Below are 55,084 nucleotides of genomic sequence, written 5' to 3'. Positions count from 1 at the left end.
AATCGACGAGCTGGAACAAAATGATACGGTCGTCAAAGATGTGCTCGACCCGTTCGAGAACGCCGAGACGGAGGCACAACTCGTCTCGGAAGATGAACGTATCGTCCTCGTCCCGATCACGGTCGAAGGATCGATGGAGGACATCAACGCTTTCGCGGACGATGTCCGCGAGAACATCCTCCCGACAGACGAGACCGTCTACATCACAGGTGAAGAAATCATCAACAACGATGTGAACTTGAGTGCGCAGGAAGGGTTGAAGAAGACCGAGATCATCACGGTCGTGTTGATCTTCGGACTGCTCTTGCTCGTGTTCCGTTCAATCGTGACCCCGTTCATTCCGTTGATCGCGGTCGGGTTCACCTATCTCCTCAGCCAATCGTTCGTCGCGTTCTTCGTCGACTGGTTCGGTTTCCCGGTCTCGAACTACACACAAATTTTCCTCGTGGCGATTTTGTTCGGGATTGGGACCGACTACTGCATCCTGCTGCTTAGCCGGTATAAAGAAGAACTCAGTGCCGGGCACGCGATCGAGGACGCCATCGTCAACACGTATAAGACGGCTGGACGGACGGTGCTCATTAGTGGTCTCGCCGTATTCGTCGGCTTCGCCGCGATCGGATTTGCCGATTTCCCGATCTTCAAGTCGGCCGTCGCGGTCGCGGTCGGGATTGCCGTCTTGTTGCTTATCTTGTTCACGGTTGTGCCGTTCTTTATGGCGACGCTCAAGAATCGCTTGTTCTGGCCGTCGAAAAAAGCAGGCGAGCATCACGACAGCAAGCTGTGGGCCGGATTCAGCCGCATCTCGGTCAATCGTCCGTTCGTCTCGATCCTTGTCGTCGCACTGATCACCGTGCCGGTGTTGTTCACGTACGACGATGCCCGGTCGTTCAATACGGTCGATGAGATCGGTGACGATTACGACTCGGTACGCGGTCTCAATTTGATCTCGGAAGGGTTCGGGCAAGGCGAATCGCTCCCGGTTCAAATTATCTTGAAACAAGAGTCGGAACTGACCGAGTCGGATATTTCGTACATCGAGAAGTTCGCGAGCGAATTAGAAAAAGTCGATGGTGTGAGCGGTGTCCGTTCGATCACACGTCCGACCGGTGACGTCATCGATGATTTTTATGTCGATACGCAACTCGAACAAGTGAGTTCAGGGCTTGCCGAGGCAGAGACCGGGCTCGGTGATGTGCAAGACGGGCTCGCTCAAGTCGAGACCGGTCTAGACGCGGTCGTCAGTCAACTGCCGGCTGGTACGACGAACGCCGGGGCGCCGCTCGCAGAAGCGGCGACGGGACTCGGCCAACTGAACGCCCAACTCGGTTTGATCGGACAAGGTCTCACGGCAACGCAAAACATCCCGGCGACCGTGGCGCAACTGCAACAAGTGTCTGGTGGTCTCAGTCAGATCGAGGCGGGTATCAATGAAGCAGCGTCTGTGTTGACGGCGCAAGGTGCGCAAGTCAGTGAGCTCGGATCGGGACTCGGCCAACTCGCGACTGGTGTCGGTGAAGCGAACGCTGGGCTCGCGCAAATCGAAACCGGTCTTAGCGACGCGGTGGCGTTCCTCTCGGCACTCAGTGAAGCGGACAGCCTGCGTGATACGGGCGTCTATTTACCGGAAGGAACGCTCACGTCAGATGAGTTCGCCCCGGCCGTCGAACGTTACGTGTTCGACGAGGGGACGGCGACACAACTCGAGGTCATCCTTGATATGGACCCGTACTCGCCGGAAGCGATCGATACGGTCGAAACGTTGAAACAGACGATGGAACGTGTCGTCACGGACACTCCATTTGATGACGCGACCATCGGTTACGCCGGGATTTCAAGCATTAACAGCGATTTAAACGAGACATCGACAAACGACTTCAATCGGACCGTCGCCATCATGCTCGTGACGCTGTTCGTCGTTTTGACGGTACTATTCCGTTCGATGATCATGCCGCTCTATATGATCGGGTCACTGTTGCTCACGTACTACACGTCAGCGGCGATCACGGAGCTCATCTTCGTTGAAGGGCTCGGTTATGACGGCATCAGCTGGGCCGTACCGTTCTTCGGGTTCGTCATGTTGATCGCGCTCGGCATTGACTACTCGATCTTCCTACTCGATCGGTTCCGTGAAGAATCGATTAACGGGATGACGGTACGTGACGCGCTCGTCCACGCCATGACGAAGATGGGGACGGTCATCATGACGGCGGCCGTCATCCTCGCCGGGACGTTCGGGGCGATGATTCCGTCTGGTGTACTCAGCCTCGTCCAGATCGCGACGATCGTCATCACCGGTCTGTTGTTGTACGGGTTGATCGTGCTGCCACTTCTCATCCCGGCGATCACCGTATCGTTCGGAGACGGTGTCTGGTGGCCGTTCAAACGAAAGAATAAATGACTAAACAAGACGTCATTCAATTAAACTGTCCCTCAATTGTTAAGTACAAATGACAATTTGAGGGACAGTTTTTATTTGTTTAGTCAATGTAAGAAAAATAGCGAAAAACAAACTTCATATTGGAAAAAATGCACCGAAGTATAGTGTAGATCTCTATTCTACTGAAAGAAGGCAACAATCATGGTGAATCATTTTGAGAAAATAAGTTCGTTGTTAGTATCGCGTATGTTGATCGTTTTATTTTTCCTCTCTTATCCGATTATGGGTGTTTTGTACTGGATCGGGGAGCTCGCCGGACAAGACGCAGTCAGTTTTATTGTGGTGGGGAGTGCCATTCAGATTGGATCATGGCTCGGCCATCGCTTCTATGTAGAGCATGCTTGGTTGAAGTATGGGCTCGTCACATTGATGTACATTTCGGCTTCAGCGATTATCTTGACGCTACCAGGTGTGGCGATTCAAAATGTCGTCTTTCTTTACATCGTATTGACGTTGATCTACTTGAATCGGCATCTTGTACTGTACGGTAGCATGCTCGCGCTGATCGTCTCGGTCGTAGCTGTGTTAACCGGGCGCTTTTCATTTGCAACGCCGCTCGACCTCGTCATTTGGTTCACGGTGCTCACAATGGCTTTGTCTGGCGCGTACTTTGTGTCATTCTTTGGCGCAAAGTTGTTGCATGAGACGTTCGCGCAGCAAGAGAAAGCAGAACAACATGCAGGGGAAATCGAGCTGACAATGGCGAAAACGACAGCGAGTGCGACTACGCTTCACGGAGCTGTCTTCACGATGAATGATTCAGTCGAGTCAGTCACAAATGCTTCAGAACAGGTGACGGAACAAATCAGTTCGATGACGAAACGGACATCTGAACAGGCAGGTCTTATTCAAACTGTCGCTTCACAAATCCATTCAACTGTACAGGCGTTTGAACGAATGCAGCAGCAGCTCCAGGAGACAACGTCTCAAGTGAGTGGCGTCTTGCAGGACGCTCACGTCTCGCATGAAAACATGGACTCGACAGAACGGTCGCTCGCTGAACTGAACTTAAGTATCGGTGAAGTCAATCATGCGTTTAAAGGGTTGGCGGAGCGCTTCCAAGAAGTACGGACCATCACGGGGACGATTCAGCAGATTTCATCTCAGACGAACCTCCTGTCGCTCAATGCTTCAATTGAAGCGGCGCGAGCGGGTGAGCACGGGAAAGGGTTTGCCGTCGTTGCGTCCGAGATTCGAAATTTGTCGGCTCAAACCGCCCAAGCCTCATCTCAAATCAATGATATTATCCAACTCGTCATGCAAGAGGTACAAGTGACGGAACGGGCAATCGATGGCAGTACAGAACGTTTGTCGACGCAGGAAGAACAAGTCCGTAAGAGCGGGACGTCGATTCTCTCCATGATTCAAACGACAGGGACGGTAGCGAGCACGGTAGATGAGACATCGACCCAGCTCCAAGTCGTCGCATCAGAACTGAACAAAGTCCATCAAGTAACGGGCCAAATGTCAGCACTGATGACAGCTCTCGAAGAGAACGGTCAAGACGTGCATGTGTTGACGACGTCGCAGCAACAGGCGTTGGCTTCGTTAAAGGATCAAATTGCAGAATTGAACGAGATTGCGAACGAACTCGTCTAAACGATGGACACGCCTTGAAAATAGGCGTGTCCATTTGCGTATACATCTCTTCTAAAACGGGAAAAGTTTTGCGTCAGTCCTAAGATGAGGAGGAACGATCAATGGAAATTACAATCACAGCTATCTTAAAGGCTCACCCGGGCAAAGAGAGTGAGTTGCGTCAAGCACTCGATCAGGTCATCCCGCCGTCGCGGCAGGAAGAAGGGTGTCTCGCCTACGTGTTACACGAGTCGATCGATGCGCCGGGTACGTTCGTGTTCTACGAGAAGTATCGGGACGAGACGGCGCTCGACCATCATATCAACTCAAGCCACTATCAAGCATATCGGCAAGCTGCCGAGACGTTACTCGCTGTCCGTGACGTGTACCGTTTGCAAGAGGTCTGAAAGGAGACAGTCCGATGATCACGCAACCGATTATTCCGTGTATTTGGTTCGAACAAGACGTCGAAGCGATTGCCGATTGGTACGCCTCGATATTTCCGGATTCATTCGTCGACTATACGACGAAACTTATCGACACTCCGCCTGGCGAGACGACGGTCGTCACGGTCTCACTCTTTGGTCAGTTCTTTCAACTGCTCGGTGCCGGTAACTTGAAGGAGCGGAATCCGTCCTTCTCCTATATGATCTCGCTCCCGACGTCAGAAGAAGTCGATACGTTGTGGGACAAGTTATCAGACGGTGCTGACGTCCTCACGCCGCTCGACACGTACGACTTTAGTGAACGTTACGGCTGGTTGAAAGACAAGCACGGCGTCTCTTGGCAAATCATGCACAACGGTGGCATGGACATCCAGACGGTGACGCCGTGTCTGTTATTCGTCGGTGAGGCGTTCGGCCGGGCCGAGGCGGCGATGGACGATTGGGTCACAGTGTTCCCGGACTCGTACGTGCTCGACGATCAGCTGATCCGTTACGATAAAGACGATGGCCCAGAATTAGAAGGGAAGTTGAACTACGCCCGTTTCGTCTTATCTGGACGTGAGTTCATCGTCATGGACAGTGCCGAGCATCACCAGTTCGCTTTCAACGAGATGCAGTCGTTGATTGCGTTTTGTGAGACACAAGAACAGATTGATGCGTATTGGGATGAACTATCGTCTATACCTGAAGCCGAACAATGCGGGTGGCTACAGGACCGCTACGGCGTCTCCTGGCAAATCGTGCCGTGGGAAATGGAAGAGATGCTGACGACCGGCACGCCGGAACAGTTGGCACGGGTGACGGCAGCGTTCTTGCCGATGAAGAAGATCGATCTGACCGAGTTGCGGAAAGTATATTGAAACGAACCATGCCGCCCTTAGCGAATCAGGGCGGCATGGTTTTATTCGCGTTTCTTTTTAGAGAGTGCGTCTTTCTCGATGATCGTATCGGACAGACGCAGTTGTTCGGCCGCTTCGTCGATGAAAGGCTCACATTGACTGAGCGGTAGCTCATCTCCTGTCTCGACCGCGTAACACGTCCCGTTTCCGATGGGATCGGTCAAGTTTGGAACATAGTAGAGCGTGTCGTACCGGAACGACCCGTTACGGAACACGGTCAAGTTCGGTTCGTCGTCGAGCAGCGGGCTGCCGAGCATGTAGGCGGGCTCCATCCCGAGCAATTCTAGGATGGTCGGGGCGATGTCCGTTTGACCGCCGCTCGCTTCGATCGTTCGACCTTCGTTCAAGTTGGCTGGCTTGATGTAGAGCGGAACAGAACGGTCGAGCTGAAACAGTTCGACGGCCGAATCGGCGTTCGCTTGCTCGGCCATCTCGTCACCTGCTGAGGTCAGGCCGCTGTCATGATCGCCATAAAAGACGACTAACGAATTATTCCACGTCCCGTTCGCCTTCAATTGATCGACCATCAACCCGACGGCCGCGTCGACGTAATGGACGGTATGGTAATAGTTTTGAAGCAGCGGATCGTCATATCCGGTCAAGTCCAAACTCTTCTCTTCTTCCGGAATGTCGTACGGCGTATGGCTCGTCAAAGCGACCATGAACGCATAAAACGGTTCCGCTAACGTGTCCATCGCTTCGACGGAAGTGGTCAAGAAGTCTTTGTCGTTAAGTGCCATGCCGATCACGTCCTGAGCGGGATAATCGTCTTTGCTGAAAAAATGATTGAAGCCGATATTGTCGTAGACGTTGTCGCGGTTCCAAAACGTTTTATCGAACGCATGCATCGCGGCCGTATCATAGCCGGCTTGGCGCAAACGTTCAGGTAAGGCGTCAAACGTATGGTCACCGTACTGGGTGTACACTGAACCGGATTTGACGGGATAGAGCGAGGTGTTGACCGTGAATTCCGCGTCCGACGTCCGGCCTTCGTGCGTCTGATGATAGAAGTTCGGGAAGTACAACATCTCGTCACGAAGCGCGTTCAAGTTCGGTGTCAGTTCCTGTCCGTTGATCGTCTGTCCGATCACCGACGTCTGGAACGACTCGAGCTGCAGCATGATGACGTTCGTATCAGCCGTTGTCTCGACGTCGGTTGGAGCCGAGGTACCGAGCCGCGTCTCTTCTTGTGCGGTTAAGCCGTCTCCGAAGCCGAGTTGGTCGCCGATGCCACGGAACAAGTCGAGGCCGTGATACCCCCAAAAGCCGTACTCGTAATATTCACGCATGTTCGAAATCGGTGCTTGCTCATCACCATTCGGCTGACTGACGGTTAACGGAACGACGAAGGCGGTCAAGCCGACGACAAAACCGGAAGCGGCGATCCGGCGATTTTTTCCTGTGCCTTGCGCAGGTCTTTTTCTCATATAGACGAGGACAGCGGTATAAAGCACCAGGTCCACGAACAATAGAAAGTCGGTCGGTTGAATCAACGTCAGGAAGCCGCCGCCGACGTCGCCCATCTGACCAACGTCTGACAAAAGCGCGACCGACAACAGATTGCCGAAATAGCGATAATACCAGACGTCGGAGATGAGGAGTGTACTGTGTAGAAACAGCGAGGCGAATAAAATCCAGCGCCGTGTTTTCGTCTTCACGAGCAACGCCCAGCTCGTCATCATGAGAATCATCCCGATGTTGACGAGTAAAAAATGAACGTTGAACGCACTCGCGGTCAAGATGCTGAATAAAAATAGTTTGGCAAGTGATAGTGACAGATAACTCCAATAATCAAGATATTTCATAAATAGCCTCCAAACGGTACGTACACGTTGTATTCCTTTTCATGTACCTGTTCGCAAGTGGCGGGAAACATGGGGGTGTGCGATACGGACGAAAAAAAGCGAGGCGAGCGCCTCACTTGATCAAAAACGTGTCCCGAAGCTCGATGATCGTGCCTTCCGGGGCTTTTAGTTTGCTCAAATGTCCGTCGACGACGAAGTAGATGTTGCCGCCATGTTTCGGCAAGAACGTGACACCGAGCGCCTCGAGCCGACGGACTTCCGCTTCAAGGTCATCGACGTACAAGGCGAAGTGAACGGGTCCGGCCGCATGTTTCGAATACGGCGATAACGTCTCGTCGGTCTTCGCCGTCTGGAGTTCGATATAGAAGTCGCCGAGCTTGAGCCAACTGTTGAACGCCCGGGTATGGAAGTTGGGTGACTCTTGGACGAGCTCAAAACCGAGCGTTTCATAAAATTGCTTTGACGCCGCATAGTCGGGCGTTTGGATACAGAGATGGTGGATTTGTTTCATCGTGTCACTCCTTTGCTTTCATTTTAGCGAATAGGAGCCTGAAGCGGAACTTTTCTTGAACGAAGACGTATACGACACCGAGGAGGGATACATATGGAAATCCAATACGAATTGACGGAAGAAGACTACATTCACTTCAACTTGAGTCATATTAGACGTTCAAAGATAGGAAAGAGGATGCTATTCCTGCAGCGCATCATCGGGCCCGTCATCATTTTAAGTGGTGGCGCTTTGACGTTCGCGACATTGTTTCAAGATACGAGCTGGTGGTTGTTTGGGGTGTATGGCGTCATCAGCCTCATCTGGTTTCTGTATTATCCGAAGTATTTTGAACGGCATATCCGAAAACAGACGAAGCGGATGATTCAAGAACGAAGCAATGAAGGCATGATCGGCCCGCATACGATGGATCTGGATGAAGACGGTCTTCGTGACAAAAATGCGTTCGGGGAGACGAAAGTCTCATGGAGCGGCATCAAGGAAGTCGTCGAGGAAGCCGATTATGTGTATTTGTATAACTCGTCGGTCAGCGCCTACATCTTGCCGAAACGCGGGCAGGACATGGAGGAGGTACAACGATGGCTACCGATGCGTTGACGATTCAACCGATTGATGAGACGAACTTGGATGCGGTCGTCGCCTTGACCGTCGCACCTGGTCAGGCCCGCTTTATCGAAACGAACGCGGAATCGCTCCGCGAGATGGACGTCGACGTCAAGTACGCGTGGACGTGCTACGCGCTCTGTCGAGACAATCAACCGGTCGGCTTCATGATGGTCGGGGCCGAGAACAAGGTGGAGCGTTACGTCTGGCTCGACCGCTTTATGATTGATATGGATGAGCAAGGGAAAGGCATCGGGTCAACATTTTTGCAACTTGCGATTGAGTGGATGCAAGAGCGATTTGATGTCGATGACATCATCCTCAGTCTCCATCCGACGAACGAACCAGCGAAACGGTTTTATGCGAAGGGCGGATTTGAGGACAGTGGCTTGATTGATGAAGCGAACGGGGAAGAGATTTGGGTGTATCACGTGAAGCAGGGACAGCCTTCCTAAGTCGGCCGTCCCTGTTTTGGTGGTTGTTGTTCAATTATCGCTTCACCGTGAGTGGACGCAACTGTTTGACCCGCGTCAAGACGATCCAGCCGAGGATGGCTCCGGTCACGCTCGAGGCGAGGAAGGCCGGGAAGAAGAACAGCGCCCCAAACTCAGAACCCATTAAGATTTTCGCGTACGGGACGGCGATGAGCGAGGCAATGACACCCGTCCCGATGACTTCACCGAGCGCAGCGAAAGCGACCCGGTTCGTCCGCACGTAAAATAGTCCAGCAAGCAAGGCGCCGATCATACCACCTGGGAAGGCGAGCAACGACCCGGTCCCGGTCATGACACGGACGAGTCCGGTCACGAACGCGACGAGGACGGCACCAATCGGACCGACGGTGACGGCGGCGATGACGTTCACCATATGTTGCACCGGATAGGCCCGGGCGACACCGGTCGGGATGGAGATGAACAGGGAGCCGATGATGGCGATGGCGATGAGCATCGCCATCCAAGTGAGTTGTTGAATACGCATGTAGTGTCTCCTTTCAAAATGAAAACGCCACTTCTCCAAGTGGAAAAGTGGCGTGGACAGACAGACGTATCCAAGCCACTTCCCTACGCTGGTATGAGCCAGATCAGGTTCGAAGGGTCCGGCAGTTGCCGTCTCAGCCCGAAGGCTCCCCTAGTGGTCGTTTATTGGTTTGAGTATAGCATAACGTTATTTTGTTGCCTCAATTTTTCGCGGTCGGAAGATGAAATAAATGATACCGCTATACAGGGCGTATAAAAACAGGGAAAACACGAGATTGATGACCCACGGGAGTGTACCCATAAATACGGTGACCGAGGCGTTACGGAACCAGCCGAGTGAAAGACATAGTCCGACAAAGCTGAGCACGATCGTCGTCCAAAAGCTGATATCTGGACGCCTCGACACGCGGCGAACGACTAGACCAATTATGAAGCTGAAGACAGCCGTCGCACCTAAATACATATAGAGTAGCGCATCGACCGGGTATGAATAATAGACAACGTCCATATTATTTCCTCCTAAACGAAGTGTGGTGAAAGGAAGTGAGGTCAGTGAGGGATGCGATCCCATGGCGTGACGAGTCTTACCGTGAACAGTTCGAGCACTGGCTCGATGGCCATGTGCCAGGCGTGACGTGGCGGGTTGTGAAAGATACCGACTTGACATACTTGATGTATGGAGAGTACGGAGCAGACCGTTACTACGCCAAGGCGGTGACAGCAATCAGTGGTGGCGAGGCTGAACTGTCGATGCATCTAGCCGAACGGCATCCGGGACTCGTCCCGGAGGTCATCGCCATTGCCGCGACACGCAACTGGCTACTTATGCGAGACATCGGCGGGGATGCACTTCGTGAATACCCCAAGCACAGTCGGTACAAAGCGGCTGTGCGTCAATATGCGAAACTACAGAGAAAAGAAGCGAATTACACGGATACGCTTTTGGCCTACGGTATCCCGGACCGGCGTCCGGCTCGTCTAAAAGAAGAGATACGGACGTATTTACCCGAGTTATGTACGGGGTTAGATCGAGATAAGGCAGAGGCGGTGCTGGCGCTCCAAGACAAACTCCTCACCATGTGCGACGAGCTCGCGACTGGGGTGCCGATGAGTCTCGAGCACGGCGACTTACATGGCGGCAACATCTTTTGGCGCAAACAGACGGATGACTTATGTATTCTCGATTGGGGCGATGCGACCGTCACCCATCCGTTCTTCAGCGTCCGTGTGTTTTGGAACGCGCTCTACGACTTGTTGCCAGAAGACGATGAAGTCGCATGGTATGAACAGATTCAGAAGATGCGTACCGTCTACTTGGCTGAGTGGGAAGGTGTAGCGCCTCGGGACGTGCTATGGCGCCATTTGTTGATCGCTGAAGAGCTCGGTTGCGTGTATCGGGCGCTGTCGTGGCATGTATATGTGACCAACTATCGGTATGATCCGTCCGAGTCAGCCGATAAACCGGCCCAATGGCTCAACTTGTTCCTCGAGTATCGGGACTTGAAACGTCGCGGTACGTGATCACTCGTTCTTCTCGAGCAGGTTTTCATAATCCGTCTCGTTCCAAAACAGCTGGGCGATCGACTCCGGTGCTTTCAAAATCTCACCGTCTTGGTCGTAGACGATAGCGTAGCCGTTTTCGATCTCAAAGACGATCAAGTCGGCCGTCACTTCCTTGACGCCGTTCCCGGCAATGATGACGTTCTCGATTGGGTCGCGTGCGACTTGAACTCCCCATTCGTCGAGCTCGACGATGAGCGCTGACGTGTAGGCATGGCGGTCGTAAATCGATTGAAACTCGTCTTGCGTCAATGTGACGTCGGTCGGGGGGGCACTCGTCCCGTATTTGCGCTTCTCAATCTCCTCAACGAATTGCGTGAACGACTCTTCTTGCCAAAAGAGTGGTGCGACCGACTCGGGACCGTTGGCGATCTCACCGTCTTCATTCTCATAGACGGTCGCGTACGTGCCGTCGTCGAGCTTGAACGGATAAATATCGGCGTATGTATGATGGATCCCGTCCCCGGCGATGACGACGCGTTCGAACGTCTCACGGAACGGTGTTAGCCCTTGGGTTTCGAGCGCTGCTAACAAGTCTTGGGCAGTCTCGTGTTGGTCAAAGACGTCTTTGAAATCTTCTCGTGTCCATTCGATCGTCGCTTCTTCATCTTGTTCGTTCATATCAGGAGAGACGATTGGTTGCTCGGCTTGATCGGTACAACCTGTCAGCAAGAACGCGCTTAAGCCAAGTAGTCCTAATCGTTTCATAAAACAACCCCCTAGTAAGTTACATTATTTCCCTATTTTACATTAGCGTAGCATGTATGAAATAGGATGAGAACCTGGATACTTTCTCATCTAGGGCAAATGGAATCGCTACCTCGTCTGGTTCAATCCACACAATCTGTACGATTGAACAGGGGAATGTCGACTTTTGGCGAACACATTTAGGAAACTGATTTAAAGGAGAGAGAGAGATGCCAAAACGAAAATTTGCCAATCGTCGTGATTGGGAACGCATATTAAAAAATCGATACGCACAAATGGAGGTGCGGGACGATCGCTTCTCGGGCACCGTCGCCCTCTTTCAAATTGACGCCGTCCGAGCCCCACAATATAAGATGCATCAAGGAAAGGAGTTCATCGTCGCCGACGCAGGTTACGCGTGGCTCCAGTACTTCTCAGAACATGAACCGTTCGGGGTGACCGTCATGTTCGATGACCGGGGCAACATCGTCCAATGGTACATCGATATCGTCGAGGGGATCGGGTATGAGGATGGGATTCCGTACATGGATGACCTCCTGCTCGACATCCTCATCTTCCCGAACGGTGACGTCGTCCGTAAAGACGAGGATGAGTTCGAAGCGGCAGCCAAGTCAGGTGAGCTCACGCCGGAGATGGTCGACCGTGGCTGGCGTGATTTCAAGGCGACGCTCGATCGGATCGAACGCCGCGACTTCGTCTATTTTGATTTAGCGAACGAGCATTACGAGCAGTTGAAGCAAAAGCTTTGAGTCTTCCCGTACTGCTTTTGGTACAGTGAAAGAACAGGGGGGAAGATAGATGAAACAAATTGATCTCGAGAAGTGGCCGCGTAAAAAGCATTATGAGTTTTTCAAGGCGTTTGACGCCCCGCATTTCAACGTGACGGCGAACGTCGACGTGACGAAGCTACATACGTTCGCGAAGACGCGCGGACAGTCATTTTTCAAGCTGTTCTTATACGGCGTGGTGAAGACGGCGAACGCCATCCCTGAACTTAGGTACCGGATGCGCGGTGACGTGGTCGTCGAGCATGATGTCGTCCATCCATCGTTCACCGTCATGATGGATGATGACGTCTTCAATTTCTGTACGGCGACGTATAAAGACGCGTTTCCCGACTTCATGGAGGAAGTGGCCGTGCGGATGAGCGGGGCGAAACGAGAAGTCGTCGTCGGAGATGACGAGCCGGACAGCCTGCTCTATATTACGAGCGTGCCTTGGCTCACGTTCACGAGCATCAGTCACCCGACGAATGACCAACAGCACGATAGCGTTCCGCGGATCGCCTGGGGCAAATTCACGAAAGTTGGCGACCGGATGATGATGCCGCTCTCAGTCCAAGCGCACCACGCGCTCGTCGACGGCGTCCATATCGGGAAATATTATGAGAAACTGCAAGCGTGGCTCGATGATTTGAGCGACCTTCACGTTAAACAGCCAGAAGAAGTCGGACTCGACGAGGCGATCCGCCTGCGCGAGAACGGAGAGCTCGAGCGGGCGAAGCAGCTGTTGCTCATGCTGTTGCGTCAAGATGAGAAAAATCCACGACTCCACGCGCAATGTGCCTGGTGTTATGACTCGCTCGGCGAAGAGCGTCAAGCCGTCCCGCACTATGAGCGGGCCATCCGACTCGGTCTGAGCGGTCACGAGCTCAGTGAGACGTATATCGGGCTCGGCAGCACGTACCGTGCGCTCGGTCGTTACGAGGATGCCGAACAACTATTTGCTAAGGCGATCGAACAGTTCCCTGACATCGCTGCCTTGAAAGTGTTCCAAGCGATGACGCGTTACAACCTCGGACAGCATCAGGAAGCGACCGGTGCGTTGCTCGAGCTGCTCGCGAGTCCGCAGCCGGATGACAGCATTCAGCGTTATCGTCGCGCCATCGCGTTTTATGCGCGCAATCTCGACGAGACGTACGATTGATCCGGAAGACAAGGCTTGTGGAAGCGGCCTTGTCTTTTTATTGAATCAAATTGATTGACCGATCCAAATTACCGTGTTATATTTATCTCGAATTAAAGATAATTAAATTTAAAGTATTGTTTTCTCTCAACAAAGGAGGGGAACAGATGAAACAATCAGACGCCTTAAAAGCAATCACCGTCTTATTTCGGGCTTCACAATCGATCCAGGACATGGTCAAACACGAAGTCGCCGCATATGGACTGAACGCGACCGAATTCTCGGTACTCGAACTGCTCTATCATAAAGGTGACCAACCGATTCAAATCATCGGCAAAAAAGTCTTGCTCTCAAGCGGCAGCATGACGTATATCGTCGACCGACTCGAGGCAAAAGGCTATTTGGTCCGGAAAGCTTGTCCGAGCGACCGCCGTGTGACGTATGCCGCATTAACCGAAGCGGGAACCGACTTGATGGATCAAATTTTTCCGACACACACGAAACGGATGAACGAGTTGTTCGACGGACTCGATTTAGATGACACAATCACACAATTGAAGACGGTCGGCAAACGTGCCGAGGCGTCAAAATTTTTTAACTAATTATCTCGAAATCAAGATTTTGAAGGAGCGATTTAAATGAACCATGTAAAAGGGATTCACCACGTGACGGCGATCACGAGCAGCGCCGAAAAGAACTACGACTTCTTTACGAACGTCTTAGGGATGCGTCTCGTCAAAAAGACGGTCAACCAAGACGACATTCAGACGTATCACTTGTTCTTTGCGGACGATAAAGGTAGCGCCGGGACGGACATGACGTTTTTCGACTTCCCAGGCATCCCAAAAGGCGTGCACGGGACGAATGAGATTTCAAAGACGTCGTTCCGTGTCCCGACGGATCAGGCACTCGACTACTGGGTCCGCCGTTTTGATCGGTTAAAGGTAAAACATGAAGGCATCACCGAGCAGTTCGGCAAGAAGACGCTGTCGTTCGTCGACTTCGACGACCAAGCGTATCAGCTCATCTCGGACGAGTTCAATCAAGGTGTCGCTTCTGGTGAGCCGTGGCCAAACGGTCCGATTCCACTCGAGTATGCCATTACTGGACTCGGGCCAATCTTTATCCGTATTTCTGACTTCACGTACTTCAAGCAAGTGATGGAGGAAGTCATGTTGTTCGAAGAAATCGGGCAAGAAGGTGACAATCATCTCTTTGAAGGAGGTGAGGGTGGAAACGGAGCGCAAGTCGTCGTCATCCATGACGAGACGTCTCAGCAAGCACGCCAAGGGTTTGGAACGGTGCATCACGTCGCGTTCCGCGTCGATGACCGCAGCGTCCTCGACGAATGGACAGCACGGCTGCAACAGTTCGGGTTACCGACGTCAGGTTACGTTGATCGTTTCTTCTTTGAATCGTCGTATGCACGCGTCGCACCGCAAATCTTGTTCGAATGGGCGACCGACGGACCAGGATTTATGGGTGACGAACCATATGAGACGGTAGGTGAGAAATTGTCGCTCCCACCGTTCTTAGAGTCGAAGCGTGAGCAGATCGAAGCGATGGTCCGGCCGATTGATACAGTCAGGAGCACAAAAACGTTCGAGAAAGAGTATGAGGGTATGCCATCATGAGTTTTTTCAATCGTTTGTTCGGTAAACAAGAAGCATCAACCAACTCACAAGGAGGAACTACTATGTTGAAAATTGGAATCGTACTCGGATCGACTCGTGAAGGACGCGTTAGCCCGCAAGTCGGAGAATGGGTAAAAGAACTCGCCGACAAGCGCGGTGACGCGAACTATGAAATCATCGATATTGCGGACTACAGCTTACCGCTTCTCGGCGAGGCTGGCGGTGACGCGACAGGTGCTGCGGCATGGTCAGAGAAAATTGCAGAGATGGACGGTTTCGTCTTCATCGTACAAGAGTACAACCACTCGATGACAGGCGCGCTCAAAAACGCCCTCGACTACTTACGTAACGAATGGCATAACAAGGCGGCAGGGATCGTCTCGTACGGTTCGGTCGGCGGCGCTCGGGCAACTGAGCATGTGCGCGGTGTCTTGAGCGAACTCTTGATTGCCCACGTCCGGGTCCACCCAGCGCTCTCGCTCTTCACAGATTTCGAGAACGGCACGCACTTCGCACCGAAAGACGTACAAGTCCAATCGGTGAATGATATGCTCGACCAGCTCGTCCCATGGACAGAAGCGATGCAGACGGTTCGTACGAAAGCGGCGGAAGCAACGAACAACTAATCAAGCAACTGGTTGTCCTTTTAGGGACGATCAGTTTTTTTGTGTTACTGTTCATTCGATATTGCATCGTGTATCGTCAGTAAAAGAAGGGAACAAAAGAAGCATACATATAGCCTGAAGGAGGAAACAACGATGAAATGGATGATCTATGGCGTGAACGGCTATACAGGTGAACTGATTGCCCGGCAAGCAGTAAAAGAAGGGATGACACCGGTGCTCGCAGGGCGGCGCGCGGACGCGATTGAGCGTCTTGGCGATGAGCTCGGATGCGAGACGCGTGTCTTTAGTCTGTCGCTCGACAAAGCAAAGCAGGAACTCGCTGACATCGACCTCGTCTTGCACTGTGCTGGACCGTTCGCCGATACGAGTCAGCCGATGGTCGAGGCGTGCCTTGCGTCACAGACTCATTACCTCGATATTACCGGGGAAATTGAAGTATTCGAATACATTCATTCGAAGAAACGGGCCAAACTCGCGCAAGAAGCCGGGGTATTGCTGTGCTCGGGTGTCGGCTTTGACGTCATCCCGACCGACTGTGTGGCCCGCAAGTTGAAGGAACTCATGCCGGACGCGACGAATCTCGCCCTCGGCTTCTCGGCCGCTGCCGGTATTTCGCGCGGAACGATGAAAACAGCAATCCGTGGGCTCGGCTCGAGCAGTGCCGAGCGGAAAGACGGAAAACTGTCGCCGTTCCCGCTTGGGGCCAAGCGTCGACAAATCGACTTTGGGCGCGGCAAGAAAACAGCGCTCGCGATTCCGTGGGGTGACGTCTCGACCGCGTATTATACGACGGGAATCCCGAACATCACGACATGGATCCCAGTTCCCCCAGTGGCCGGATATGCGTCTCGTCTCATGTCGTTCTTTAGTCCGATTCTTGGTAGTGACGCTGTCCAAGGACGTCTCTTACGCTATGTCGATGAACATATTAGCGGACCGGATGAGGCGGAGCGGGACGGGTCGTCGACGTATGTTTGGGGCGAAGCAACGAATGCAGACGGACACAAATATATCGTTCGCATTCAGACGGCGAGCACGTACGCCTTCACCGTCTATGGCGCGCTCGAGGTCGTGAAACGTCTCGTCGGTTCAAGCCGGGTCATTCCTGGAAGCTTCACACCAGCGATGTTGTTCGGCTCGCATTTTATCGAAGAAATCGAAGGGTCGTCCTCGTTCGTGATTGATGAAGTCCGCCTTTAAAGCGTTGCCTTGTAACGGAATCACAACATGTTCGTAATTGAAGTGTGGTAAACTCAGGGAAGATTAGAGGGAGGGAATGAGATGAAACGCTTAGAACTAGCCAGGCGCATCGAACGCATCAAAGCGGAAGGGACGTCTGCCTACATCAGGCATCGAAAACAGACCCCTCCCTATGAAGGCTCGGAGTTAATCGTTGAAAATAAAGGTCATGTGTTCCGGATGGGGAATACGAGTTTTGCGGTCGGGTTCGGCTTGAACCGTCCGACGAGCTTTTACGATCTGCACCAAATGGAGAAGTGGGTTCGTGGTAAGAACGTGTCCCGCCTACATATTGAGGTGTGTCCACTCGCGGACATGTCGCTCATTCGCCTGCTGCAGGAACGAAACTATACGCTCGATCACTTTCTCGACGTCTGGTTGCTTGATGTGAATACGTTTGAGTTGCCAGAGAGTGAAGCGACACGTGTCGAACGTGTGCACGCCGATAACGTGAACGAATGGGCTCGGGCGATTGCGACAGGATTCGCCGAGACGGGGACCGTCCTGCAAGAGACGATCGATACGGCGAAAGGGTTTTATGCGTTACCGGAAAACCAGGCGTTTCTCGTCCGTGAAGACGAGACAGCAGTCGCCGGCGGTATTCTCGCCGTTCAGGACGGGATGGGGGAACTGTTTTTGACGAGCACGATTCCCGATTATCGGGGAAAAGGGTATCAGACCCAACTCATTTTAGAGCGAGTTGCCGCGGCAAAAGCGATAGGTTGCGAGTACGTGACGGTGACGACGAAAGTCGATACCGCCTCGGGACGCAACATGGAACGCCTTGGTTTTACACCGTTTTACCAAAAAGCAGTTATGAAAAGTCCGATCCTCAAATAAACAGGTCGCCCCGCGGGGCGACCTGTTGTCGTTAGAGTAGTGATTCGGCACCGTCGACGTACACTTCTGATCCGGTGACATGGCTCGACATATTGCTCGCAAAGAACAAGACGACGTCGGCCACTTGCTTCGCCGTACCTGATTTTCCGGCGAGCGGTTGGTTGCCTTCTGGATATTCAATCGGGATGACGATTTCTTCAAGTAACGCGTCGTCCCGGTTCGTCGAATCATCGATGTTCGTATCGATTGCACCCGGACAAATCGTGTTGACCCGAATACCGAACTGGGCGAGCTCGGCCGCAGCCATTTTCGCAAAACCGGTCTGGCCGGCTTTCGTCGTCGCATAGCCGCTGAAGCCAAAGTTTTTAAAGAAACGGTTCCCGTTGATCGACGACGTGATGATGATGCTGCCGCCTTTCTCTTTCAAGTGGGGAATCGCATGTTTCACGGTTAAGAACGTGCCCGTCAAGTTCGTCTCGACGACCCCGTTCCAATCTTCGAGCGACAAGTGCTCGATTGGTGTGATCGTCCCGTTCCGTCCCGCGTTCGCAAACACGATATCGACATGTCCGAACCGTTCGACCGTCTGTTCATAAGCCCGCTTCATCTCGTCTTCGTTTGAGACGTCGGCGCTAATACCGATGGCGCGGTCCTCGCCGATTAAGCTCGCGAGCTTCTCGGAGTCCTCTTGGTTCAAGTCGACGATGGCGACTTTTGCCCCTGCTTGGACGAACCGGATGACAGCGGCGCGTCCGATTCCTGACGCCGCTCCTGTGATAAACGCGACTTTACCCGACAACAATGTATTTGAAATCATGTATTTATCTCCTTTCAGCTACCTGTTGTCATATTCCACCGTTCTATAAAAATTAAGCCCGTTTTCTTGAAAAAAGACGATTCTTCGTTTAATCGGACGTTACATGAATCGATAGCGCGATGTTGAGCGTCGCATCTGGGTCAAGCTCGATAGTCACATGTTGACCGGCGCGAAGCTCTTGCACGTCGCTAGCAAGACCCGTCACTTCCGTCTGGTCATTAACTAAAATCGTATGCAATTTGATTTCATCCATATCCGTCTCGGCTGGACCAATCATCAGTTGAGGGATTTCAATCCGTTCGATGCGTCCGTCGAGCGTGTGATCGTTCCACGTGCTCACCCAATAGACTGCTAACAAAAAAAGACCGATGAACGCGAAGGCAAAGATGAGTCTAGCTCTCATGGTGATCCTCCTCTGCGGTACCCCGGTGCGATGGTTTCCATTAGTTATTTACCCGGAATCAGGAATTTATATAGGCTGATTTTTACAGGGATTTGAATGACAGATGCGGAATATAGTAAAACAATTTGCGGAGTGGAGGCGCTGACGATGGTTCTAATCGGGATGGTTGGGTTAATCATTTTAGGATTGATTGCTTTCGGGTGGTGGACGATCGGGTTTCCCAGACGGAGGGTGTGGGGTGGGCTGATCATGCTAGTGGTTTCCTTCCTCTTTTCGCCGCTTCTGCTCGTCGCGAGCGGCGAGCGCTACGGATTTGATGGCATCGTGGCAGGATTGGTCGCGCTGTTTTGTATGGTGGGGGGCGGTTTTTTCTTCACGGCACTTGGCTGGACCGGTCGTCATCGAAAAGTCCGGAAAGTCCGGACGCTATCGGAAGACCCTGATCTGTTTTAGTTTAGGTTGTCGTTGCCCCTTCGAAACCCGTACAGTAAACGTATGGAACAAAATGGAGGGATACATGTGTCGACACTCATTAAACCGACCGCGTTACGGCCGGGCGATACGATCGGCATCGACGTCGAGCTCGATGCGACCGCCGGGACGATCACCTTTTTAGAGAATGGAGTGACGACATGAGCGAATTCATTACCGTGGTCGACCGGACACGTAAAAGAATCGGGTTGAAGCCCCGGGACGACGTCCATCGTGACGGCGATTGGCATGAGACGTTTCACTGCTGGATGATTGACCCGACGCATCTTTACTTACAGCTCCGCAGCGAGACGAAACAAGATTTTCCTGGACTGTTCGACATCACGGCAGCAGGGCATCTGGCTGCCGGAGAAACCGTTCGCGACGGAGTCCGTGAGATACAAGAAGAGCTCGGGATTGAACTGTCACTTGAGCAACTCCACCCGCTCGGCGTCTTTGAGGACGTGATTGAGACGGGAGCGTTTCTAGACCGGGAGTTCGCCCATACATATGTCTATCCGTACGCTGGGGAGGCGTTCACGTTAGACGTTGACGAAGTAGCAGACGTCGGCAAAGTTGACTTCGAGGCGTTCGTCGCCTTGCTCGACGGTTCGCGCGAACAGATTGAGGCAACTTCGGTCGTAACCGGAAAGACGTTACGCGTGACGAAAGAGACGCTCGTTCCACATCCAGAGACATACTGGAACCAAGTTGTTGAAGGGGTTCGGACATTCTGGGAGAAAGCAGAAGGCCATGATGATTGATATCATCTGGCGACTGTTGAACGGATTGCTCGTGCTCGGTTTAGGAGGGGTTCTAGTCTGGTGTTTTCGCAAGTGAAGAGGGGGAATTGACGAGATGGAAGTTGTACATCCAGTAACACCGCTCGAGATTGAGACGGCGCGCTTACGATTGCGGGCACCGCGCATGAGCGGTGACGAGCGTGTCGTGAATGCGGCGATTCGGGATTCGCATGAGGAGTTCCGGCAGTGGTTGCCGTTCGCTCAAACGGTCCCGACGTTAGAAGAGACCGAGATCAATTTACGACGTGCCCACGAACTTTATGTGAAAGAGGAGAGTTTTCGCTATCTCATCTTTTTACGAGACACGGGAACGTTCGTCGGCACGGTCAGTCTGCAAGGCATCGACTGGGACGTTCCGAAGGCAGAAATCGGGTACTGGCTGCATTCAATGCATACCGGACACGGATACATGGGCGAAGCGGTCGAGGCGGTCACGCGGTTCGGGTTTACACATTTCGGATTCAAACGGATCGAGATCCGTTGTGAGTCGACGAACCGGGGCAGCCGGATGATACCAGAACGTCTAGGGTTTCAACTCGAAGGCATACTGCGGAACGACGACTTGTCCGCCGATGGCAACCGCCTGACCGACACGGCCGTCTATGCGATGCTGCCCGGTGAACTCAAACCGTCAGCGACATGATTCGTTGTTCGCCGACGGGTCCGGTCATACGACGTCCCGTATCCGTAAATCCGACAGTTTGATAGAGTGAGAACGCCGCCTCATTTTTTAAATTGACGGACAGCACGACTTGTTGCTTGTCAGAAAAATGGAGGCGGACGTATTCAGGTAGTTGTTGAAGCGCCGACTTGGCGTACCCGTTGTTTTGCGCCGGATGATTGATGGAAAAAATCGATAAGAGCAAGGCGTTCGGATTGTCCGTGTACGATTGGACGTGCTCGGTGTCGTGCAACAAAAAGAAGCCGACGGGTATGTCGTTCACAATGACGACGGGGTGCACACCGTCCGGGATTATCGAGTCGATATCTTTTGGCAACGTCGTATATTTCTCTTGATCGAGCGGCAGCGTGAACGTCTCGAGGACGGGCCAGTGTTTGTCTTGAAGCGGTTCGAGTGTGACGGATGACATCGTTATTCCTCCCTCATTAGAAGTAGCGCACTTTCAGTATACAAAAAATGAATGGGAAAGGACCAACTATGGACCAACAGATCTCGTATCAACAAAATGCACCACTATCCGACATGTATCAAGCTTTCATGGACGGGTTTTCTGATTACATAATTCGCTTTGACATGGATGCGGCAGGATTCGAATCGACCTTCCTCGTCCGGGATCAAAATCAACCGTCACGCTCCATCGTCGCGTATGCGGACGGACGTCCGGTCGGTGTCGTCTTGAGTGGGGTGGCCCATTTAGAGACAGGTTGGGTCACGCGTTGTGGTGGTCTGGCGGTCTCCCCTGCGTTTCGAAAAATAGGGATTGCCCGCGAGTTGATGCGCCGTTTTGACGAGCAGGCAACGGGGACACGTCTACTTGAAGTCATCCAAGGCAACGACGCGGCACTCGCTTTGTACGAGCGGCTCGGGTACGAGACGGTGCGCGAAATCTTTTATTTCGACTCCGTTCCGACCGAAACGGAAGCGACACGCGCGATCGAACCGATCGTGACGCTGTTCGATCGCTATTACCCGTCGGCATCGCACCGACCGATCTGGCAAACGGACGCGCGGACGACCCAGCAACGAGCCGAGCTCGTCCGGATCACAGAAGGCGACAAAACAGGGGCGCTCTTGTTCCGGTCAGGCGTCCTCCTCGACGTTTTCGGCCGGGATGAGGATGCGGAATGGCTCCTGCGGGCGGCCGCAGCGAATGGACCGATCAAGTTGACGCTCACGTCGGATCGTCCTGAATTGATCGAGGCGGCGCGAACGCTCGGGTTCAAACAAGATGCCATCGCCCAGTTCGAGATGATGAAGCGCGAGACAGGTGTCTGATGAGACGTCTTCTTCCTATGTTGATGGTCGGTCTCATCGTCGGAAACTTGTTCACGATTCTCGGATTGACGACGAACTTGTCTCCTTCAATCGACCGTGTCTTTCTGTTCGGGGGCCCGGCGGTGACGTTTATAACTGCTGTGGGTATCGTCTTTGTCGTCCTAAAAATGAAGCGAGACAAACGGTGATGAACTATTCGTGAAGTTTGTGAGAGTGCTTGCTCACCGTTTTGAAATGTTAGACATATAAATGAAATGCTTCATATATTGAACTTTTCAGGTAGGGGTGATATATTCGCACTTGTAGCTTTTTATATAGCTAGCGAATCATCCTATTTGGAGGTTTTATCAATATATGTGGAAACAACTTTTACTAACTGTCGGTGTCGGCGTACTCGTTTTGAATGGCCCAGCGTCGGCCTCAGCAGATCAACTTACCCCGCAAGAGCTCGTCAAGACGACGAAGTCCCTTCAGAAGATAGAGCGCGATGTTCGCGCATCAAAGCAAGCGGTTGAAAAGGCGGAACGTCACGTGCAGGCGGTCGATGAACGGGCGGATGCGCTTCAAGCTAAACTAGATCAAGTAAGCACTCAGCTCGAAGCGTATGAAACGGCTTCGACCCCTGAAGAGACGTCTTTGTTTAAACAAGTACTGTCGTCTGTCCTTCCTAGCGCGAAGGCGGAAGCGGCGGAATCCGAAAAAGCCGAGACAGATTTAAAAGCGAGAGAAGCTGAAGCTGCTCGAGCGTTAGACGAATTGAGTGATCAACAGGCCGAAGTGAAGGCCGAGCGGGAACAGGTGAAGGCTTCACATGCGGCAGCGTATAAGCAGTTGAAGGCACAAGCTGCGCAATTAACAGATTTGAAGAAGCAAAAAGCAGCAATCGCACCAGATCAGTTTATGATTCCGGCGACGGGACGTCTGTCACAAGGGTTCGGCCCCGCTAGTGGACAATTCGGCTATACGTTCCACAACGGGATCGATATCGCCGCCAAAGTCGGGACACCGATCTACGCAGCGGCTGACGGCAAGGTCATCGACGTCAAGACGAGCGGCCCTTACGGCAAGCACGTCTTCATCGAGCATGACTTGAACGGACAGAAGTGGACGACCGTCTACGCCCATATGCATAAAATCGAAGTGAAGAAAGGCCAAGCGTTGCTTCAAGGTGAAAGCATCGGCCAAATCGGCAACACGGGCAACTCTTCAGGTCCTCACTTACATTTCGAGGTGCATCAAGGAAAATACGGTTACTCGTCAAGTTCGGCCGGCAATACGGTCAATCCGATGGACGTAGCGGAAGTACTCGGCGGCACATCACCAATCAAAGCGGTTTATTGACACGACGCGGCGTAGCGTCGTGTTTTTTTTGCGCAAAAAAAGCCGCATTGCAGCGGCTCTCGTTCATTCGCGGGTTGGATCGTGATTGCCTTTGGTGTCGGCGATTGTATCCGAGCTTCCGAAGTCTTCGACTTGGCTGAAGGCGTCAGTACTTTGCCCGGCGTCATCTGTTCCGTCGAGCTGTTTATGGGCAGCCGTCTCAGACGCATTGAGGACATCTTCTTCGACCGGACGATCGAGGTCTGTTTGATGCTCTTGTTCTTCCTGCTCACGTGCATGTTCGATGCAAAGCGTCGCTTCTGGGATGATCTCGAGCCGATCGAGTTCAATTTCTTTCCCGCACACTTCACATTTTCCGTACGTCCCGTTTTTGATGGCGAGAAGCGCCTTATCGACGTCCGTTAAAAATTCTTCGTCGAGTTCAGTGAGTGCGTGGTCACGTTCGCGTAAAAACAGCTCTTCTCCCGAATCGGCGGGATGGTTGTCATAGTGCGACAACTCTCCTTCGTCGTAAACTTCTTCACGATTTTCCAGATACCCTTCGGTCTTGGCTTTCTCTTTTAGTAGACGTTCTTTGAACGTATCGATTTGTTTTTGTGTCAACATACGGTCCACTCTCCAGTTCTGATTTCATTAGTATAAGCATTTCCCATTTTGCGACGCGACAAACCTTTCTGTCGGCAAAGCGGATTTCTAAAGACTTGAGAAAACGGGTATGATGACAATGAGTGTCAATTGTCGTGGAATAAGGAGGAAGCAACATGAGAAAAGTTGAGGTTGTGGAATACGATACAGCATGGACGGAAAAGTTTGAGGACGAGTCGAGCAGGCTCGAACGATTGCTCGACGGTGAACTGATTGTGATTCATCATATCGGCAGCACGTCTGTCCCGGGTCTTGACGCCAAACCGATCATCGATATCATGCCGGTCGTTCGCCAAATCGAACGCGTCGATGGATTGATCGGTCACATGGAGGCCCTCGGTTATCGCAGTTTCGGCGAGCACGGTATTCCGAGACGGCGCTTCTTCGCCAAAGGTGCGGACGTGCGGACGGTCCATGTCCACGTCTTCGAGGAAGGGGACGAAGGGGTCGTCCGGCATTTGGCCTTTCGAGACTACTTGATGGCATTTCCGGACGTACGTGCCGAATATGCCGCTCTCAAACAACAGCTCGCGAGCCAACATCCGGAAGATATCGAAAGCTACATCCAAGGAAAACAAGAATGGGTGTCCGAAACGGAGCGAGTGGCGACGCTTTGGTATTTGTCCCAGCAACAGAAATGAAACTTTTTCTCGCTTCATCTCGTAACGATAGATAACAAGTTGAGGGGGGAGATAAAGTGAAGCAATTTCTTGGGAAATGTATCGAATACTCGTTTGTCGCGCTCGTATTCATCGGATTATTCTTTGGCTTGCGCTATGGGGTCCATCAGTTCGTCCCGGCAACGGAAGAGATTCAACGTTATACTTATCTCGTCTTAGGGACAGCCGTTCTCGTGTTTCCGGCTTCGTTGTTCGGCGGCTATTTTCTCGCCCGTCCGATTCAGCGCCGGTTGAACGGAACAGCGACGGTCAGTTCGAACCACGTGTTGCGTGGTGATGAAAAGCCACACGGGGTCACGGAAGACCGAAACGGCACGCACACTGGGGGCGGTTTATGATGCGCTTGCGCCCCACTAGTTCGGTTGACGAAGAAGCCGCCACGTTTTAAGAACGTGTCGGCTTTCAAGCGAAACGTCAAATCGTCGTGAAGCACCTTTAGAAAGGGGAGACGGATCATGACGCGGCGCCTCGTGCTATTTATCGTGTTCACGTTCGCGTGGTCATGGTCATGGTGGGGTCTGAACATCTGGCTCGTCCGCTCGACCGGTGCTTCGTCTTCGCTGCTGCATTTCGCTGGGGCGTTCGGACCGCTCGTCGCGGCATGGCTGACGACGGCTTGGACGGATGGGTGGTCAGGGTGTCGTCGATTGTTTGAGCGCGCCTATGGCCGCTTGACGATTCGCTGGACGTTACTCGCCGTGTCTCTACCCGTTTTGTTTTTCGCAATCGGTGTCCTCGTCGTCAGTATGATGCCGGAAGTCTCAAATAGTTCGAATTGGTTTGCCAACGACAAGCTTCCGGACTGGTCGCCGTTTGTGTTATGGCTCGTTTGGGTGGCGACATACGGGTTTGGTGAGGAGAGCGGGTGGCGCGGGTATTTGCTGCCGACGCTATCAGAACGGATGGCGGTCCGACCGGCGACGCTCGTGGTCGCGCTCGTTTGGGCGCTTTGGCATGTGCCCGTCTTTTTATACGACCCAGATTTTCAAGACATGTCGGTGTTCATGATTGCCGGTTGGACGATTGGACTTATCTTCGGCTCCTTCTTTTTAGGCTGGTTGACCGTTCAGGCTGACTTCAGCATCTGGCCGGCTATCCTGTTTCACGGAACGTTTGATTTTTTGAGCGCCGGGGATGCGTTGCCGGACTTCATTCCGGCGATCTCATCGGTACTTTTGATTGGACTCGTGCTCGTATTGGCCCGTCGTTACGACGAGCAATTTCATAAACGTTGAAAGTAGGGATTGGATGGAAACGGTTATTTTAGTGATTGGGATCATCGGAGTGATTTCTTTAATGTTTTTCATGTCGAACCAGTGGATGGGATACAGCAAAGGCAATATCGTCATGACGCTCGATGATCATCACACGGACTTGAATCAATACGTGCCGGCGATTTTGACGAAACTCTATGAGGACGGCAAGTCGGCCCATTATCTCGGCGACCGGAAGTTTGAGGTGGACGGGAAACGATACGTCCTCGTCGAACGGACCGTACCGATCGGTCGGGTTCCGACCCAGCAGACGGTACTCATGCCGGATAAAACGAAGTAAAGCCACGCTGCCGCGTGGCTTTTTGTTATTGTGCAGGGGGTCCAAAACTACCGGCATGATAATCGCGGAACGCTTGGCGAATCTCGTCCTCGGTATTCATGACGAACGGACCATGGGCGATGTAGTCCTCACGGATCGGCTGTCCTGAGTAGACGAGCAAGCGGGCCCGTGACGTCGCTTTGACGCGGATTGCGCTCATGCTGTCTGCTGTTTCGTCGTACGTGAGCGTCGCCACGTGCGTTTTCGCGAGCGGGGTCGCCGACGTGCCGAGCTCGACTGAACCGGCGAGCACGTAGACGAATCCGTTATGGTTTGTCGGCAAGACGTGCTCGTAGACGGCACCGGCTTTCAGACTGATTTCGCTCATCGTGATCGGCACGAGGCTGTTCATCGGCCCCGTTACCCCGGCGACGTCGCCGGAGTAGACGCGCACCTGCCCGCCGTCGACCGGTACGACCGGGGCGTCTTCGACATATACGTTCTGATAGGATGTCGTCGTCGATTTGAGCGATTTTGGCAAGTTGAGCCATAGTTGCAGCGTATGGATCAAGTCGTCATCGACGGCTTCCTCGGCATGCCGGGCTCCCCAACCGGCGTTCATATATTGAACGTCACCGGCGTCTAAAACCGAATGGCCGCCATGGTTGTCGATATGCTCGAGCCGACCGTCGATGACGTACGTGATTGTCTGAAACCCGCGGTGCGGATGGTCAGAGAACGTGCCACGCTTGAACCAATCCTCGGCCATTAAAATAAACGGGTCGAACTCGTCTTTTCGTTCCGGGGGTAACACCCACCCTTGTTGGACGTGCGGATAGCCGTTCTGTTTATACGCGACTTGCCAGTGTGCGGCGACATCGCGGTCAAATCGTCTCGTCATCAGACCATCTCCTTCGAAAGCGTTTGGCTCCATTGTCGCACATGGACGATCTAGAAACGGGTGATTTTGCTCTCTGAACGTGCAAAGACAGACGGCCAGGAGACCGTCTGTCAATAAGGGGCGAGCGACAGCCAGGTGGCGCTGTCCTCGGAACTGAGTTTGTAGTGGTTACCTTTGGTCGTGACATAGACGTCCGTCTTTTTGGAACGTTCATGGAGCGTCACGTCGAACGTTTGGGACTTAACGCCTTCGGCCAAGGTGAATAGCGGATATGCGGCCGCCTCACCGTTCCGGTTGACGCGTTCGGCCCGCTGCAGCATCTGTTTAAGCGTTTCTCCGTCGGCAGTGGTCGTCTGGATGGCGTCCAAATGATGAAGTTCGGTCTTACCGGAGAGCGACGTCTTATGGAAATAACCGATGGTCGCTTCCTCGACTTCTTCTGTTGTTGCTGCGTCGACTTCTGACTGTGTCATCATCACCGGCGGTTCATAGGAGAGCGAGATCGTTTGTTTCACCGTTTCCCCGCCAACATCATAAGACAGTTCCCAAAGCGGGTATGTTTCTCCGAACTTGAGTTCGTCAGGCAACGGATAGACGGTTGAAAGTGTCGGGATGCCGCCATCTGGAACAGAATCGAGCGACCCGTATGCCATGTTGTTTTCAGAAGATCGAATCAAGAGCGGTTGGACAACCCCGTCCATCTTGACGAGATAAAGCGACAGCGTCATCGTCTTCATGTTCGGGTCAAATGGGTGAAAAGATGTCGTCGACGAGTCCTGCGTCTTCACTTCTAGAGCGAGTGAGGCGAAGAGAGGAGAGTGCAGCGTAACAAACGGTGAGGTGAAAGGCATCACTTCGAAAAAGAGATCGTCCTCAAGATTGCTTTTGACCGCTTGATGCACCTCATCGGATCTACTCAGTGAACGAGGTCTTATGGGCTCGGCAGCCGTTTCACGCCGGGCAATCGAGAAGCGTTCGGGATCGATTTGTTTCATGTATTGGCTGGCGTCGGTTTGGCAATAGGCGTATGTCGCCTCGTCGTCATGGAACACTGTCATGCTCGTCAAGGGAGACGCCACATCTGACGAAAAGCGTGAAAAACTGCGATACGTCCCGTCATAGACGAAGGTGCTGTTCGGGAGGAAAATCGCGCCGGTGTCGTCACAAATCGTATGCACGGCAATCTGTTCCGTTTCGTCGAGCTGCATCGACTGTTGGTCCGGTTCATAATGATAGCCGTCGAATAGGATGGGGCGAACTTTGAGGTCGAGCGCGGACTCTTGTTCTGTGCAACCGGTCAAGATGATTGTCGCCATGAGCAACGTTGTGATGCCGATGGTTCGCACGCCATTTGCCCCCTTTACTCCATGAATTGGGCCTGCCACTTGGCCGCATCGTCGCGGAGTAGCTGGAAATGAGACCCAGTCTTCGTATTCGTCAAAAACACGTCATTTCCTTCATAGCTGACGTCGAACGTTTGTGCACATATGCCTTCGAAGACGGTCAAATAAGGGGTCGAGGCAGGTGTGCCGGCTTTCGAGACGGCTTTCGCGCGCTCGATCGCATTGAAGATGAATTGCGTATCGTCAGCTGTGGCGTGGCTTAAAAACGGCTCGTCTTTCGATTCCGTACCGATCAAGGCGAGCTCGTGAAAGACGACGTGCCGGCGGTGGTCGAATTGTTGGCGCATTTTGTTCTTCAAGCTATCCCCGCGCAACAAGGTTTCTTCTTTATAGGTGATCGACACGACTTGTTTATGGGCTTTTCCATCGCGGGTGAACGAGAAGCTGAACAACGGATAGCGTTCGTTCGCTACGAGTGTCGATGGGAGCGCACTTGCTTGCCGGACTCCTAGAAAACGGTCGAACGTCGCGTCAGGTGGTCGGACTACATCGTGATAGAGCTCTTGGTTCGACGAGGTGTAAATGCCGTAGCGCTGTTCGCCATCAGCCGACTCGGTACCAAATCCAATCGAGAGAAACGGCTGTCTAGAAGATAGATCAATAGGGACCACGAGGGTCTCGGCCGTGTCCGTTGACTCGAATGTGAACTCATATGAACCGTTGAACGGCATCGTCACGTGGACGAGCGTTTGCTCGAGAGCAGTCCGGAGAGGATACGGTTCGTTGCCGACCGGTTTGTCCATCTCGTTTAGAAATTGAAGTCGTTCGTGCGGTTGAGCGTTTCGCAGTTTCGAGATGGACGGATAAGTGACGGACAAGTCTTGAAAAGCGGTGAGACTGTCGGGAACGGATGCGACTTGTTTGATATAAGTGATTGTGCCTGCCTGACATTGCACATAAGACTGATTCTCCACTTCAAAGAATGTAGCGGTCGGGAACGCTTCGGTTGACGTTGTCGTCGTCAACGGCTGCGTCAACGTGACCGTTCCGACTAAACGGCGGTCGCCGGCGGGAACGTTCGTGATCGCATCTTCTGGATAACAAGCATCGAGCACGTTCGTCCGGTCGGACTCGGTCATCTCGATTTGTTGCCCCGAAGGAAGCGTGGCGCGACCTTGATAGTACTCTGGAGCTGTATGTAAACGAAAAGCATGTTCTTCCTCACATCCAAATAGGAATGACAAAATGGCAAGCGTACAGAAAAGCAGGTACTTTTTCACAGCGGTGCACTCCTTCGATGAATAACTTTCATCATTTTAGCACCAATTTTTTGTGACTTTAGTCTTAGGAAAACTAATGTGTTTTTTTAATAAAAAAGCGAAAAACCCGCTCGACTTGAACTGAGCGGGTCCGGTTTACACTTATGGATAAGAAATGGAATTTCTCGATTTGAACGTTGTCGATTTTTGACGAATGAACCTTGATATAGCGTCATTGCTAAAAAACGAACGGAAAACGTTGAAATGGAGTATGGGTTTTATAGGTATTTATTGGTTTTTATATTCCTTTAGTCGACGTCGCGACCGCGTGAAGCTTTCAAAATTTCGAACCATTCTTCACGGCTGAGCTCAATTTCAAGTGCGTCGACGCCAGTGCGGACTCGTTCAATTTTCCCAGAGCCGATGATCGGCATGATATTGACCGGATGTTTGAGCAACCAAGCATAGACGATTGAATCGATACCGCTAGCGTCATGACGGACGCGGATCTCTTCAAGCTTTTCACGAAGTGGCGCGTAGTCGTCTGCAGAGAATAACTGGCCTCCGGCGAGCGGGCTCCAGGCCATGAGCGGCATCCGCTTTTCGTGACATAGGTCGACAGAACCATCTTCGAAATGTTTCAACTGCATCGGCGAGAGCTCGAGCTGGTTCGTCACGAGTTTGAACGGTAACCGTGACTGCAGCAGTTGCTGTGTCGACGGTGCGTGGTTCGAGACGCCGAACGTCCGAACTTTTCCGCTCTGTTGCAACGTGATGAACGCCTCGGCGACTTCATCTGGATCCATGAGCGGATCGGGACGATGGATCAAAAGTGTATCAATCTGGTCAATCCCGAGCTCGCTCAAAGAACGTTCGGTTTGGCTGATGATATGCGCTTTCGTCGTATCGTAATGATTGAGCGTTTGGCCGGGGTTGAATGAGCCGGTCAATTTGATGCCCGTCTTCGTCACGATTTCGATTTGGTCACGAAGCGAAGGTTTGAGGCGCAACGCCTCTCCGAATAATCCTTCACACGTATACCCGCCATAAATGTCGGCGTGATCGAACGTCGTGATGCCGAGCTCGATACATTGCTCGATGAACGTGAGACGCTCCTGTGGGCTCATCTCCCATTCGGCGAGACGCCACATTCCGTGGATGATGCGTGAGAACGATAAGTCTTCCGTTAGTGCGATTCGTTGCATAATCGATTCCTCCTAATTGTCTGTCGCTTTCATTATACGGGTATTGTCCAACAGCGTCACTTTCTGCGCGCGAGCAGGGATGCTGAAACAGGGTCAATCGTGACGGAATCCGTTATGATAGACGAGAGACAAACAGAAAGAGGAGTTCTTCATGAATCGTTATGAAATTTATGCGGACGTGTCGTTCGAACAAGACGTTCACGAGACGCGTGCCACCGCTTATCACCAAGACCTCGAGCTGCATGGGATCGGACGGAGCGCCGCCGTATTTCGCGTGAAAGACACGCGACTCGTCATCAAAGTGTTCTTCCCGGGCTATACTCAAATCGCGGCGGAAGAAGCCGTGATTTATCGTACGCTCGAAGGGCTGCCTCAGTTTCCATATTTGTACGAAGTCGGGCCGAACTATATCGTCATCGATTATATCGAAGGTAAGACGCTGTTTGAGTGTTTGACCGAAGGGATTTGGATTGATGCGGCGTACATCGAGCAAGTCGACGAGGCGCTGATTAAAGCGCGGCAGCTTGGACTTACCCCGTCAGACGTACATTTGCGCAACATCATCCTCAGTCCGCAAGGCCGCATCTATTTGATCGATTTGGCCCGGTTCCGGCAAGGGCAACATATCGACCATCAATGGGAAGACTTGAAACGGATGTATCGGCTCTACCGGCTCCGCTTCGTGCCGAAACGATATTCCGAGCGGCTGTTGAACGGCATCGCCTATTTATACCGCACGTTTGTCAACGATCCGAGACGTTAGTCGAAGGTCGTTTTTCTTTTGGCGATTAGGGAACAACAGTAACGTATCGTTGTCGTGTCACTTAAAAAGGAGGACGTCCGAATGGCTCACCGAATTTATGCGAATGAACTCGAAACGTTGCATGACTGTGTGGAGACGTGTAACTACTGTCTTGAATCGTGTCTTGAAGAGCGCGATGTGAAGATGATGGTCGATTGCATCCGGCTCGACCGCGAATGTGCCGCTATGTGCTCGTTCCTCGCCGAGGCGATGACACGGGATTCGGCGTTCGTGCCCGAACTCGCACGGGCTTGTGCGGTCATGTGTAAGGCGTGCGCCCAAGAGTGCGAAAAACATAAGCACGAGCACTGCCAAGAGTGTGCGCGCGTTTGCTTCGAATGCGCTTCGATGTGCGACCGCTTAGCAGCTTGAGCGGAATACGGTCAGTCGACGCGGCTGACCTTTTTTTGTGGAAAATGCGTCGCGACGTGTGTTTTGAGAGCGAGATACGTATAATGAAGAAAACTCATGAAAGTGGTGTATGTATGATCCGTAATTGCCGTCGTGACGACCTTCAAGCCGTCTTACATATTTACAATGACGCCATCGTCAACAGTACTGCCGTCTATCACTATGAACCGGTGACGCTTCAAAATCGAGTCGCCTGGTATGAAGATAAAAAAGCGTCCGGACATCCCGTCATCGTCTGGCAAGACGGCGACGTCGTCATGGGTTTCGCCACGTTTGGCCCGTTCCGTCCATGGCCAGCCTACCATTACACGATTGAACACTCTGTCTACGTTCATCCGGGCTATCGCGGCAAAGGTGTCGGCAACAAGTTGCTTCGTGAAATAATCCGCATCGCGGAAGCGCGTAACTATAAGACGATGATTGGCGGAATCGATGCTGCCAACATCGCGAGTATCAAAGCGCATGAAAAATTGGGCTTCGTTCATTCAGGGACGATCAAACGAGCCGGCTACAAATTTGGAAAATGGCTCGACTTGTCATTTTATCAATTGGATTTGACAGGTCCCGAAACACCGCAAGAAGGCTAAATGTTGTCTATCGACATTTCTGAAATACGGTATACTGGCAACAGTGAATCGAATGGAGGAATCAAGATGACAGAACTACCGAATTGCCCAAAATGTCAGTCGGCCTACGTCTATGAAGATGGCGCTTTGCTCGTCTGCCCAGAATGTGCTTACGAGTGGTCACCGAGCGAGGCGGCCGAGGCCGAGGCGGACGCTGAGGTTAAAGACGCGAACGGGAACGTGCTCCAAGATGGAGATGCGGTCACGGTCATCAAAGACTTGAAAGTGAAAGGTACGTCACTCGTCGTCAAACAAGGGACGAAAGTGAAAAGTATCCGCCTCGTCGACGGTGATCACGATATCGATTGCAAAATCGATGGGTTCGGCGCGATGAAGCTCAAGTCAGAATTCGTCAAGAAACTATGAAAAAACTGTTTCGGTCCACGGACCGAAACAGTTTTTTGTATTACGAGAAGAACGGCTTGTATTCACGGCGTTCATGCATGACAGATACCCATTGGAGCGTCGTGAACTCCTCGAGCACCCATTCGCCGTTGAAGCGGCCGAGCCCTGAGTCTTTCTCACCGCCGAACGGCAAGTGCGGCTCGTCGTTCACCGATTGGTCGTTGATGTGGATCATCCCGGTCTCGACGCGGCGAGCAAACTCGGTCGCCCGGTAAATCGAACCGTGGACGGCGCCGCTAAGACCATATGGGAGTTCGTTCGAGATACGGAGCGCTTCTTCGTCGTCTTTGAATGACAAGATGACGGCGACCGGTCCGAAGATCTCATTTTTGGCGAGCGGCATGTCGTTCGTGACACCGCTAAGGACCGTCGGCTCGAGCACGTTGCCGTTCGCTTTGCCACCGACGTGGAGCGTCGCCCCGGCGTCGACCGTCTGATCGATTTGGTCGAGGATACGATCGATTTGATCATGGTCGATGAGTGGTCCGACCTGTGTATCGGCTTCATTCGGATTTCCGAATTTAAGACCGCGGACGCGTTCGTTAAACCGTTCGAGGAACGTGTCATGAATCGATTCGGCGACGAGAATCCGGTTCGTCGACATACAGATCTGACCTTGATGGAAGAACTTGCTGTAGACGGCCGACTCGACAGCGCGGTCGATATCAGCATCGTCTAGGACGACGAAGACGTTGTTGCCACCAAGTTCAAGCGCGGTCTTCTTCAACAGACGTCCGGCCTTCTCGGCAATGCCTTTCCCGACCTCGGTCGATCCCGTGAACGAGATGAGTTTTGGGATCGGGTGTTCGACGATGGCATCGCCAATCTCAGAGCCGCGACCGACGACGATATTCAAGACGCCTTTCGGAAGCCCGGCTTCTTCAAACAATGAAGCGAACAGGAGCCCGCCTGTGACCGGTGTCGCCGTCGCTGGTTTGACGACGACGGTGTTGCCGGTCGCGAGCGCCGAGACGATCGAACGGACCGCGAGATGGAACGGGAAGTTCCATGGGCTGATGACGCCGATGACGCCGAGCGGCTTCCGGTAGACCCGATTCTCTTTGTTCGGTACGATCGATGGTTTGATCAGACCGTCCATCCGGAACGGGAACGTCGACGCCTCTTTAATGATTGCCATCGAGGCAGCGAATTCACCTTCTGCCTTGATGCGGGTGCTGCCTGACTCTTTCACGAGCCAGTCGATGATGTCGTCTTTGTAGTGTAACGTCAGTTCAGCGAACCGCTCGATCAGGGCGCGGCGCTCTTGCGGCAGCATGACCGCCCATTCGCCTTGCGCTTCCTTAGCTACCTGATACGCCTTGTCGAGATCGGACTCGTCTGCTGACCGAATCGAGAACAGCCTCTCGTCCGTGAACGGGTTGACGTTGTCGATCGACTTGTCGCTCGAACCGTCTACCCACTGGCCATTAATGTACATCTTTGTAAAATCGGTATGCATAACAACACTCCTTTATTTTTTCTTCACCTTAAGAAGTATTCACCTGATTTAAAAAATTAAACCTTTCGATGCGCAACTATCTTGTTTTACAAAGTAGTTGCAATTGAAATCACCTTCCATTACTATTATGTATAACAAGATAGTTTGGAGAAAGTGAGGTCACGCCATGGCGATGAGTCAAATGTTGAAAGGTCTGCTCGAAGGGTGTCTGCTCGCCATCATCGCAAAAGGGGAGACGTACGGCTATGAGATGTCGGAGAAACTTCAAGCGTACGGTTTCACGATGGTGAGCGAAGGCAGTATCTACCCGGTTCTGTTACGGATGAAGAAAGAGGGGTGGGTCGAGACGGTTCAAAAACCTCTGCCTTCAGGAGGTCCGAAACGAAAGTATTACGTATTGACGGAAGCTGGGGAACAGGAATTAATGGCGTTCCGGAAGCGTTGGGCAGATGTGTCGAGCGGTGTCGACCGCGTACTAGGAGAGGGGAATGAACGTGGAACTTTCGAAAAAGAGTCGTGATTTTTTAGATGATTTGGCGGTCTATCTCATGTCGAGTGGGAAATCAGAACGTGAAGTGAAGGACGTGACCGAAGAATTGAAAGACCATTTAGAAGAAGCGGAGCGAGCAGGGAAAAGCGTAGACGATGTCGTCGGACAGAGCCCTGAGGCGTATATGCGCCAACTCGGGAGCGAGATGGCGTTTGACGTGAAAGGGGTAGTGAAAGTTGTCGGCATGATCATTCCGAGCGTATTCGCCTACATCATCATCGGAAACTTTATTCAAGGAGAGATGACGTTCTCGACGGTCCAACTGATCGGCTTCCCACTCGTCGCCGTCATACTTTTACTCGCCGTGACACAAGTGTTCCGTAAGATGTCGACCGGTTCGTCTCGCGGCAAGATGAAAACTGGGTTGACGTATGCCGCGCTCGGCGCATTGCCGATGACGCTATTCCTAGGCTTGATGACTTTCGACCTGCTCGTTGAGACACCGAAGATCACGTTTGGGACGGTCGGGCAGTTCGTGTTGTTCGGGCTAGCAGTGCTCACACTCGTCATCGTGTCGGTGTGGACGAAGACGTGGATCAATCTGATTATTCCACTTCTACTGTTTGTGCCGCAATATGTGTTCGCGCAAACGAGCCTGCCGCTTGAACAACAGTTGATTTTCTCAATGATGGTTCTGTTCGTCGGCATGGGAATCGTTATGTTCGTCTGGTGGAAAAAGAATCAACAGGAGGAAGTCTAAGACGTTTGTCATAGATGCTAGCTCGATTGTTAGGCATCGCTTGGACGGTCTTGTTCGTTATCGGTGTCGTCTTGGCATTCTTTTATCATTCTAAATTTCGAAAAGTGTGCGAGTCTGCTTAATGACGGGTTCGGCTGGGAATAGGAAACTGTACGCCAATAGAGAAAGAAGGGGTTCCCATTGCCAGTCAATCCGACGATTCAATTTTATTTGGATCAATTTAAAAATCAGATGTCACCCACATATGAGCAAATGAACCCACTCGAGTTAAGACGACAGGAAGATGCAGTGCTGACGAGGTTCCAGCATAAAGAGCACGTTCACGAAGTCGAGGACTTGGATCTCTCGCTCCCAGGGCGTACGCTCCCGATTCGGATTTATCGGTCAGGAGCAACGACCGCCCCGGCACTTGTCTACTATCACGGCGGCGGTTACGTCACCGGCAGCATCGAGACACACGATGCGATTTGCCGCACCCTCGCGAACGAGGCGGACTGTACCGTCATCTCGGTCGGGTATCGCCTCGCGCCGGAACATAAATTTCCAGCCCCGGTCGAAGACGCTTACGATGCACTCGTTTGGATCGGGGAACACGCTTCAGAATTAAACGTAGATGCGTCACGACTCGCCGTCGGCGGCGACAGTGCCGGCGGGACGCTCGCCACGGTCAGCGCATTGATTACGAGTGAGCGCGGGGGGCCGTCACTCGTTCATCAGCTCCTGTTTTACCCGGTGACCGGGACCGAAGAGAACTTGCCGTTATCTTTGATTGATTACGCTACCGGCTACTTGCTTGACGAAGGGTTGATCCGTTGGTTCCAGCAGCAATATTTTAATGACGAAAATGAGTTGACACATCCGTATGCGTCGCCAATTTTGTCCGATCGCTTAGAACAACTGCCTGCGACGACACTACTGACGGCCGAGTACGACCCGCTCCGTGACGTCGGTCGGGCTTATGCGAACAAATTGATCAGCCTCGGTGTCCCGGTGACGTATAAAAATTACGGGGGGCTGATCCACGGCTTCACGAACTACTATGCGTTCGTCCCAGAGGCGAAACGGGCGGTGAAAGAGGCGGCTCATTGTTTAAAAACAGCGTTTGAGAACCAAAAAAATATTCTTGGATAAGAGAAGAGGACCATTCTGACCTATTGTCGGAACGGTCCTCTTCTCTTATGAGTACGCTCGCACCATCAGACTCTGTTGCAAGGCGCGTTATTTCATGCTTTCGATAAACTCGGGAAGCGACAGCCTTCCGGGAAAAGGTGGCCGTCACTCATGCGGATCATCCATTGTCCGTCACGTGCACGTGCCGCACGTCGTTCGACATCGGGCAAGTCAGGTGTGAATTCAAAGACGATTTCCGCGATTCCATCAAAGGAGAGCCGTGCCACGACGTCACGCATATCGACAGGCCGAGGCGACAGCACCGCGAACAAATGCAGACGCGTGCGCTCAATAAAATAGATGACATGCACGTCGTCGAAGCGATAGACGTCCTCGTTCAGGCCTTGATAGAAACTGAACATCCAAATATGCATGTCGTCCGTCGTATAGAGCCGGGGTGAGTACGGGAGCGACTCCAGTTTGAACCGACGCCACCGCTCGGCGTCGACGTCGACGTGTTCGAGCGGGGGCGCCGAGCCCGACACGGAGACAAATAGCTCCGGTTCGCGTTGGACAGTGAACCCTTGCTTCTCATAAAACGTTTCGAGGCCCTCGTTACAAGCTAAAATATAAGGCAATCCATCGGCGTCATGTTGTTTGAAGAGGTGCTTGAAGACGCGGGTGGCGAGTCCTTGTCCTTGTCGGTCCTCGTCCGTCATGACCGTCCCGATTTGATACATCTCACGAGCGGTTCCGTCCGTCACGAGGGTCATCCGGCTCATGCTGACGTTCGAGATGATGTTCCGGTAGAACGTCAACGAATAACAGCGATAGCGGTCGGTCCATTCTCCATCCAAATACCATCCGCGAAAATCGATGCCGAACATTTCATCGGTCAAGTAGAAAAATGATTCACGTTCTTTATCTGAATACTCGAGATTGGTGATCGGTCGTTTAGCCATGGGACTCACTCCTTGTTTTGAACTTCTCGGCCTGTTCCTGTACATTAGAGGCAGAGAGGGGTAATTCAAATTATGAAACGGTATGAAGCTATTTTATTTGATGTCGACGATACGTTGCTAGACTTTAAACGGAGCGAGCACGTCGCCTTGGAGCAATTGCTCGCCTCACATAACGTCCGGATGACCGATGCGTTAAAACAACAATACGTGACGATCAACAACGGGCTATGGCGCGCGTTTGAACGCGGTGAGGTCGGACGGGAAGACGTCTTGATGGGCCGCCACACGCAACTGTTCGACACGCTCGGCATCACGATCGATGCGCATGAAGTCGAACAGCGCTATCGAGACCATTTGCACGACGGGGTGCACATCATCGACGGGGCACTCGAACTCGTGCAAACGCTCAGTGAACAGTATCCGCTCTATATCGTCACGAACGGTGTGACAGAGACACAGTTCAAGCGGCTTGAGGCGTCGGGGTTGCTCCCGTATTTCAAGGACGTGTTCGTCTCCGACGCGACGGGATCGCAAAAGCCGATGAAACCGTTCTTCGATTACGTGTTCGACCGTGTCCCGAACGTGTCACCAGAGCGTGGGCTCATCGTCGGTGACTCGCTGACGGCGGACATCGCCGGAGGACGCATGTACGGCCTCGATACGTGCTGGTACAACCCGCATGAGGTTGCGGCGACGGTCGAGACGACGTATGAGATTCAAGATTTGAACGAGTTGAAATCGATTTTATAAGGCTCAGCGGTCGATAAAGTGTGGTGGGAGCGACTGCGGCAACGCATAGAGCGTCTCCGGGAAGAGTCTCAGTTCACGGAGCGACTCGAGCGGCTGCCAACGATAGATGAGTTGATCTCCTTCTGGTCCGTGAAAGTCCCCGGTCCGGAGCGGTAGGTCACCCGATACATAAAAATACATGCCGATCTCGTGAACCGTGCGTTCTAAGTACGTGAAGAAATTTTCGGAGACGAAAGCGAACGTCGTTCCCGTCAGTGTCGCGTTGAGCTCTTCTTGCAGTTCGCGCATCAAAGCGAGTTCGGCTTCTTCGCCGATGCCGACGCGGCCGCCCGGCAACGCCCAAAAGTCATCATTCGCGTTCCGATGAATGAGCAAACGACCATCTTGGACCCAGATGCCGGCGACGCGGTAGTTGAACGTTCCTTGATCGGTCGGAAATACGATATCCATATGCAACACTCCCAATTTTTACTACAATCAGTATACGCCAAGGAGGCAGGACATGTTTCAATCAAATGCAGTCTATGAGGGAGAAGATTTTCGAGAGGAGACGCTCCGTGACCTTCAACTTTCACATACGACGTTCGAGAACTGTCGGTTCACGTACATCGACGCGACCGAGTTCGAGACCGAGCAGTGCCGCTTCATCAACTGTGACTTTACCGACTCGAAATGGAACGCATCGCGCCACGTCGGCAGTTCGTTTTTAAACTGTCAATTCAATGGGGCGAATTTGTTTTTAAGTGAGTTCGATCAATGCAAGATGACAGGTTCTTCGTTCGAGTCGTGTACGTTTGAGGGCGTGACCGTTCGTGGGGGCGACTGGTCGTTCGTCAATTTGCGTCACGCACCGCTCCGAAAAATGGATTGGTCGGATGTTCGTCTAGTAGAGGCTGATTTGTACGGGGCGGACTTGAAGGAGTCGCGCTGGACGAACGCTGCGTTGACACGTGCCGTCCTGCAGCATGCGGACTGTACGGCTGCCGACTTCATAGGTGCTGACATGGACGGGGTCGATTTCACGGACGTTACGCTCAAAAAGACGAAACTCGACGTCATGCAGGCGGTCCAAGTCGCCCGTTCGCTCGGGGCCATCGTCGAATGAACAATAACCAGGTGCTCGAGCAGCTACTCGCTTTGGCGGAGGAGCGGGAAGACATCCGAATCATGGTGTTGAACGGATCGCTCGTCAATCCGCACGTTTCCCCAGACCGGTTTCAAGATGTAGATGTCACGTTTTTCGTTCTGGACGTATCATCGTTCATAACGGATCAATCCTGGATCGATCGGTTCGGCGAGGTGTTGATCATGCAGACACCGGACGAGTCACCGTCTCAAACAAGATACGAGCGGTTTGCGTTTCTCGTCCAGTTTGCAGCCGGTCATCGGATCGATCTGACCGTTCGTCCTGTTCGCGTTGTGCAGGAGGCGATTGCGGAAGATTCGCTCAGTCTCGTCATGCTCGATAAAGATGACACGGCAGGACGTCCTGTGCCGAGCGATGAGACGTACCGAGTCAAACGTCCGAGCGCGTTTGACTATGCGTCGTGTTGGAACGAGTTTTGGTGGGTATCATTGTATGTCGTGAAAGGACTAAGGCGCAATCAACTGCTGTATGCGCTCGATCACGTGACGATCATGCGAGACATGCTCCGACAGATGATGGCGTGGGATGTCGGATATAGGACCGGCTTTTCCTCGAATATCGGGAAATCTGGGGACGCTTTGGTGAACTACTTATCAAATCAAGCTTGGCAAGCATACTTACGGACATACCCGGTCGCGGATCCTGCGGCGATTGCAGCCGCGTTTGAAACGTTGGTCGAGCAGTTCTGCGTCTTCAGTCGGCGTGTTTCGGAGAAAAGTGGCAACTCATTTCGGGACGACGAGTCCAAGCGGATTCGTGACGCTTTTTCGACGCTTTGGACTTCAAACGATTAGTTTTTAGCCGAGTCGGGAAACCCCCTCTATAGAAGGGGGAATGACGCTTGAATCCGTATACGACGTTCATCGCGCTCCTAGTGGGGAGTTTACTCTTATTTGTCGGCATCCGGACGAAGAAATGGCCAATCGTTGTCGTGGCCTTATTTCCGCTTGGACTCGTCGCATTCAATTTGTACTTATTGATCACTGGACGCTAGAAGACTGCTTGTCAGTCTTCTTTTTTGTACATCGATTTTACGAAAAACGCGGTCGGGAGCAAGATTCCGATTGCCGCTTCGAGTAGGGCGAACAGACGGGCCGGCCCAACCGGCAGTAAGTCACCAAATCCGATTGATAGAAGCGTGACGCCGCTGAAATAGAGCAGGTTTTGCCATGATGGCTCGACAGCGGTCATCGTCTCAAGTGACGTGACGAGAATGATCCCGTCCCACGACAACACGTAATAAACTAAGGCAAACCCAATCAACACACCTAACAAGCTGATGAAAAGGTGGCTAAATAATCGGCCGTCAAATCCGGTCTGCCGGTACGTCTGTCGGCGGAAGAAGGTATATACGTTCAGTCCGACGAATAAGAGGGCAACCGTCAGTAAAATCGTATTCATCCTCATCTCTCCTTTTTTGCTAAGTCATACTAAGTTGTTTCCCTGAACAATTGACGTCAAACGGACCTAAGTGCACCATGAAGGATTCTGCGACAAGGAGGTGTCCGTGTGCGACGCTTTAGGTTGACGAGTTTAGTGCTGCTTCTGCTGCTAGGTGGATGTACCACGAAGACGCCATTTAATTTTGATAAAATCAGCTCGTACAAAATTTTTTACAACATTCCGACCGAGGCGATTATCGAGGATATGACCCGGTATGATCTCGTGATCATCGAACCGATTTGGTATACACCGGAGCAGATTGAAGCGATTCGTTCGAACGGCACGAAAGTGCTCGGCTATATAAACGTGATGGAAGCGGACACGTGGAATCGGGAACTGATCGGTCAAATGAAACAAGACGATTTTTTCTACCGGGACGGAGAGCGGATTTATTTTCCGAAATGGGATTCCTATTTGACAGATATCAGTTCGGACCATTTTCGGAAGATTTTGATGCGCGAGATTCAAAAGCAAGTCATCAATAAACACTTGGACGGTATCTTTTTAGACACGGTTGGAGATATCGACGATGTACACCTCGACTATCCCGAAGACTTGACTGAGCAATTGAACGGATTAGAAGCATTTTTAAAAGCGATTAAGCAGACTTACCCTGGGGTCCCGATTGTACAAAATTGGGGAATCGAAACGCTTGAACGAACGAGCGCTCCATACGTGGACGGGTTCATGTGGGAAGGGTTCAATTATTCGGAGATTACATCGGACTCTTGGTCGATGGAAATGTTGGACCGTATGAATGTGATTCAAGAACAGTATGGGATTGCAGTACTTACTGTTTCGGACCAAGAGGAAGCTATTAGTCGAGACTTGGCGGAAGCGAACGGGTTTATCCATTATCATGAACCCACTTATTATGATACATGGGATTTTCAGGAAGGGAATTAAGATAATTAGCAGGGGAATTTGCTGCGAGCGCCAAATAAGTAAGCATGACATTCGTGTTATGAAGCTGTGACTAATCGTTGGGAGGGGATTATCATTCTATATGCTCAAGACCGCCCGTGGATTAAGTGGGCCGAAATTCTTGTCGTGTTCACTCTATTGATCGGAATCGATTTAGCTTTCAATTTAGGGACGATTCAAAATGATTTGAACCTATTTTATGTAGCCGCCATCTTGTTCGCGCTACGTTACGGAACAACCTTTGGGTTGATCAGTTTCGCCGTCTTGCTTCTGTACAAAGTCCTCTACACCGGACTTGTCGGAGGCGATATCTTCTTACTGTTCTACGATACAAACTCACTTCTCACTCTTTTCTATTACTTCGCACTCACTGTCATCGTCGGCTTGTTTAGCACTTCATTTCGAGAGCGTTATGAAATCAGTCAGTTTCGCAACGAAGAACTGAAAGATGAAAACACGTATTTGAAAGAGACCGTCGATTTACTCAACACTTCGCAAACGACCCTTCGTCAAAAATTACTTCAATCGGAATACAGTTTAAATCAATTGTACGAACTAGCTGTCTCGCTTGACCTGCCACATCCTGAATTGATTCGTAGCGAGACGATTCGTTTGCTTAAAAAATATTTCTTGGCGAGCGACGTCGCCATCTATCATGTCGATCGATCGCAAAAGTCGATGCGTCTAATCATTCGCCAAGCCGAGAAGAAAGAGTTTCCACAAACCATTTTCTTAGATGAGGCGTCGAGCATGTTCAAACGTTTCTTCCAAGTCCAAGAGACGATGTTACGGCAACTCGATGATGACGACACGGATCCGATGTTGCTCGCTCCGATCGTGATTGACGGAGAGACGCGTGAAGTTGTCGTCATTAAGCGTCTGCCGCTCCGGAAATTGACGACAGATGACCTCCACGTATTAAATATCCTGTTCTCGTGGATCGGGACGCGAATCACAAACGCGCAAAACTTGATTCGTAAAGAGCAGCACGAGAAGCGCTACCCGGGCACATCGTTCTACAAGAAAGAGGCGTTCATCGAGATAGTGGCGCTTCAAGAACAAAAGAAACTTCATCACGATCAACCGTTCATCGTACTCGAGTATGCGCTCGATTATGAACCGGTCTCGCTCGAAAGTATTGAAGCGATCGTGCATTCGTATTTGCGAGAGATTGATATCGTCGGTTATGACCAAGACGAAAACAAGTTGTTACTCTTGCTCCCAGGAACGAGTGAGGAGAACCGTCAACGAATTTATGATCGGATCGAAGGGATTTTGATCCAGAAGGGAGTGTGAGTTCATGGAAGCCATCGACAGTTTAGTTTGGATTGGGCTCTATGTGATTCACGCAATCTTGGCGTTCGTTTTGTTAGTGGTGTTGAAGCGGAAAATGAAAGCGCTAGACTATGGGGTGGCAGTGGTCGCTTTATGCTTCGGCCTATTTTTACCTTTTGTCGCGGAAGTCGCAGTATATGCAATTTATCGCTTCGCAGAACGCTTCGATCGGAGCGGACTGATTGAAGATTACGATGAGTATATTGATTTTCGGGTCGTCAATTATGAGCAGATTCGGCACGATGCGAAAACGAGCTCTAGCCTGCTGCCGTTAGCCGATGCCATCAATTCAAAAGATCCGGCGATTCGCAAGCACTCGATTTTGACGCACGTCAACCAGTCCATCAATAACCAAGGGAAATACTTGCAGATGGGGCTTAATAGCACGGACAGTGAAACGGTCCATTATGCGGCCGCGACGATGAATATTCTCATCGATCAGTACGAGCAGGAATTAAAATTGGCGAAGTATGAATACGATTTAGGAAACCCGGAAACGATTCACCGACTAGCGACAATTTACAAACGGATGATTCACAGTGAACTGATCACGGAAGTCATGTTGAAAGACAGACGTGAGGCCTGGTTAAAAGAGATTTTGACAGCGAAGACGCTGTATCCGCCGTCGCCATGGATTTATGAGGATTTAAACGAAGTCTACATCACGTTAAAACGTCCTAGAGATCAGCTTGAAATATTGAAGGAGTACGTTCACCATTTCCCGGAACGCATCGAGGCCCATCTCATGCTCATCGATTTTTACTATGAACGGGAGCGGTGGACCGAGGTGAAGGCTGTCATGTTTATGATGCAAACACAATTTTCGTTAGACGATGTGCCGTATGAGCACCGACTGTTGTTTGAAGAATGGAGTGATTCGACATCATGGAAAAACGAACTGTAATCTCATTCTCGCTCTTCATCGTGTTATTTCTCGTCGTCGTCGGCGCAATCCAATACTTGAGGATCCATTCCTTGCATACATTGTTACCGAACGTTGCTGAGCAACGAATGAACATCGACCAATTGCAAGGTGATGCTTCCGCTAAAACAGGAGAGCAACAACTTCAAGTTTACCTTGTCCGAGACGAAGGTGATTTGGCGGTCAATACGGCAGATAATTTATTGTATGGTTTGCGTTACGCCAAACTAGACGTTCGAGAAATTGATGCGGGTGCGGTCAGTTCGATCACGCCGTCTCCCTACAGCATCATCGTATTTACAGGAGAACAAACCGCGACATGGCCATTGCAAGAGACGAAACGGTTCGTCGAACAAGGAGGCAATGTCGTGTTCGCCAACCGTTTCAAAGACCCCGCTTGGAATGAAGTGACAGGTATCGAAGAAATCGGTGAATTCGTTCCAGACGTTTACGGTCTGAACTTCGAAGAAACGATTTTCCCGGGTTATGTCGACTTGAATCCACCGGACGATCTGTTCGTCCATAGTGTCGTCGACTTCGCAATTGCAGACGAAGCGAACGTTTTGCTGTCAGCGGAAGGGTTTCCCGTCCTTTGGGAATATGAGGTCGGTGATGGGAACGTTCTGTACTGGAATACAACGATCACCGATCAAAAGATGATTCGCGGACTGTTCGTCCAAACGCTCGGAACGTTACCGCCTGCGTTCGTGGGTGCCCAAGCGGCGATTAAGCTCATGTATATCGATGACTTTCCGGCTCCAGTCATGGACGGCAAGATGAAAGATGTCTCGGCGACACCACTCGATAAATCGGTCAAAGACTTCTTTGCCGAAGATTGGTGGAAAGACATGGTCGACATGGCTCAAGATGACGACGTCATTTACACGGGCGCGATGATCGGGACGTACGAAGAAGAGATGGAACTGCTAGATGATAAATTGATTAAACGCGGCGAGTTCCCGATGCTCTATTTCGGTCGAAAATTATTGGCGCAGGGTGGTGAAATCGGGTTGCACGGCTACAATCACCAATCACTTGTCACGGCCGATGAACCGATCGATCCGACGTACGGATATATTCCGTGGAAAGACAAGGACGAGATGAAGCGTTCGCTGCTGCAGGCAGAGTCGGTATTTGCTAACTATTTCCCGGCAGAACAACTCAAATCATACGTCCCACCTTCGAATGCACTCAATCGTACCGGTGTCGACGCGATTGCTGAAGCGTTGCCTGAACTGCGGACGATTGCGTCACTCTATACCGGTGACCCGGAAAATGGTGATTTTGTCCAAGAGTTCGAATTTGATACGACACATACCGGAATCTATCATTTCCCGCGCATCACGAGTGACTACGGGGAAGAAAGAGGTTCGATCTTCCAAATGGTCGATGCGATCGCTAACTTTGGGGTGTTTTCACACTTTATCCACCCGGATGACGTCATCGACCCAGACCGTGCTTTCGGTCGCGACTGGGATACGATGTTCGCCAGTTTGAAAAAAATCGTCGATGATGTCAACGTCAGCTATCCCTATTTAGAGGCCTACACACAACACTATGCGACGGAAAAACTGATCACGTATCAAGAGGCAGACTTGAACGTCACGTTTGATGACGAGACCATTTATTTGACTGGGGACGGACTCGTCAATCCGTCACACTTCACCGTCCGTCTAAAAGTGGGCCAATCATTGGACACAGGCAAATTCGCATTCGGCACGGTCGAGCAGATGGAGGCGGACCGTCCACTCTATCTCGTCCAATTGACATCAGCGAACGCTGAAATCGCCATCAAGGGGGACCCGCAATGAAGATTGGGCTCGTGTTAGAAGGGAGTTACCCGTATGTGAGCGGAGGTGTCTCGAGTTGGACGCAGACGCTGATTGAAGCGATGCCGGAAGTCGAGTTTGAAATCATCTCGATTCAGCCATCGGTCAAGCGGCCAGAAGATATGAAATATGAGTTGCCGCAAAACGTGTCAGGAATCACACACCTTTATTTAAGCGATATGGATAAAAAGGCGAAGGGTCGAATGAAGCTCGACGCCGAAGACGAGCGGAAAATTTCGGAATGGCTCATGTTGAAAAACCCGAACCGGCAAGCGCTTGGCATTCTCGGGAAACAAGTCCCATCAAGCCAAGCCTTCTTCTCAAGCGAGTTCTTTTGGAGAAACGTAAAATCGGCTTACGCAGAAGAAATGAACGGTGGCTCGTTCATCGATTATTTTTGGATGTGGCAGAGTATGTATATGCCGATCTTGCGTGTGTTGCATCAACCGTTACCAAAAGTCGATCTCGTCCACTCCATCTCGACAGGCTACGCCGGTGTCGTCGCATCTTACATGAAAGAGACGCAAGGTATCCCGTTCATTTTGACCGAACACGGCATCTACTCACGTGAACGCGAGGAAGAAATCCTTCAGTCTTATTGGATTCCGTCCCCTTACAAACCGAGGTGGGTTCGATTTTTCCATCACTTGTCACGCGAGGCGTATAACGCGGCCGACGAGATTATCACACTGTTTGAGCGGAATCGCGAATATCAAGAGTGGATTGGGGCGCCTAGCGAGAAGACGAAAATTATCGCCAACGGGATTGACGACCGTCATATCCACGCTACGCTTGAGCGAGCCGAGAATGATGTGTTCCAAATCGGGGCTATCGTCCGCCTCGTTCCGATCAAGGATTTGAAGACGATGATTTATTCCGCAAAAATCCTTCAAGAGCGCCATCGGCTGTTTAAACTGACGATCATGGGTCCGCTTGATGAGGACGAAGAGTACGCCGAAGAGTGTCGTCTACTGATTGAGCAGAGCGGGCTGACCGACTATGTCGAACTCGTCGGGAAAGTGAACGTACAAGACTGGTTGCCGAAATTTGATTTGTTGTTGTTGACGAGCATATCGGAAGGGCAGCCGCTCGCCATTTTAGAAGGGATGGCGGCTGGCATCCCTTGGGTGGCGACCGATGTCGGGGCTTGTTCGGAACTACTTTACGGACGCGCTGACGATCCGTTCGGTCCGGCCGGCTTCATCGTTCCCCCGGTCCATCCGGAAGCCATCGCTGACAAAGTCGAATGGATGATGGATTATCCGCGCGAACGGATGCGCTTCGGTAAAAACGGCCGCGAGCGTGTCCGTCAGTATTATCGATTGCAACAGTTCGTCGACCGCTATAAAGCCATCTATGAAGCGAGGAGGGAACAGTATGGCGGGCATCGGGTTTAAGTTACAAAAGCTGTTTCAAGAAGACTATTACTCTTCAAGACTGAAGGCGTACACGTTTTCCGGTCTCGTCACATCGGGCCCTTGGCTGATCGTCATCCTCGTTGTCGGTACGATTCAATGGTTGGCGTTTCAGATGCCGATGTTGTCGCTCGAGGAACGGACACTGTTTATGCTATCCGTGTCTTACGCGTTCATTTTCTCGCAAATTCTATTTAGTTTTCAGCAGCTCGTCGTCACGCGATACGTGGCCGATTTGTTTTATGAAAAGAAAGCCCATGAGATCTTTCCTGTCTTCACCGGCATGTTAAAAGTGACGATTCTCGCTGCCGTCGTCATGTATAGCGTGTTTTGGCTGATTTCACCGCTCAGTTTCGCCTATAAGCTCGTCCTGTTCGTCTTATTCATGACCATCAACGTCATCTGGGTCATGTTCTTGTTCTTGAGCGCCGCCAAATTTTATCAAGCGGTCGCTTACAGCTTCTTGCTAGGCGGGGTTATTTCAGTCGCGAGCGTCTATTTGATCAGTCGTCTCATGGTCAACCCATCGAGCCTCGAGCTTCTGTTTGGCTTTACCGTTGGGATGGTCGTGACGCTGTTCGGGCTATTCTTCGCGATGCTTCGGACGTTTCCGCTCAGGTATGCGACGCGAGAGTTTTCATACTTCCGGTACTTTGATAAGTATCCGGACTTGTTCGCGATTGGTGTGTTATACGTGCTTGGGATCTGGGTGACCAACTTCATCATTTGGTTTGGTGAAGGTCGCATGGTGATTGCCGATTCGTTCGTGTTCAATCCGTATTATGACACGGCTGTGTTCTGGTCGTACTTGACGATCATCCCGACCCAGCTCTTGTTCGTCGTCGCTGTCGAGACAAGGTTTTACGAGCGCTACCGAACGTTTTACGGCTTGATCAATTATGGCGGGGCGTTACACCAAATTGAGAAGGCGAAGCAGACGATGACGACGGTGTTGAAAAATGAATTGATCCGACTTGGGCGAAGTCAAGGTGTTGTCACCTTGTTCGCGATCCTGATGGCGGGTGTGTTCGTCGGTTGGATTGGTGTCCCGGAAGAAGTCGGTCAAATTTTCCGGATGACGACGCTCGCCGCGTTCGCGAACGCGATGATTCTCGTACTGACGCTGCTCTTGCTTTATTTTGAGGACCGGCGTGGTGCGTTGTTCGTCAACCTATCGTTCTTCACATTGAACGCCTTGTTCACGTTGTCGTTACTATCGCGCGGGATCGATTGGTATGGGGTCGGCTTTGCGATCAGCACGACCATCACGTTCTTTATCGCAGGACTGCGCTTGATTTATTTTATGGGGAAGGTCGATTATTACGTGTTCGCGGCCTCGAACCGTCGTAAGCTCGGGACGGAACGGTTCTCGCATTTTGGGACCGCGCTCAACCGTCGCTTCTCGCGTTAAAGGGTTTGCATTTTTCAAAAAGATTGATATGATGTGGTCGAAGATGACCGAATTTCATAATGTTTGCCACTAGGGGAGTCGCTTGACGCGGCTGAGATGGACAAGGTCCAGACCCTTTGAACCTGATCTAGTTCACGCTAGCGGAGGGAAGTGGGCGAAACGTCCTTTCTCACACTCTTTGTGTATGGCCGACGCCGCTTCCGTTATGGGAGGCGGCGTCTTTTTTCATACAAAGGAGGAGAATACGATGACATTTACCGCACACATCCGCCAAGAGGCCAACGCCTTGTTTGAGGCGAGTTTCCACCATCCGTTCGTCCGCGCGCTCGGAGACGGGACGCTCGACGAGGCGAAGTTTCGGCATTACGTGATGCAAGACTCGTACTACTTGAATCAATTTTCGAAAGTACAGGCGAAGGGCGCTACACTTGCCCCGACGATGGAGCTGGCGAGCCGATTTTTGACGCACGCCCTCCACACGATCGAGGCGGAGCACGAGTTGCATCGGGAATTTTTTACGATGCTCGAGGTGAGTGACATGGAGTGGGCGACGTTCGAACCAGCTCCGACGGCTTATGCATACACGCTCCATATGCAACAAGCCGGCCCGACGCTCGGAGACGTGCTCGCGGCGATTCTTCCATGCTACTGGGTGTATTACGAGATCGGGGAGCGCTTGAAGGACGCAGAGCCAGACCATCCGATCTATTCTGTTTGGATTGCGACGTACGGTTCGGAATGGTTCCGTGAACTCGTCGAAGAGCAGATCGAGCGACTTGACGAATTGGCGGGACAAGCGACGGAGTCAGAACGGATTCGCTATCAGCAACTGTTTTTGAAAAGTTGCTACTATGAGCTCGCGTTTTGGGAGATGGCCTGGACACTCGAATCGTGGGAACTGCCGCTTGAGGTGGGACAATGAGGCCGGATCTATGGGAAGCCGTCCGGTTGAAGCGACCGCTCGTCCATAACATTACGAACACCGTCGTCGCCAACTTCTCGGCCAACGGGTTGCTCGCCATCGGGGCGTCCCCGGTCATGGCTGATGCGATCGAAGAAGTGGCAGACATGGCGACCGTGAGCGATGCCCTCGTCTTGAACATCGGGACGCTTGACGCAATGACCGAGGCGACGATGATCCGCGCCGGACAAGCCGCGAATCAGTCGGGCCGCCCTGTCGTCCTAGACCCGGTCGGTGTCGGGGCGACACCGTTCCGCCGCGACGTCGTCGAACGGATTTTGCGAGACGTCCGCGTCACGGTCATCCGTGGGAACGCCGGGGAAGTCGCCACGCTTGTCGATGCCGGTTGGACGACGAAAGGGGTCGACGCCGGAAGCGGCACACATCATCCGCAACAACTCGCCGAACGAGCAGCGAACCGATATAGCTGTGTTGTCGCGATTACCGGGGCGACAGATTTCGTGAGTGACGGGACGGTCACGCTAGAAATTTTGGGCGGGCATCTGCTCATGACAGAGACGACAGGCACCGGCTGTCTACTCAGTGCGGTCGTCGGTGCGTTCCTTGCTGTTGAACCGGACGTGATGACGGCAACCTCGACCGCGCTCACCGGATATGCACGATGCGGCGAGTTGGCGAGTGAAGCAGCGACGGGTCCGGGGGATTTCCCAATCCACTTTCTCAACGCACTCGCTACCATGACGTCAACTGACCTGCCGAGCGACCGAATCGAGGTGTTCGCGCGATGAGGCCTCAAGTCTTGACCATCGCCGGTTCGGACTCTGGCGGGGGAGCCGGAATCCAAGCCGATTTGAAAACGTTTCAAGAATTAGGCGTATTTGGCACGAGTGTCGTGACCGCGGTGACGGCTCAAAACACGCGTGGCGTGCACGGTGTCGAAGCCGTCTCCGCCGACCTCGTCGCACGCCAGCTCGATGCAGTCGGATCAGACTTTATCATCTCGGCGTGCAAGACCGGGATGCTGTTCAATCGTGAGTTGATTGACGTCGTGGCGGACGCAATCGAGCAGCATCGATTTCAAAATGTCGTCGTCGATCCGGTCATGATCGCTAAAGGCGGTGCGACCTTGCTTAAACGGGACGCCGTCACCGCGCTACGGACGAGGCTGTTACCGATGGCGACGGTCGTCACGCCAAATATCCCTGAAGCTGAAGTGTTGACCGGCTTGACGATTTGTACGTTCACTGATCGTATGAAAGCAGCTGAGCGCTTGTTGTCTTACGGGGCAAACGTCGTCATGTTGAAAGGCGGTCATTTGGACGGTCCTCTCGCCGAAGACCTAGTCATGACGAAGACCGATACGTTTCGAATGGTGACACCACGGTTGCTGACGAAAGATACGCACGGGACCGGCTGCACGTTTTCGGCTGCGCTAACAGCGGAGCTCGCGAACGGGCATACCGTTACGGAAGCCGCGCAGAAGGCGAAACAGTTCATCCATAGTGCCATCTCCCACGGATTACAAATCGGCAGCGGGCATGGACCGACAAATCATTGGGCGTATAACAAGCACCCGAAGGAGGTGGTTTCCATTGAGTCCATCGCCTATCGTTGAGCGGTTAAAGCTCTACTTCATCTGCGGCACAGCGGATACGTTTGATCTCGTTCAGACGGTCGAAACGGCGCTTCAATGTGGTGTGACATGTTTTCAATTTCGCGAAAAAGGTAAAGAGCCACTGTATGGGGATAAAAAAGAAGCGATGGCACGAGCGTTGCATACACTTTGTCGACAGTACCGTGTCCCGTTCATCGTCAACGATGACGTCGAGCTGGCAATCAAACTCGATGCGGACGGAGTTCATGTCGGACAAGAGGACGCAGCAGCCGAAGTCGTTCGTCGGCGAATCGGTTCAAAGAAGTGGCTCGGTGTCTCGGTCCACTCGATCGAGCAAGCCGCAACGGCTTCGAGATACGCCGATTATGTCGGAATTGGACCGATTCATCCGACTGTGTCGAAACAAGACGCGGCCGAAGTGAATGGAACGATGCTCATTCGGCAAGTGCGAGCCCGGTTTCAGCATTTGCCAATCGTGGGGATTGGTGGAATCATGCCTGAACACGTCGAAGCGATTCGACGTGACGGGGCTGACGGCGTAGCTGTCATCTCGGCCATTGCTTCTGCACCGGACGTGGCCATGGCCACACGGCGTTTCGCTTGTCTCTGAATTTTATTTGAGGAGGAAGACAGATGAACGTATTTGTAATTGGAGCGAATGGACAGATTGGAAAGCAACTCGTAGAACGATTGAAGCAGGATGGTAAGCACGAAGTCACCGCGATGGTGCGGAAACAAGAGCAGCTAGACGAGTTCAAAGCGAACGGCTATCAGGCGGTTCTCGGAGACTTAGAAGGTGACGTTGAGACGTTGAAGCAAGCGATGAGCGGCATGGACGCAGTCGTGTTCGCGGCCGGTTCGGGCGGCAGCACGGGAGCCGACAAAACGTTACTCATCGACCTAGACGGTGCAGCGAAAAGTGTCGAGGCGGCCCAAGCGAACGGCAACATCAAGCACTTCGTGATGCTCAGTGCCTTGAAAGCGGAAGATCGCTCGGCATGGCCCGATTCGATGAAACCGTACTACGTGGCAAAACATCATGCGGACCGTTTGCTCGAACAGAGTGGACTCGACTATACGATCGTCCGTCCAGGCGCGCTCACAGACGATGCCGGTACAGGCAAAGTGAACGTCGACAACGTGTCGACGGGCGAGATCCCGCGGGCGGATGTCGCAGCGTTCTTGGCCCATGTCATCGGTCGACAAGAAGCGGCAAACAAAGCCATCGACTTGGTCAAAGGTGACACTGCAATCGAAGAGACGATATAAACCATGCGAGCGAGCGGATTCGAATCCGCTCGCTTTTTTTTGCGGTGATATGTCAGCCCGTTCGAAAAAGGAATTGATGCGGCCGATAGAGAAAGTAAAGACGTATCTGTTCAAGAAAGGGGTCTGTTCATGACCGCGTTATTTATTTATATGGCCGCCTATTTACTGCCGGCCTTCTTGTTGAGCCATCTCGCGCTCGACGTCTTGTTACGTAACCCGCGACAAGTCGAGCATCGTCTGCTCAGCCTGTTCGTATTCGGTTACGCAATGCTGTTTTTGGCGGAGTTCGGCCGTCACTTGTCACCGATCGAAGCGAGCCCGGCGTTCGTCACCTATTGGTTCGGCAATGCCGGTATTTTGATCTTTATCTTTTCGGTCCATTTCATCGTCAAAGTGACGGGTGTCGGTGCGAAGATGCCGAAATGGGTATACCCGTATGCAATCTACTTGCCGTTGATCCCGGTTGCTTTGACGTTCATTCGACAAGAGAACATCATCAACAGTCAACGCTTCGACCAAGTCGGGCTATGGATTTATCCTGAATTCAACGTCTCTTATTTGACGACGATGACGATCGGGAACGTCTTTCACTTTTTGATTATTTTGTTGCTGGCGTATGCGCTCAAACGAGCAGAACGGCATGAACATCAACGGGTGCTGCGTCTGCTCATCTTGACGGCGGTGCTTGTCTTGATTTGGGACATCGTGTTCGGTTACTTCCAATTTCGTGGAGTCATCCCGCCTTATGCGTATATGTACGGCGGATTGGTCTGGACGGTGGCGCTCGTTTTGGCGATGAACCGACTCGACTTTCTCGCCTCTTACGCCAAGCGCTACGGAACGTTGTACAACTTGAACCCATCGGCCATCCTGCTCGTTGACGATACCGGTCGAATCGAGAGCGCGAACCCGGCCGCACGTATGTTGTTCCATACGGTCCGTGTCGTCAATGAACGATTCGTCGACCTATTGCCGGAGAAGAAGCGTGAGGAGTGGTGCGATCACTATACACAGCACTTCATGACTCAAAAGAAATTTTTAGAGTTCGAGACGAAGATTCAGACGAAGACCGGGCAAGAACGATATGTCGTCATCGATGGCGACTTCGTCTTTATCAATCAAAAAATTCACGGCATGATTTTGATTCGCGATGTCCACACGTTCAAGGAAGCGGAGCAGTCGATTCGTTTCTTCGCCTATCATGACCCGCTCACGAAACTCGCCAATCGCCGGGCTTTTTATGAACAAGCTGATCAAGCGTTGCTTCAAGCGGACAACCTTGCCCTCGTCATCCTTGACCTTGACGGGTTTAAAGGAGTCAACGACACGTACGGCCATCAAGTCGGCGATGACTTCTTGATCCACCTCGGCGTCCTGCTCGAAGAAGCGACGCCGGACACCGGGCTCGCGTCGCGCGTCGGCGGTGACGAGTTCTACATCTATTTGACGGACGTGGAAGAAGCGGGCATCGTCACGTTCGTGGAGCGACTGCGGACGATGTTGACAGAACGGCCGTTCAAACTAGGTCACGGGGTGATCCCGATTCGAGCAAGCATCGGCGTCAGCGTCGCGCCAGACCAAGGCATGGATTTGGACACGTTGATTCATAAGGCGGACCAAGCGATGTATCAAATCAAGCAGCAAGGCAAGAATGACTATGCGATTTACGACGACGCGTTACACGGTCCGACATAACGGGAACTGTAGTAGAGATGTGATTTCAAAAGGAGGAGATGGGATGTCAGAAAAACCATTAGTGACGATGCGGGCCGAGGGCGAAGCGACGAGTGTGAAGACGACGGTGCACGTGCGCGACCTAGAGCCGTTTATCGTCGATGAGCCGGAACGTCTCGGTGGGACCGATGCCGGACCGAATCCGCTCGAATACTTACTCGGGGCGCTATCATCGTGTACGACGATCATGATCGCCTATGTCGCGCAAGACCAG

The 55,084-nt window shown here is 52.1% G+C and carries 65 protein-coding genes and 2 riboswitches (2 of these 67 running past the window's edge); of the genes, 48 read left to right on the top strand and 17 right to left on the bottom strand.

What is annotated here, in order from left to right:
• From EVJ21_RS08500 to EVJ21_RS08485, 4 genes are all read left to right on the top strand, one after another.
• A protein-coding gene (locus EVJ21_RS08500) for an MMPL family transporter (RefSeq protein ID WP_131490326.1) crosses the window boundary here: on the top strand, positions 1-2,401 show its 3' portion. Its footprint begins 251 nt before the window's first position; only the last 2,401 of its 2,652 coding nucleotides appear in the window; its start codon lies beyond the left edge, outside the window; it ends in the stop codon at positions 2,399-2,401.
• 180 nt (positions 2,402-2,581) lie between these two features.
• Positions 2,582-4,039, top strand: coding sequence for a methyl-accepting chemotaxis protein (locus tag EVJ21_RS08495; RefSeq protein WP_131490325.1), 1,458 nt, complete (start codon positions 2,582-2,584; stop codon positions 4,037-4,039).
• A 101-nt stretch (positions 4,040-4,140) separates the two neighbouring features.
• Positions 4,141-4,425, top strand: coding sequence for a putative quinol monooxygenase (locus EVJ21_RS08490; protein WP_070329307.1), 285 nt, complete (start codon positions 4,141-4,143; stop codon positions 4,423-4,425).
• Positions 4,426-4,439: 14 nt separating this feature from the next.
• Positions 4,440-5,324 (top strand): VOC family protein, encoded by an 885-nt coding sequence (locus EVJ21_RS08485; protein ID WP_131490324.1) that lies wholly within the window; start codon positions 4,440-4,442, stop codon positions 5,322-5,324.
• A gap of 41 nt (positions 5,325-5,365) precedes the next feature.
• Here the strand turns inward: EVJ21_RS08485 and EVJ21_RS08480 are convergent, their stop codons facing one another.
• Both EVJ21_RS08480 and EVJ21_RS08475 read right to left on the bottom strand, forming a co-directional pair.
• Complete coding sequence (locus EVJ21_RS08480; RefSeq protein ID WP_131490323.1) at positions 5,366-7,168, bottom strand: LTA synthase family protein; 1,803 nt, start codon at positions 7,166-7,168, stop codon at positions 5,366-5,368.
• A gap of 112 nt (positions 7,169-7,280) precedes the next feature.
• Positions 7,281-7,679: a VOC family protein gene (locus EVJ21_RS08475; protein ID WP_071398570.1), complete on the bottom strand. Its 399-nt coding sequence runs from the start codon at positions 7,677-7,679 to the stop codon at positions 7,281-7,283.
• 93 nt (positions 7,680-7,772) lie between these two features.
• Between EVJ21_RS08475 and EVJ21_RS08470 the strand changes: the two genes are divergently transcribed.
• Together EVJ21_RS08470 and EVJ21_RS08465 are read left to right on the top strand one after the other, a co-directional pair.
• Entirely contained in the window at positions 7,773-8,276 is a 504-nt protein-coding gene (locus tag EVJ21_RS08470) for a YcxB family protein (RefSeq protein WP_070329303.1), read from the top strand.
• Entirely contained in the window at positions 8,258-8,737 is a 480-nt protein-coding gene (locus tag EVJ21_RS08465; RefSeq protein WP_084812999.1) for a GNAT family N-acetyltransferase, read from the top strand. The genes EVJ21_RS08470 and EVJ21_RS08465 overlap by 19 nt, the downstream gene beginning before the upstream one ends.
• Before the next feature lie 34 nt (positions 8,738-8,771).
• Here EVJ21_RS08465 and thiW read toward each other — a convergent pair whose 3' ends face one another.
• Both thiW and EVJ21_RS08455 read right to left on the bottom strand, forming a co-directional pair.
• On the bottom strand, positions 8,772-9,260 hold the full coding sequence (thiW, locus tag EVJ21_RS08460; protein WP_131490322.1) for an energy coupling factor transporter S component ThiW: 489 nt from the start codon (positions 9,258-9,260) through the stop codon (positions 8,772-8,774).
• 63 nt (positions 9,261-9,323) lie between these two features.
• Positions 9,324-9,422, bottom strand: a riboswitch (TPP riboswitch).
• A 24-nt stretch (positions 9,423-9,446) separates the two neighbouring features.
• Entirely contained in the window at positions 9,447-9,767 is a 321-nt protein-coding gene (locus EVJ21_RS08455; RefSeq protein WP_131468444.1) for a hypothetical protein, read from the bottom strand.
• Positions 9,768-9,811: 44 nt separating this feature from the next.
• Between EVJ21_RS08455 and EVJ21_RS08450 the strand changes: the two genes are divergently transcribed.
• Entirely contained in the window at positions 9,812-10,780 is a 969-nt protein-coding gene (locus tag EVJ21_RS08450; RefSeq protein WP_131490321.1) for an aminoglycoside phosphotransferase family protein, read from the top strand.
• Here EVJ21_RS08450 and EVJ21_RS08445 read toward each other — a convergent pair whose 3' ends face one another.
• Positions 10,781-11,527, bottom strand: coding sequence for a hypothetical protein (locus tag EVJ21_RS08445; RefSeq protein WP_071398565.1), 747 nt, complete (start codon positions 11,525-11,527; stop codon positions 10,781-10,783).
• A gap of 209 nt (positions 11,528-11,736) precedes the next feature.
• On the opposite strand from EVJ21_RS08445, the gene EVJ21_RS08440 reads away from it, so the two are divergent.
• From EVJ21_RS08440 to EVJ21_RS08410, 7 genes are all read left to right on the top strand, one after another.
• Positions 11,737-12,276, top strand: coding sequence for a ribonuclease FAU-1 family protein (locus EVJ21_RS08440; protein ID WP_131464850.1), 540 nt, complete (start codon positions 11,737-11,739; stop codon positions 12,274-12,276).
• A 49-nt stretch (positions 12,277-12,325) separates the two neighbouring features.
• On the top strand, positions 12,326-13,453 hold the full coding sequence (locus tag EVJ21_RS08435) for a tetratricopeptide repeat protein (protein ID WP_131464848.1): 1,128 nt from the start codon (positions 12,326-12,328) through the stop codon (positions 13,451-13,453).
• A gap of 146 nt (positions 13,454-13,599) precedes the next feature.
• Positions 13,600-14,034: a MarR family winged helix-turn-helix transcriptional regulator gene (locus EVJ21_RS08430; protein ID WP_071398562.1), complete on the top strand. Its 435-nt coding sequence runs from the start codon at positions 13,600-13,602 to the stop codon at positions 14,032-14,034.
• Positions 14,035-14,070: 36 nt separating this feature from the next.
• Complete coding sequence (locus tag EVJ21_RS08425) at positions 14,071-15,066, top strand: ring-cleaving dioxygenase (RefSeq protein WP_070329295.1); 996 nt, start codon at positions 14,071-14,073, stop codon at positions 15,064-15,066.
• Positions 15,063-15,692: an NADPH-dependent FMN reductase gene (locus tag EVJ21_RS08420; RefSeq protein ID WP_131464844.1), complete on the top strand. Its 630-nt coding sequence runs from the start codon at positions 15,063-15,065 to the stop codon at positions 15,690-15,692. The genes EVJ21_RS08425 and EVJ21_RS08420 overlap by 4 nt, the downstream gene beginning before the upstream one ends.
• Before the next feature lie 132 nt (positions 15,693-15,824).
• Complete coding sequence (locus EVJ21_RS08415) at positions 15,825-16,892, top strand: saccharopine dehydrogenase family protein (protein ID WP_131490320.1); 1,068 nt, start codon at positions 15,825-15,827, stop codon at positions 16,890-16,892.
• An 81-nt stretch (positions 16,893-16,973) separates the two neighbouring features.
• Positions 16,974-17,771 carry a GNAT family N-acetyltransferase gene (locus EVJ21_RS08410; RefSeq protein ID WP_016508856.1) on the top strand — a complete coding sequence of 266 codons (798 nt, stop codon included), beginning with the start codon at positions 16,974-16,976 and terminating at the stop codon, positions 17,769-17,771.
• 31 nt (positions 17,772-17,802) lie between these two features.
• Here the strand turns inward: EVJ21_RS08410 and EVJ21_RS08405 are convergent, their stop codons facing one another.
• Together EVJ21_RS08405 and EVJ21_RS08400 are read right to left on the bottom strand one after the other, a co-directional pair.
• A complete protein-coding gene (locus EVJ21_RS08405) occupies positions 17,803-18,588 on the bottom strand; it encodes an SDR family oxidoreductase (protein ID WP_070329291.1) in 786 nt (261 codons plus the stop codon).
• A gap of 88 nt (positions 18,589-18,676) precedes the next feature.
• On the bottom strand, positions 18,677-18,991 hold the full coding sequence (locus EVJ21_RS08400; RefSeq protein WP_070329290.1) for a hypothetical protein: 315 nt from the start codon (positions 18,989-18,991) through the stop codon (positions 18,677-18,679).
• 147 nt (positions 18,992-19,138) lie between these two features.
• Here EVJ21_RS08400 and EVJ21_RS08395 point away from each other — a divergent pair, with 147 nt between their 5' ends.
• The 3 genes from EVJ21_RS08395 to EVJ21_RS08385 all read left to right on the top strand — a co-directional run bounded on the left by EVJ21_RS08395 (position 19,139) and on the right by EVJ21_RS08385 (position 20,908).
• A complete protein-coding gene (locus EVJ21_RS08395) occupies positions 19,139-19,444 on the top strand; it encodes a hypothetical protein (protein ID WP_145963257.1) in 306 nt (101 codons plus the stop codon).
• A 179-nt stretch (positions 19,445-19,623) separates the two neighbouring features.
• Positions 19,624-20,226: an NUDIX hydrolase gene (locus EVJ21_RS08390; protein WP_131490318.1), complete on the top strand. Its 603-nt coding sequence runs from the start codon at positions 19,624-19,626 to the stop codon at positions 20,224-20,226.
• A 94-nt stretch (positions 20,227-20,320) separates the two neighbouring features.
• The gene (locus EVJ21_RS08385) at positions 20,321-20,908 is read left to right on the top strand and encodes a GNAT family N-acetyltransferase (protein ID WP_131490317.1); all 588 of its coding nucleotides are present in this window, start codon (positions 20,321-20,323) and stop codon (positions 20,906-20,908) included.
• On the opposite strand, the gene EVJ21_RS08380 is transcribed toward EVJ21_RS08385, so the two are convergent.
• On the bottom strand, positions 20,889-21,356 hold the full coding sequence (locus tag EVJ21_RS08380; RefSeq protein WP_131490316.1) for a GNAT family N-acetyltransferase: 468 nt from the start codon (positions 21,354-21,356) through the stop codon (positions 20,889-20,891). The two genes, EVJ21_RS08385 and EVJ21_RS08380, sit on opposite strands and share 20 nt — an antisense overlap.
• A gap of 68 nt (positions 21,357-21,424) precedes the next feature.
• On the opposite strand from EVJ21_RS08380, the gene EVJ21_RS08375 reads away from it, so the two are divergent.
• From EVJ21_RS08375 to EVJ21_RS08365, 3 genes are all read left to right on the top strand, one after another.
• Entirely contained in the window at positions 21,425-22,222 is a 798-nt protein-coding gene (locus tag EVJ21_RS08375) for a GNAT family N-acetyltransferase (RefSeq protein ID WP_131490315.1), read from the top strand.
• On the top strand, positions 22,222-22,410 hold the full coding sequence (locus tag EVJ21_RS15370; RefSeq protein ID WP_131439518.1) for a hypothetical protein: 189 nt from the start codon (positions 22,222-22,224) through the stop codon (positions 22,408-22,410). The genes EVJ21_RS08375 and EVJ21_RS15370 overlap by 1 nt, the downstream gene beginning before the upstream one ends.
• A gap of 166 nt (positions 22,411-22,576) precedes the next feature.
• The gene (locus EVJ21_RS08365; RefSeq protein ID WP_131490314.1) at positions 22,577-23,563 is read left to right on the top strand and encodes a M23 family metallopeptidase; all 987 of its coding nucleotides are present in this window, start codon (positions 22,577-22,579) and stop codon (positions 23,561-23,563) included.
• Between the two features lie 63 nt (positions 23,564-23,626).
• Here the strand turns inward: EVJ21_RS08365 and EVJ21_RS08360 are convergent, their stop codons facing one another.
• Positions 23,627-24,169 (bottom strand): TraR/DksA C4-type zinc finger protein, encoded by a 543-nt coding sequence (locus EVJ21_RS08360; protein ID WP_070329283.1) that lies wholly within the window; start codon positions 24,167-24,169, stop codon positions 23,627-23,629.
• A 155-nt stretch (positions 24,170-24,324) separates the two neighbouring features.
• On the opposite strand from EVJ21_RS08360, the gene EVJ21_RS08355 reads away from it, so the two are divergent.
• The 4 genes from EVJ21_RS08355 to EVJ21_RS08340 all read left to right on the top strand — a co-directional run bounded on the left by EVJ21_RS08355 (position 24,325) and on the right by EVJ21_RS08340 (position 26,442).
• Positions 24,325-24,849, top strand: coding sequence for a GrpB family protein (locus EVJ21_RS08355; RefSeq protein WP_070329282.1), 525 nt, complete (start codon positions 24,325-24,327; stop codon positions 24,847-24,849).
• Between the two features lie 56 nt (positions 24,850-24,905).
• Positions 24,906-25,226, top strand: coding sequence for a hypothetical protein (locus EVJ21_RS08350; RefSeq protein ID WP_131464834.1), 321 nt, complete (start codon positions 24,906-24,908; stop codon positions 25,224-25,226).
• A gap of 117 nt (positions 25,227-25,343) precedes the next feature.
• Positions 25,344-26,123: a CPBP family intramembrane glutamic endopeptidase gene (locus EVJ21_RS08345; RefSeq protein ID WP_131490313.1), complete on the top strand. Its 780-nt coding sequence runs from the start codon at positions 25,344-25,346 to the stop codon at positions 26,121-26,123.
• Between the two features lie 13 nt (positions 26,124-26,136).
• Positions 26,137-26,442 carry a hypothetical protein gene (locus EVJ21_RS08340; RefSeq protein ID WP_016508867.1) on the top strand — a complete coding sequence of 102 codons (306 nt, stop codon included), beginning with the start codon at positions 26,137-26,139 and terminating at the stop codon, positions 26,440-26,442.
• 25 nt (positions 26,443-26,467) lie between these two features.
• Here the strand turns inward: EVJ21_RS08340 and EVJ21_RS08335 are convergent, their stop codons facing one another.
• The 4 genes from EVJ21_RS08335 to EVJ21_RS08320 form a co-directional block, all read right to left on the bottom strand.
• On the bottom strand, positions 26,468-27,322 hold the full coding sequence (locus EVJ21_RS08335; protein WP_201739221.1) for a pirin family protein: 855 nt from the start codon (positions 27,320-27,322) through the stop codon (positions 26,468-26,470).
• A 110-nt stretch (positions 27,323-27,432) separates the two neighbouring features.
• Positions 27,433-28,668 carry a hypothetical protein gene (locus EVJ21_RS08330; protein ID WP_131464828.1) on the bottom strand — a complete coding sequence of 412 codons (1,236 nt, stop codon included), beginning with the start codon at positions 28,666-28,668 and terminating at the stop codon, positions 27,433-27,435.
• A gap of 14 nt (positions 28,669-28,682) precedes the next feature.
• Positions 28,683-29,945: a hypothetical protein gene (locus EVJ21_RS08325; protein WP_236633488.1), complete on the bottom strand. Its 1,263-nt coding sequence runs from the start codon at positions 29,943-29,945 to the stop codon at positions 28,683-28,685.
• 287 nt (positions 29,946-30,232) lie between these two features.
• Positions 30,233-31,129 (bottom strand): aldo/keto reductase, encoded by an 897-nt coding sequence (locus tag EVJ21_RS08320; RefSeq protein WP_070329277.1) that lies wholly within the window; start codon positions 31,127-31,129, stop codon positions 30,233-30,235.
• Positions 31,130-31,280: 151 nt separating this feature from the next.
• Between EVJ21_RS08320 and EVJ21_RS08315 the strand changes: the two genes are divergently transcribed.
• The 4 genes from EVJ21_RS08315 to EVJ21_RS08300 all read left to right on the top strand — a co-directional run bounded on the left by EVJ21_RS08315 (position 31,281) and on the right by EVJ21_RS08300 (position 33,334).
• On the top strand, positions 31,281-31,892 hold the full coding sequence (locus tag EVJ21_RS08315; protein ID WP_131464826.1) for a protein kinase family protein: 612 nt from the start codon (positions 31,281-31,283) through the stop codon (positions 31,890-31,892).
• Between the two features lie 81 nt (positions 31,893-31,973).
• Positions 31,974-32,303: a four-helix bundle copper-binding protein gene (locus EVJ21_RS08310; protein ID WP_070329275.1), complete on the top strand. Its 330-nt coding sequence runs from the start codon at positions 31,974-31,976 to the stop codon at positions 32,301-32,303.
• Positions 32,304-32,416: 113 nt separating this feature from the next.
• A complete protein-coding gene (locus EVJ21_RS08305; RefSeq protein ID WP_131464824.1) occupies positions 32,417-32,929 on the top strand; it encodes a GNAT family N-acetyltransferase in 513 nt (170 codons plus the stop codon).
• 66 nt (positions 32,930-32,995) lie between these two features.
• Positions 32,996-33,334 (top strand): zinc ribbon domain-containing protein YjdM, encoded by a 339-nt coding sequence (locus tag EVJ21_RS08300; protein ID WP_070329273.1) that lies wholly within the window; start codon positions 32,996-32,998, stop codon positions 33,332-33,334.
• A gap of 40 nt (positions 33,335-33,374) precedes the next feature.
• On the opposite strand, the gene EVJ21_RS08295 is transcribed toward EVJ21_RS08300, so the two are convergent.
• Entirely contained in the window at positions 33,375-34,832 is a 1,458-nt protein-coding gene (locus EVJ21_RS08295) for an aldehyde dehydrogenase family protein (protein WP_131490312.1), read from the bottom strand.
• Positions 34,833-34,998: 166 nt separating this feature from the next.
• On the opposite strand from EVJ21_RS08295, the gene EVJ21_RS08290 reads away from it, so the two are divergent.
• From EVJ21_RS08290 to EVJ21_RS08280, 3 genes are all read left to right on the top strand, one after another.
• The gene (locus EVJ21_RS08290; RefSeq protein WP_070329271.1) at positions 34,999-35,352 is read left to right on the top strand and encodes a PadR family transcriptional regulator; all 354 of its coding nucleotides are present in this window, start codon (positions 34,999-35,001) and stop codon (positions 35,350-35,352) included.
• Positions 35,321-36,082 (top strand): HAAS domain-containing protein, encoded by a 762-nt coding sequence (locus EVJ21_RS08285; protein WP_070329270.1) that lies wholly within the window; start codon positions 35,321-35,323, stop codon positions 36,080-36,082. Before EVJ21_RS08290 ends, EVJ21_RS08285 begins: the two co-directional genes overlap by 32 nt.
• A gap of 180 nt (positions 36,083-36,262) precedes the next feature.
• The gene (locus tag EVJ21_RS08280; RefSeq protein WP_070329269.1) at positions 36,263-37,213 is read left to right on the top strand and encodes an alpha/beta hydrolase; all 951 of its coding nucleotides are present in this window, start codon (positions 36,263-36,265) and stop codon (positions 37,211-37,213) included.
• Positions 37,214-37,305: 92 nt separating this feature from the next.
• On the opposite strand, the gene EVJ21_RS08275 is transcribed toward EVJ21_RS08280, so the two are convergent.
• Entirely contained in the window at positions 37,306-38,154 is an 849-nt protein-coding gene (locus tag EVJ21_RS08275) for a GNAT family N-acetyltransferase (protein WP_161567017.1), read from the bottom strand.
• Between the two features lie 72 nt (positions 38,155-38,226).
• Here EVJ21_RS08275 and EVJ21_RS08270 point away from each other — a divergent pair, with 72 nt between their 5' ends.
• Positions 38,227-38,904 carry a YjjG family noncanonical pyrimidine nucleotidase gene (locus EVJ21_RS08270; protein WP_131468408.1) on the top strand — a complete coding sequence of 226 codons (678 nt, stop codon included), beginning with the start codon at positions 38,227-38,229 and terminating at the stop codon, positions 38,902-38,904.
• Positions 38,905-38,907: 3 nt separating this feature from the next.
• Here the strand turns inward: EVJ21_RS08270 and EVJ21_RS08265 are convergent, their stop codons facing one another.
• Positions 38,908-39,354, bottom strand: coding sequence for an NUDIX hydrolase (locus EVJ21_RS08265; RefSeq protein ID WP_131490311.1), 447 nt, complete (start codon positions 39,352-39,354; stop codon positions 38,908-38,910).
• A 52-nt stretch (positions 39,355-39,406) separates the two neighbouring features.
• Here EVJ21_RS08265 and EVJ21_RS08260 point away from each other — a divergent pair, with 52 nt between their 5' ends.
• Genes EVJ21_RS08260 through EVJ21_RS15445 form a run of 3 tightly spaced genes read left to right on the top strand, consistent with a single transcriptional unit; the run spans position 39,407 to position 41,045 of the window.
• Positions 39,407-40,009 (top strand): pentapeptide repeat-containing protein, encoded by a 603-nt coding sequence (locus EVJ21_RS08260; protein WP_131464813.1) that lies wholly within the window; start codon positions 39,407-39,409, stop codon positions 40,007-40,009.
• Positions 40,006-40,845 carry an aminoglycoside 6-adenylyltransferase gene (locus EVJ21_RS08255; RefSeq protein WP_131490310.1) on the top strand — a complete coding sequence of 280 codons (840 nt, stop codon included), beginning with the start codon at positions 40,006-40,008 and terminating at the stop codon, positions 40,843-40,845. The genes EVJ21_RS08260 and EVJ21_RS08255 overlap by 4 nt, the downstream gene beginning before the upstream one ends.
• Before the next feature lie 47 nt (positions 40,846-40,892).
• The gene (locus EVJ21_RS15445) at positions 40,893-41,045 is read left to right on the top strand and encodes a hypothetical protein (RefSeq protein WP_021065921.1); all 153 of its coding nucleotides are present in this window, start codon (positions 40,893-40,895) and stop codon (positions 41,043-41,045) included.
• An 11-nt stretch (positions 41,046-41,056) separates the two neighbouring features.
• On the opposite strand, the gene EVJ21_RS08250 is transcribed toward EVJ21_RS15445, so the two are convergent.
• A complete protein-coding gene (locus tag EVJ21_RS08250) occupies positions 41,057-41,452 on the bottom strand; it encodes an ion channel (RefSeq protein ID WP_131490309.1) in 396 nt (131 codons plus the stop codon).
• 108 nt (positions 41,453-41,560) lie between these two features.
• On the opposite strand from EVJ21_RS08250, the gene EVJ21_RS08245 reads away from it, so the two are divergent.
• The 13 genes from EVJ21_RS08245 to EVJ21_RS08185 all read left to right on the top strand — a co-directional run.
• Complete coding sequence (locus EVJ21_RS08245; protein WP_236633714.1) at positions 41,561-42,400, top strand: glycoside hydrolase family 191 protein; 840 nt, start codon at positions 41,561-41,563, stop codon at positions 42,398-42,400.
• Positions 42,401-42,466: 66 nt separating this feature from the next.
• Complete coding sequence (locus tag EVJ21_RS08240; protein ID WP_131464807.1) at positions 42,467-43,714, top strand: GAF domain-containing protein; 1,248 nt, start codon at positions 42,467-42,469, stop codon at positions 43,712-43,714.
• Between the two features lie 4 nt (positions 43,715-43,718).
• A complete protein-coding gene (locus tag EVJ21_RS08235; RefSeq protein WP_131490308.1) occupies positions 43,719-44,657 on the top strand; it encodes a tetratricopeptide repeat protein in 939 nt (312 codons plus the stop codon).
• Complete coding sequence (locus tag EVJ21_RS08230) at positions 44,639-46,486, top strand: DUF2194 domain-containing protein (protein ID WP_070329469.1); 1,848 nt, start codon at positions 44,639-44,641, stop codon at positions 46,484-46,486. Before EVJ21_RS08235 ends, EVJ21_RS08230 begins: the two co-directional genes overlap by 19 nt.
• On the top strand, positions 46,483-47,901 hold the full coding sequence (gene pelF / locus EVJ21_RS08225) for a GT4 family glycosyltransferase PelF (RefSeq protein ID WP_070329468.1): 1,419 nt from the start codon (positions 46,483-46,485) through the stop codon (positions 47,899-47,901). The genes EVJ21_RS08230 and pelF overlap by 4 nt, the downstream gene beginning before the upstream one ends.
• Positions 47,882-49,330 carry an exopolysaccharide Pel transporter PelG gene (gene pelG, locus EVJ21_RS08220; RefSeq protein ID WP_070329467.1) on the top strand — a complete coding sequence of 483 codons (1,449 nt, stop codon included), beginning with the start codon at positions 47,882-47,884 and terminating at the stop codon, positions 49,328-49,330. Before pelF ends, pelG begins: the two co-directional genes overlap by 20 nt.
• A 61-nt stretch (positions 49,331-49,391) precedes the next feature.
• Positions 49,392-49,496, top strand: a riboswitch (TPP riboswitch).
• 81 nt (positions 49,497-49,577) lie between these two features.
• Positions 49,578-50,252, top strand: a complete 675-nt coding sequence (tenA, locus tag EVJ21_RS08215) for a thiaminase II (protein ID WP_131490307.1) — start codon at positions 49,578-49,580, stop codon at positions 50,250-50,252.
• Positions 50,249-51,040, top strand: coding sequence for a hydroxyethylthiazole kinase (gene thiM, locus EVJ21_RS08210; RefSeq protein WP_131490306.1), 792 nt, complete (start codon positions 50,249-50,251; stop codon positions 51,038-51,040). Before tenA ends, thiM begins: the two co-directional genes overlap by 4 nt.
• Positions 51,037-51,867 (top strand): bifunctional hydroxymethylpyrimidine kinase/phosphomethylpyrimidine kinase, encoded by an 831-nt coding sequence (gene thiD, locus EVJ21_RS08205; RefSeq protein ID WP_131490305.1) that lies wholly within the window; start codon positions 51,037-51,039, stop codon positions 51,865-51,867. Before thiM ends, thiD begins: the two co-directional genes overlap by 4 nt.
• Positions 51,806-52,477: a thiamine phosphate synthase gene (thiE, locus tag EVJ21_RS08200; protein ID WP_370259179.1), complete on the top strand. Its 672-nt coding sequence runs from the start codon at positions 51,806-51,808 to the stop codon at positions 52,475-52,477. Before thiD ends, thiE begins: the two co-directional genes overlap by 62 nt.
• Before the next feature lie 23 nt (positions 52,478-52,500).
• Complete coding sequence (locus tag EVJ21_RS08195) at positions 52,501-53,136, top strand: SDR family oxidoreductase (protein ID WP_070329462.1); 636 nt, start codon at positions 52,501-52,503, stop codon at positions 53,134-53,136.
• 129 nt (positions 53,137-53,265) lie between these two features.
• Positions 53,266-54,831 carry a GGDEF domain-containing protein gene (locus EVJ21_RS08190; RefSeq protein ID WP_131490304.1) on the top strand — a complete coding sequence of 522 codons (1,566 nt, stop codon included), beginning with the start codon at positions 53,266-53,268 and terminating at the stop codon, positions 54,829-54,831.
• Between the two features lie 43 nt (positions 54,832-54,874).
• Positions 54,875-55,084 carry the start of an OsmC family protein gene (locus EVJ21_RS08185; protein ID WP_016509231.1) on the top strand. Its footprint extends 240 nt past the window's final position, so only the first 210 of its 450 coding nucleotides appear in the window; it begins with the start codon at positions 54,875-54,877; the stop codon falls past the right edge of the window.

Source organism: Exiguobacterium sp. SH0S2 (assembly GCF_004337185.1).
Classification (GTDB): Bacteria; Bacillota; Bacilli; order Exiguobacteriales; family Exiguobacteriaceae; genus Exiguobacterium; species Exiguobacterium aurantiacum_A.
Note: the sequence above shows the minus strand (reverse complement) of the source record. Positions and strands in the feature narration are given on the sequence as shown.

Coding starts and splice junctions, on each gene's coding strand:
- EVJ21_RS08495 (WP_131490325.1), top strand. CDS start 2,582: ATGGTGAATCATTTTGAGAAAATAAGTTCGTTGTTAGTATCGCGTATG.
- EVJ21_RS08490 (WP_070329307.1), top strand. CDS start 4,141: ATGGAAATTACAATCACAGCTATCTTAAAGGCTCACCCGGGCAAAGAG.
- EVJ21_RS08485 (WP_131490324.1), top strand. CDS start 4,440: ATGATCACGCAACCGATTATTCCGTGTATTTGGTTCGAACAAGACGTC.
- EVJ21_RS08480 (WP_131490323.1), bottom strand. CDS start 7,168: ATGAAATATCTTGATTATTGGAGTTATCTGTCACTATCACTTGCCAAA.
- EVJ21_RS08475 (WP_071398570.1), bottom strand. CDS start 7,679: ATGAAACAAATCCACCATCTCTGTATCCAAACGCCCGACTATGCGGCG.
- EVJ21_RS08470 (WP_070329303.1), top strand. CDS start 7,773: ATGGAAATCCAATACGAATTGACGGAAGAAGACTACATTCACTTCAAC.
- EVJ21_RS08465 (WP_084812999.1), top strand. CDS start 8,258: ATGGCTACCGATGCGTTGACGATTCAACCGATTGATGAGACGAACTTG.
- thiW (WP_131490322.1), bottom strand. CDS start 9,260: ATGCGTATTCAACAACTCACTTGGATGGCGATGCTCATCGCCATCGCC.
- EVJ21_RS08455 (WP_131468444.1), bottom strand. CDS start 9,767: ATGGACGTTGTCTATTATTCATACCCGGTCGATGCGCTACTCTATATG.
- EVJ21_RS08445 (WP_071398565.1), bottom strand. CDS start 11,527: ATGAAACGATTAGGACTACTTGGCTTAAGCGCGTTCTTGCTGACAGGT.
- EVJ21_RS08440 (WP_131464850.1), top strand. CDS start 11,737: ATGCCAAAACGAAAATTTGCCAATCGTCGTGATTGGGAACGCATATTA.
- EVJ21_RS08435 (WP_131464848.1), top strand. CDS start 12,326: ATGAAACAAATTGATCTCGAGAAGTGGCCGCGTAAAAAGCATTATGAG.
- EVJ21_RS08430 (WP_071398562.1), top strand. CDS start 13,600: ATGAAACAATCAGACGCCTTAAAAGCAATCACCGTCTTATTTCGGGCT.
- EVJ21_RS08425 (WP_070329295.1), top strand. CDS start 14,071: ATGAACCATGTAAAAGGGATTCACCACGTGACGGCGATCACGAGCAGC.
- EVJ21_RS08420 (WP_131464844.1), top strand. CDS start 15,063: ATGAGTTTTTTCAATCGTTTGTTCGGTAAACAAGAAGCATCAACCAAC.
- EVJ21_RS08415 (WP_131490320.1), top strand. CDS start 15,825: ATGAAATGGATGATCTATGGCGTGAACGGCTATACAGGTGAACTGATT.
- EVJ21_RS08410 (WP_016508856.1), top strand. CDS start 16,974: ATGAAACGCTTAGAACTAGCCAGGCGCATCGAACGCATCAAAGCGGAA.
- EVJ21_RS08405 (WP_070329291.1), bottom strand. CDS start 18,588: ATGATTTCAAATACATTGTTGTCGGGTAAAGTCGCGTTTATCACAGGA.
- EVJ21_RS08400 (WP_070329290.1), bottom strand. CDS start 18,991: ATGAGAGCTAGACTCATCTTTGCCTTCGCGTTCATCGGTCTTTTTTTG.
- EVJ21_RS08395 (WP_145963257.1), top strand. CDS start 19,139: ATGGTTCTAATCGGGATGGTTGGGTTAATCATTTTAGGATTGATTGCT.
- EVJ21_RS08390 (WP_131490318.1), top strand. CDS start 19,624: ATGAGCGAATTCATTACCGTGGTCGACCGGACACGTAAAAGAATCGGG.
- EVJ21_RS08385 (WP_131490317.1), top strand. CDS start 20,321: ATGGAAGTTGTACATCCAGTAACACCGCTCGAGATTGAGACGGCGCGC.
- EVJ21_RS08380 (WP_131490316.1), bottom strand. CDS start 21,356: ATGTCATCCGTCACACTCGAACCGCTTCAAGACAAACACTGGCCCGTC.
- EVJ21_RS08375 (WP_131490315.1), top strand. CDS start 21,425: ATGGACCAACAGATCTCGTATCAACAAAATGCACCACTATCCGACATG.
- EVJ21_RS15370 (WP_131439518.1), top strand. CDS start 22,222: ATGAGACGTCTTCTTCCTATGTTGATGGTCGGTCTCATCGTCGGAAAC.
- EVJ21_RS08365 (WP_131490314.1), top strand. CDS start 22,577: ATGTGGAAACAACTTTTACTAACTGTCGGTGTCGGCGTACTCGTTTTG.
- EVJ21_RS08360 (WP_070329283.1), bottom strand. CDS start 24,169: ATGTTGACACAAAAACAAATCGATACGTTCAAAGAACGTCTACTAAAA.
- EVJ21_RS08355 (WP_070329282.1), top strand. CDS start 24,325: ATGAGAAAAGTTGAGGTTGTGGAATACGATACAGCATGGACGGAAAAG.
- EVJ21_RS08345 (WP_131490313.1), top strand. CDS start 25,344: ATGACGCGGCGCCTCGTGCTATTTATCGTGTTCACGTTCGCGTGGTCA.
- EVJ21_RS08340 (WP_016508867.1), top strand. CDS start 26,137: ATGGAAACGGTTATTTTAGTGATTGGGATCATCGGAGTGATTTCTTTA.
- EVJ21_RS08335 (WP_201739221.1), bottom strand. CDS start 27,322: ATGACGAGACGATTTGACCGCGATGTCGCCGCACACTGGCAAGTCGCG.
- EVJ21_RS08320 (WP_070329277.1), bottom strand. CDS start 31,129: ATGCAACGAATCGCACTAACGGAAGACTTATCGTTCTCACGCATCATC.
- EVJ21_RS08315 (WP_131464826.1), top strand. CDS start 31,281: ATGAATCGTTATGAAATTTATGCGGACGTGTCGTTCGAACAAGACGTT.
- EVJ21_RS08310 (WP_070329275.1), top strand. CDS start 31,974: ATGGCTCACCGAATTTATGCGAATGAACTCGAAACGTTGCATGACTGT.
- EVJ21_RS08305 (WP_131464824.1), top strand. CDS start 32,417: ATGATCCGTAATTGCCGTCGTGACGACCTTCAAGCCGTCTTACATATT.
- EVJ21_RS08300 (WP_070329273.1), top strand. CDS start 32,996: ATGACAGAACTACCGAATTGCCCAAAATGTCAGTCGGCCTACGTCTAT.
- EVJ21_RS08295 (WP_131490312.1), bottom strand. CDS start 34,832: ATGCATACCGATTTTACAAAGATGTACATTAATGGCCAGTGGGTAGAC.
- EVJ21_RS08290 (WP_070329271.1), top strand. CDS start 34,999: ATGGCGATGAGTCAAATGTTGAAAGGTCTGCTCGAAGGGTGTCTGCTC.
- EVJ21_RS08285 (WP_070329270.1), top strand. CDS start 35,321: ATGAACGTGGAACTTTCGAAAAAGAGTCGTGATTTTTTAGATGATTTG.
- EVJ21_RS08275 (WP_161567017.1), bottom strand. CDS start 38,154: ATGGCTAAACGACCGATCACCAATCTCGAGTATTCAGATAAAGAACGT.
- EVJ21_RS08270 (WP_131468408.1), top strand. CDS start 38,227: ATGAAACGGTATGAAGCTATTTTATTTGATGTCGACGATACGTTGCTA.
- EVJ21_RS08265 (WP_131490311.1), bottom strand. CDS start 39,354: ATGGATATCGTATTTCCGACCGATCAAGGAACGTTCAACTACCGCGTC.
- EVJ21_RS08260 (WP_131464813.1), top strand. CDS start 39,407: ATGTTTCAATCAAATGCAGTCTATGAGGGAGAAGATTTTCGAGAGGAG.
- EVJ21_RS08255 (WP_131490310.1), top strand. CDS start 40,006: ATGAACAATAACCAGGTGCTCGAGCAGCTACTCGCTTTGGCGGAGGAG.
- EVJ21_RS08250 (WP_131490309.1), bottom strand. CDS start 41,452: ATGAATACGATTTTACTGACGGTTGCCCTCTTATTCGTCGGACTGAAC.
- EVJ21_RS08235 (WP_131490308.1), top strand. CDS start 43,719: ATGGAAGCCATCGACAGTTTAGTTTGGATTGGGCTCTATGTGATTCAC.
- EVJ21_RS08230 (WP_070329469.1), top strand. CDS start 44,639: ATGGAAAAACGAACTGTAATCTCATTCTCGCTCTTCATCGTGTTATTT.
- pelF (WP_070329468.1), top strand. CDS start 46,483: ATGAAGATTGGGCTCGTGTTAGAAGGGAGTTACCCGTATGTGAGCGGA.
- pelG (WP_070329467.1), top strand. CDS start 47,882: ATGGCGGGCATCGGGTTTAAGTTACAAAAGCTGTTTCAAGAAGACTAT.
- tenA (WP_131490307.1), top strand. CDS start 49,578: ATGACATTTACCGCACACATCCGCCAAGAGGCCAACGCCTTGTTTGAG.
- thiM (WP_131490306.1), top strand. CDS start 50,249: ATGAGGCCGGATCTATGGGAAGCCGTCCGGTTGAAGCGACCGCTCGTC.
- thiD (WP_131490305.1), top strand. CDS start 51,037: ATGAGGCCTCAAGTCTTGACCATCGCCGGTTCGGACTCTGGCGGGGGA.
- EVJ21_RS08195 (WP_070329462.1), top strand. CDS start 52,501: ATGAACGTATTTGTAATTGGAGCGAATGGACAGATTGGAAAGCAACTC.
- EVJ21_RS08190 (WP_131490304.1), top strand. CDS start 53,266: ATGACCGCGTTATTTATTTATATGGCCGCCTATTTACTGCCGGCCTTC.